Source organism: Streptomyces sp. NPDC017520, from assembly GCF_044329855.1.
In the GTDB taxonomy this organism is placed as follows: Bacteria; Actinomycetota; Actinomycetes; order Streptomycetales; family Streptomycetaceae; genus Streptomyces.
Genome location: NZ_JBIRKB010000011.1, coordinates 1 through 55,821 on the forward strand (window position 1 = coordinate 1; position 55,821 = coordinate 55,821).

At 71.3% G+C, this 55,821-nt stretch carries 53 protein-coding genes and 2 pseudogenes (1 of these 55 only partly in view); 34 read left to right on the forward strand and 21 right to left on the reverse strand.

The annotated features are described in order from the left end of the window. Window positions 1-120 precede the first annotated feature (120 nt). The 8 genes from ACH4KB_RS25120 to ACH4KB_RS25155 all read left to right on the forward strand — a co-directional run bounded on the left by ACH4KB_RS25120 (window position 121) and on the right by ACH4KB_RS25155 (window position 6,965). The gene (locus ACH4KB_RS25120) at window positions 121-765 is read left to right on the forward strand and encodes an HAD family hydrolase (protein WP_398068152.1); all 645 of its coding nucleotides are present in this window, start codon (window positions 121-123) and stop codon (window positions 763-765) included. Window positions 766-807: 42 nt separating this feature from the next. Next, complete coding sequence (locus tag ACH4KB_RS25125) at window positions 808-2,028, forward strand: MFS transporter (RefSeq protein ID WP_398068153.1); 1,221 nt, start codon at window positions 808-810, stop codon at window positions 2,026-2,028. Continuing rightward, window positions 1,997-3,169, forward strand: a complete 1,173-nt coding sequence (locus ACH4KB_RS25130) for an acetoin utilization protein AcuC (protein ID WP_398068154.1) — start codon at window positions 1,997-1,999, stop codon at window positions 3,167-3,169. The genes ACH4KB_RS25125 and ACH4KB_RS25130 overlap by 32 nt, the downstream gene beginning before the upstream one ends. A gap of 100 nt (window positions 3,170-3,269) precedes the next feature. Next, a complete protein-coding gene (locus ACH4KB_RS25135; RefSeq protein WP_398068155.1) occupies window positions 3,270-4,085 on the forward strand; it encodes a phosphatase in 816 nt (271 codons plus the stop codon). A gap of 128 nt (window positions 4,086-4,213) precedes the next feature. Continuing rightward, complete coding sequence (locus ACH4KB_RS25140; RefSeq protein ID WP_215111323.1) at window positions 4,214-4,426, forward strand: helix-turn-helix domain-containing protein; 213 nt, start codon at window positions 4,214-4,216, stop codon at window positions 4,424-4,426. A gap of 110 nt (window positions 4,427-4,536) precedes the next feature. Then, window positions 4,537-4,635 carry a 30S ribosomal protein bS22 gene (locus ACH4KB_RS25145; RefSeq protein ID WP_003948845.1) on the forward strand — a complete coding sequence of 33 codons (99 nt, stop codon included), beginning with the start codon at window positions 4,537-4,539 and terminating at the stop codon, window positions 4,633-4,635. A 149-nt stretch (window positions 4,636-4,784) separates the two neighbouring features. Next, a complete protein-coding gene (locus tag ACH4KB_RS25150; RefSeq protein ID WP_398068156.1) occupies window positions 4,785-5,873 on the forward strand; it encodes an NAD-dependent epimerase/dehydratase family protein in 1,089 nt (362 codons plus the stop codon). A 15-nt stretch (window positions 5,874-5,888) separates the two neighbouring features. After that, entirely contained in the window at window positions 5,889-6,965 is a 1,077-nt protein-coding gene (locus ACH4KB_RS25155; protein ID WP_398068157.1) for a lysophospholipid acyltransferase family protein, read from the forward strand. A gap of 72 nt (window positions 6,966-7,037) precedes the next feature. Here the strand turns inward: ACH4KB_RS25155 and ACH4KB_RS25160 are convergent, their stop codons facing one another. The 3 genes from ACH4KB_RS25160 to ACH4KB_RS25170 form a co-directional block, all read right to left on the reverse strand. Beyond that, the gene (locus tag ACH4KB_RS25160; protein ID WP_398068158.1) at window positions 7,038-8,252 is read right to left on the reverse strand and encodes a DUF5667 domain-containing protein; all 1,215 of its coding nucleotides are present in this window, start codon (window positions 8,250-8,252) and stop codon (window positions 7,038-7,040) included. Between the two features lie 210 nt (window positions 8,253-8,462). Next, entirely contained in the window at window positions 8,463-9,239 is a 777-nt protein-coding gene (locus ACH4KB_RS25165) for an ECF subfamily RNA polymerase sigma factor, BldN family (RefSeq protein ID WP_398068159.1), read from the reverse strand. 394 nt (window positions 9,240-9,633) lie between these two features. Then, window positions 9,634-10,593: an HAD family hydrolase gene (locus ACH4KB_RS25170; protein WP_398068160.1), complete on the reverse strand. Its 960-nt coding sequence runs from the start codon at window positions 10,591-10,593 to the stop codon at window positions 9,634-9,636. Window positions 10,594-10,728: 135 nt separating this feature from the next. Here ACH4KB_RS25170 and ACH4KB_RS25175 point away from each other — a divergent pair, with 135 nt between their 5' ends. The 6 genes from ACH4KB_RS25175 (at window position 10,729) to hemB (ending at window position 17,450) form a co-directional block, all read left to right on the forward strand. Then, window positions 10,729-11,019: a glutaredoxin family protein gene (locus ACH4KB_RS25175; RefSeq protein WP_398068161.1), complete on the forward strand. Its 291-nt coding sequence runs from the start codon at window positions 10,729-10,731 to the stop codon at window positions 11,017-11,019. 257 nt (window positions 11,020-11,276) lie between these two features. After that, window positions 11,277-12,041, forward strand: coding sequence for a redox-sensing transcriptional repressor Rex (locus tag ACH4KB_RS25180; RefSeq protein WP_398068162.1), 765 nt, complete (start codon window positions 11,277-11,279; stop codon window positions 12,039-12,041). Continuing rightward, window positions 12,038-13,546: a glutamyl-tRNA reductase gene (locus ACH4KB_RS25185; RefSeq protein WP_398068163.1), complete on the forward strand. Its 1,509-nt coding sequence runs from the start codon at window positions 12,038-12,040 to the stop codon at window positions 13,544-13,546. Before ACH4KB_RS25180 ends, ACH4KB_RS25185 begins: the two co-directional genes overlap by 4 nt. Next, window positions 13,543-14,529 carry a hydroxymethylbilane synthase gene (gene hemC / locus ACH4KB_RS25190; protein ID WP_398068164.1) on the forward strand — a complete coding sequence of 329 codons (987 nt, stop codon included), beginning with the start codon at window positions 13,543-13,545 and terminating at the stop codon, window positions 14,527-14,529. Before ACH4KB_RS25185 ends, hemC begins: the two co-directional genes overlap by 4 nt. Continuing rightward, window positions 14,526-16,196 (forward strand): uroporphyrinogen-III synthase, encoded by a 1,671-nt coding sequence (locus ACH4KB_RS25195; protein ID WP_398068165.1) that lies wholly within the window; start codon window positions 14,526-14,528, stop codon window positions 16,194-16,196. The genes hemC and ACH4KB_RS25195 overlap by 4 nt, the downstream gene beginning before the upstream one ends. Window positions 16,197-16,442: 246 nt before the next feature. Continuing rightward, window positions 16,443-17,450 (forward strand): porphobilinogen synthase, encoded by a 1,008-nt coding sequence (hemB, locus tag ACH4KB_RS25200; RefSeq protein ID WP_398068166.1) that lies wholly within the window; start codon window positions 16,443-16,445, stop codon window positions 17,448-17,450. Window positions 17,451-17,559: 109 nt separating this feature from the next. Here hemB and ACH4KB_RS25205 read toward each other — a convergent pair whose 3' ends face one another. The 4 genes and pseudogenes from ACH4KB_RS25205 to ACH4KB_RS25220 all read right to left on the reverse strand — a co-directional run. Continuing rightward, window positions 17,560-18,111 (reverse strand): hypothetical protein, encoded by a 552-nt coding sequence (locus ACH4KB_RS25205; protein WP_398068167.1) that lies wholly within the window; start codon window positions 18,109-18,111, stop codon window positions 17,560-17,562. 18 nt (window positions 18,112-18,129) lie between these two features. Further along, window positions 18,130-18,513 carry a hypothetical protein gene (locus ACH4KB_RS25210; protein ID WP_398068168.1) on the reverse strand — a complete coding sequence of 128 codons (384 nt, stop codon included), beginning with the start codon at window positions 18,511-18,513 and terminating at the stop codon, window positions 18,130-18,132. Between the two features lie 48 nt (window positions 18,514-18,561). Further along, a pseudogene (locus ACH4KB_RS25215) lies at window positions 18,562-19,167 on the reverse strand (hypothetical protein); the annotation flags it as partial. 118 nt (window positions 19,168-19,285) lie between these two features. Continuing rightward, window positions 19,286-19,588, reverse strand: a pseudogene (locus tag ACH4KB_RS25220) (hypothetical protein); the annotation flags it as partial. Between the two features lie 146 nt (window positions 19,589-19,734). Between ACH4KB_RS25220 and ACH4KB_RS25225 the strand changes: the two are divergent. Both ACH4KB_RS25225 and ACH4KB_RS25230 read left to right on the forward strand, forming a co-directional pair. Beyond that, a complete protein-coding gene (locus tag ACH4KB_RS25225) occupies window positions 19,735-20,706 on the forward strand; it encodes an alpha/beta fold hydrolase (protein WP_398068169.1) in 972 nt (323 codons plus the stop codon). Between the two features lie 99 nt (window positions 20,707-20,805). Further along, window positions 20,806-21,372: a dihydrofolate reductase family protein gene (locus ACH4KB_RS25230; protein WP_398068170.1), complete on the forward strand. Its 567-nt coding sequence runs from the start codon at window positions 20,806-20,808 to the stop codon at window positions 21,370-21,372. 19 nt (window positions 21,373-21,391) lie between these two features. Here ACH4KB_RS25230 and ACH4KB_RS25235 read toward each other — a convergent pair whose 3' ends face one another. The 3 genes from ACH4KB_RS25235 to ACH4KB_RS25245 form a co-directional block, all read right to left on the reverse strand. Further along, window positions 21,392-21,694, reverse strand: a complete 303-nt coding sequence (locus ACH4KB_RS25235) for a DUF397 domain-containing protein (protein ID WP_398068171.1) — start codon at window positions 21,692-21,694, stop codon at window positions 21,392-21,394. Then, a complete protein-coding gene (locus ACH4KB_RS25240) occupies window positions 21,691-22,476 on the reverse strand; it encodes a Scr1 family TA system antitoxin-like transcriptional regulator (protein WP_398068172.1) in 786 nt (261 codons plus the stop codon). Before ACH4KB_RS25240 ends, ACH4KB_RS25235 begins: the two co-directional genes overlap by 4 nt. A 158-nt stretch (window positions 22,477-22,634) precedes the next feature. After that, window positions 22,635-23,381: a DUF4232 domain-containing protein gene (locus ACH4KB_RS25245; protein WP_398068173.1), complete on the reverse strand. Its 747-nt coding sequence runs from the start codon at window positions 23,379-23,381 to the stop codon at window positions 22,635-22,637. Between the two features lie 228 nt (window positions 23,382-23,609). Here ACH4KB_RS25245 and ACH4KB_RS25250 point away from each other — a divergent pair, with 228 nt between their 5' ends. The 4 genes from ACH4KB_RS25250 (at window position 23,610) to ACH4KB_RS25265 (ending at window position 27,479) form a co-directional block, all read left to right on the forward strand. Continuing rightward, window positions 23,610-25,037, forward strand: coding sequence for a helix-turn-helix domain-containing protein (locus ACH4KB_RS25250; RefSeq protein ID WP_398068174.1), 1,428 nt, complete (start codon window positions 23,610-23,612; stop codon window positions 25,035-25,037). 179 nt (window positions 25,038-25,216) lie between these two features. Beyond that, window positions 25,217-26,425, forward strand: a complete 1,209-nt coding sequence (locus ACH4KB_RS25255; protein ID WP_398068175.1) for a phosphatidylserine/phosphatidylglycerophosphate/cardiolipin synthase family protein — start codon at window positions 25,217-25,219, stop codon at window positions 26,423-26,425. Window positions 26,426-26,653: 228 nt separating this feature from the next. Beyond that, window positions 26,654-27,094: a hypothetical protein gene (locus ACH4KB_RS25260; RefSeq protein ID WP_398068176.1), complete on the forward strand. Its 441-nt coding sequence runs from the start codon at window positions 26,654-26,656 to the stop codon at window positions 27,092-27,094. Window positions 27,095-27,122: 28 nt separating this feature from the next. Continuing rightward, a complete protein-coding gene (locus ACH4KB_RS25265) occupies window positions 27,123-27,479 on the forward strand; it encodes an antibiotic biosynthesis monooxygenase family protein (RefSeq protein WP_398068177.1) in 357 nt (118 codons plus the stop codon). A gap of 87 nt (window positions 27,480-27,566) precedes the next feature. On the opposite strand, the gene argS is transcribed toward ACH4KB_RS25265, so the two are convergent. Further along, window positions 27,567-29,339 carry an arginine--tRNA ligase gene (gene argS / locus ACH4KB_RS25270; protein ID WP_398068178.1) on the reverse strand — a complete coding sequence of 591 codons (1,773 nt, stop codon included), beginning with the start codon at window positions 29,337-29,339 and terminating at the stop codon, window positions 27,567-27,569. A gap of 157 nt (window positions 29,340-29,496) precedes the next feature. On the opposite strand from argS, the gene lysS reads away from it, so the two are divergent. Continuing rightward, entirely contained in the window at window positions 29,497-31,266 is a 1,770-nt protein-coding gene (gene lysS, locus ACH4KB_RS25275; protein ID WP_398068179.1) for a lysine--tRNA ligase, read from the forward strand. 74 nt (window positions 31,267-31,340) lie between these two features. Here lysS and ACH4KB_RS25280 read toward each other — a convergent pair whose 3' ends face one another. The 3 genes from ACH4KB_RS25280 to ACH4KB_RS25290 all read right to left on the reverse strand — a co-directional run bounded on the left by ACH4KB_RS25280 (window position 31,341) and on the right by ACH4KB_RS25290 (window position 35,093). Beyond that, window positions 31,341-32,816 carry a DUF2637 domain-containing protein gene (locus ACH4KB_RS25280; RefSeq protein WP_398068180.1) on the reverse strand — a complete coding sequence of 492 codons (1,476 nt, stop codon included), beginning with the start codon at window positions 32,814-32,816 and terminating at the stop codon, window positions 31,341-31,343. 315 nt (window positions 32,817-33,131) lie between these two features. Further along, entirely contained in the window at window positions 33,132-34,007 is an 876-nt protein-coding gene (locus tag ACH4KB_RS25285; protein WP_398068181.1) for a DUF3558 domain-containing protein, read from the reverse strand. A 192-nt stretch (window positions 34,008-34,199) separates the two neighbouring features. After that, window positions 34,200-35,093 carry a DUF3558 domain-containing protein gene (locus ACH4KB_RS25290; protein ID WP_398068182.1) on the reverse strand — a complete coding sequence of 298 codons (894 nt, stop codon included), beginning with the start codon at window positions 35,091-35,093 and terminating at the stop codon, window positions 34,200-34,202. Between the two features lie 172 nt (window positions 35,094-35,265). Here ACH4KB_RS25290 and ACH4KB_RS25295 point away from each other — a divergent pair, with 172 nt between their 5' ends. Then, window positions 35,266-36,459 (forward strand): RtcB family protein, encoded by a 1,194-nt coding sequence (locus tag ACH4KB_RS25295; protein WP_398068183.1) that lies wholly within the window; start codon window positions 35,266-35,268, stop codon window positions 36,457-36,459. A gap of 75 nt (window positions 36,460-36,534) precedes the next feature. On the opposite strand, the gene ACH4KB_RS25300 is transcribed toward ACH4KB_RS25295, so the two are convergent. The 3 genes from ACH4KB_RS25300 to ACH4KB_RS25310 all read right to left on the reverse strand — a co-directional run bounded on the left by ACH4KB_RS25300 (window position 36,535) and on the right by ACH4KB_RS25310 (window position 39,281). After that, window positions 36,535-37,293 carry an SDR family NAD(P)-dependent oxidoreductase gene (locus ACH4KB_RS25300; protein ID WP_398068184.1) on the reverse strand — a complete coding sequence of 253 codons (759 nt, stop codon included), beginning with the start codon at window positions 37,291-37,293 and terminating at the stop codon, window positions 36,535-36,537. 313 nt (window positions 37,294-37,606) lie between these two features. Further along, window positions 37,607-38,341 carry a Mut7-C RNAse domain-containing protein gene (locus tag ACH4KB_RS25305; protein WP_398068185.1) on the reverse strand — a complete coding sequence of 245 codons (735 nt, stop codon included), beginning with the start codon at window positions 38,339-38,341 and terminating at the stop codon, window positions 37,607-37,609. 118 nt (window positions 38,342-38,459) lie between these two features. After that, window positions 38,460-39,281, reverse strand: a complete 822-nt coding sequence (locus ACH4KB_RS25310) for a DUF6597 domain-containing transcriptional factor (RefSeq protein ID WP_398068186.1) — start codon at window positions 39,279-39,281, stop codon at window positions 38,460-38,462. A gap of 83 nt (window positions 39,282-39,364) precedes the next feature. Between ACH4KB_RS25310 and ACH4KB_RS25315 the strand changes: the two genes are divergently transcribed. Next, window positions 39,365-39,967, forward strand: coding sequence for a TIGR03086 family metal-binding protein (locus tag ACH4KB_RS25315; RefSeq protein ID WP_398068187.1), 603 nt, complete (start codon window positions 39,365-39,367; stop codon window positions 39,965-39,967). Window positions 39,968-40,526: 559 nt separating this feature from the next. Here ACH4KB_RS25315 and ACH4KB_RS25320 read toward each other — a convergent pair. Continuing rightward, on the reverse strand, window positions 40,527-41,111 hold the full coding sequence (locus ACH4KB_RS25320) for a hypothetical protein (protein ID WP_073746161.1): 585 nt from the start codon (window positions 41,109-41,111) through the stop codon (window positions 40,527-40,529). Between the two features lie 295 nt (window positions 41,112-41,406). On the opposite strand from ACH4KB_RS25320, the gene hemL reads away from it, so the two are divergent. The 8 genes from hemL to ccsB all read left to right on the forward strand — a co-directional run bounded on the left by hemL (window position 41,407) and on the right by ccsB (window position 49,980). Continuing rightward, a complete protein-coding gene (gene hemL / locus ACH4KB_RS25325) occupies window positions 41,407-42,714 on the forward strand; it encodes a glutamate-1-semialdehyde 2,1-aminomutase (RefSeq protein WP_398068188.1) in 1,308 nt (435 codons plus the stop codon). Next, entirely contained in the window at window positions 42,711-43,439 is a 729-nt protein-coding gene (locus tag ACH4KB_RS25330) for a histidine phosphatase family protein (RefSeq protein WP_398068189.1), read from the forward strand. The genes hemL and ACH4KB_RS25330 overlap by 4 nt, the downstream gene beginning before the upstream one ends. 84 nt (window positions 43,440-43,523) lie before the next feature. Beyond that, complete coding sequence (locus tag ACH4KB_RS25335; RefSeq protein ID WP_398068190.1) at window positions 43,524-43,904, forward strand: hypothetical protein; 381 nt, start codon at window positions 43,524-43,526, stop codon at window positions 43,902-43,904. A 410-nt stretch (window positions 43,905-44,314) separates the two neighbouring features. Further along, on the forward strand, window positions 44,315-45,583 hold the full coding sequence (locus tag ACH4KB_RS25340; protein WP_398068191.1) for a hypothetical protein: 1,269 nt from the start codon (window positions 44,315-44,317) through the stop codon (window positions 45,581-45,583). Window positions 45,584-45,650: 67 nt separating this feature from the next. After that, entirely contained in the window at window positions 45,651-46,253 is a 603-nt protein-coding gene (locus ACH4KB_RS25345; RefSeq protein WP_398068192.1) for a TlpA family protein disulfide reductase, read from the forward strand. 4 nt (window positions 46,254-46,257) lie between these two features. Further along, complete coding sequence (locus ACH4KB_RS25350; protein ID WP_398068193.1) at window positions 46,258-47,040, forward strand: cytochrome c biogenesis CcdA family protein; 783 nt, start codon at window positions 46,258-46,260, stop codon at window positions 47,038-47,040. Between the two features lie 4 nt (window positions 47,041-47,044). After that, window positions 47,045-48,913: a cytochrome c biogenesis protein ResB gene (locus ACH4KB_RS25355; RefSeq protein WP_398068194.1), complete on the forward strand. Its 1,869-nt coding sequence runs from the start codon at window positions 47,045-47,047 to the stop codon at window positions 48,911-48,913. Beyond that, window positions 48,910-49,980, forward strand: coding sequence for a c-type cytochrome biogenesis protein CcsB (gene ccsB, locus ACH4KB_RS25360; protein WP_398068195.1), 1,071 nt, complete (start codon window positions 48,910-48,912; stop codon window positions 49,978-49,980). Before ACH4KB_RS25355 ends, ccsB begins: the two co-directional genes overlap by 4 nt. A gap of 80 nt (window positions 49,981-50,060) precedes the next feature. Here the strand turns inward: ccsB and ACH4KB_RS25365 are convergent, their stop codons facing one another. Both ACH4KB_RS25365 and ACH4KB_RS25370 read right to left on the reverse strand, forming a co-directional pair. Beyond that, entirely contained in the window at window positions 50,061-51,374 is a 1,314-nt protein-coding gene (locus ACH4KB_RS25365) for an aldehyde dehydrogenase family protein (RefSeq protein WP_398068196.1), read from the reverse strand. A 159-nt stretch (window positions 51,375-51,533) separates the two neighbouring features. Then, the gene (locus ACH4KB_RS25370) at window positions 51,534-51,890 is read right to left on the reverse strand and encodes a PLD nuclease N-terminal domain-containing protein (RefSeq protein ID WP_398068349.1); all 357 of its coding nucleotides are present in this window, start codon (window positions 51,888-51,890) and stop codon (window positions 51,534-51,536) included. Window positions 51,891-52,150: 260 nt separating this feature from the next. Between ACH4KB_RS25370 and ACH4KB_RS25375 the strand changes: the two genes are divergently transcribed. Both ACH4KB_RS25375 and mqnP read left to right on the forward strand, forming a co-directional pair. Beyond that, entirely contained in the window at window positions 52,151-53,608 is a 1,458-nt protein-coding gene (locus ACH4KB_RS25375; protein WP_398068197.1) for a menaquinone biosynthesis decarboxylase, read from the forward strand. Continuing rightward, window positions 53,605-54,525: a menaquinone biosynthesis prenyltransferase MqnP gene (gene mqnP / locus ACH4KB_RS25380; protein ID WP_398068198.1), complete on the forward strand. Its 921-nt coding sequence runs from the start codon at window positions 53,605-53,607 to the stop codon at window positions 54,523-54,525. The genes ACH4KB_RS25375 and mqnP overlap by 4 nt, the downstream gene beginning before the upstream one ends. Before the next feature lie 6 nt (window positions 54,526-54,531). Here mqnP and ACH4KB_RS25385 read toward each other — a convergent pair whose 3' ends face one another. Beyond that, window positions 54,532-55,158 carry a rhomboid family intramembrane serine protease gene (locus tag ACH4KB_RS25385; protein ID WP_398068350.1) on the reverse strand — a complete coding sequence of 209 codons (627 nt, stop codon included), beginning with the start codon at window positions 55,156-55,158 and terminating at the stop codon, window positions 54,532-54,534. 120 nt (window positions 55,159-55,278) lie between these two features. Here ACH4KB_RS25385 and ACH4KB_RS25390 point away from each other — a divergent pair, with 120 nt between their 5' ends. Further along, a protein-coding gene (locus tag ACH4KB_RS25390) for a UbiX family flavin prenyltransferase (RefSeq protein ID WP_398068199.1) crosses the window boundary here: on the forward strand, window positions 55,279-55,821 show its 5' portion. The gene runs 144 nt beyond the window's last position; only the first 543 of its 687 coding nucleotides appear in the window; its start codon is at window positions 55,279-55,281; its stop codon lies beyond the right edge, outside the window.

Genomic DNA, 55,821 nt, shown 5'->3' on the forward strand with positions numbered 1-55,821 from the left:
CGATGGTACTGCAGGGGGGACCCTGTGGGAGAGTAGGACGCCGCCGAACAATTTTTCCGGGAAAGCCCCGTGCCTTGTGGCACGGGGCTTTTCTGCGTTCCGAACGTCTAGGGTCGGACCATGCGCTACGAACTGGTCATCTTCGACAACGATGGTGTGCTCGTCGACAGTGAGCCGCTCGCCAACACCGTCCTCTCCGGCTACCTCACCGAGCTCGGGCACCCCACCTCGTACGACGAGTCGCTCCGCGACTACATGGGGTCCGCCGTGCACCGGGTCCACGATCTCGTCGAGGAGCGGACCGGGCAGAAGCTGCCCGAGGACTTCGACTCCACGCTCAACACCCGTACGTTCGCCGCTTTCCAGCGGGAGCTCGTGGCCGTCGACGGGGCCGAGGAGCTGCTCGGGAAGCTCGTCGCGGACGGGGTGGACTACTGCGTCGCCTCCTCCGGTGGCCACGAGCGGATCCGGGTCGCGCACCGCAAGGCGGGGATCGACCAGTGGTTCGAGGAGGAGTGGATCTTCAGCTCGGAGGATGTCGGGCGGGGCAAGCCGGCGCCGGACCTGTTCCTGTACGCCGCCGAGCGGATGGGTGTCGCTCCGGAGAGGTGCGTCGTCATCGAGGACAGCCCGCTCGGGGTCGAGGCGGCCCGCGCCGCGGGGATGGACGTGTACGGGTTCACGTCGATGATGCCCGCGGACCGGCTCACCGGAGTGACCGGGCACTTCTCCGACATGGCTCAGCTTCCCGAACTGCTCGCCTGATCCCTCTACCCCTGCCTAGAGCCCGGCCCTACGCTCGCGGCCATGACGGAAGCGGGCTTGCGGCACGGCAGGGCCTCCCTGGGGTTGAGCTTCGGCGTTCAAGGGGTGGCCTTCGCCCTTCTGGTGACGCGCATCCCCGCTGTTCAGGACCAGTACGGGATCTCCGACGGGCTGCTGCCCGTCTTCCTCGCCGCTGTTCCGATCCTGGCGGGGGCCGGCAGCGTGGCCACCGGGAAGGCGGTCGCGCGGGTGCGGCCCGGTGTCGTCCTGCGGTGGTCCCAGCCCCTCGTGCTGCTCGCCCTGCTCGGGGTGGGCGCGGGGCGGGAGGTGTGGCACGTCGCCGTCGCGCTCGGCGTCTTCGGACTGGCCGTCGGGGCGCTGGACGCCTCGATGAACATGCTGGGCGTCAGCCTCCAACGGGCGTACGGGCGCAGCATCATGCTCGGGTTCCACGCCGCCTACAGCCTCGGCGGGATCGCGGGGGCGTCGCTGGCGTGGGCCGGGGCGCGGTGGGACCTGTCGTTGCTCGGGTCCTACCTGCCCGTCGTGGTGGTGCTGTTGCCCGCCGCGCTGGTCGGGAGCCGGTGGTACACGGAAGGGAAGGGGCCGGAGGAGAAGGACAAGGACAAGGAGAAGGGGCCCGGCCCCGTCGGTGCCGGCGGGGCCGTGTCGTTCCGGCTGCTGCTGCCGCTGTGCCTCGTCATGAGCTTCGCGTACATCGGGGACTCGACGGTCTCCAACTGGAGTGCCAAGTACCTCCAGGACGTGCTGGGCGCATCGGAGCAGCTCGCGACCGTTCCGTACAGCGTCTACATGGTGACGACCCTGCTGGGGCGGGCCGTGGGGGACCTCGGGGTGCGGCGGTTCGGGGCGGTCGCCGTGGTGCGGGGTGGGAGTCTGCTGGCGGCGGGCGGGTTCGCGGTCGTGGCGGTGGCGCCCGGGGCCTGGGTGGGGATGCTCGGGTTCACGATGCTCGGGTTCGGGCTCTGTGTGATCGTGCCGCAGACTTTCGCGGCGGCCGGGCGGATGTTCCCGGGGAACAGCGACGCGGCCGTGGCCCGGTTGAACATCTTCAACTATGTGGGTTTTCTGGTCGGTTCGCCGCTCGTGGGTGCTCTGGGGGATGCGTGGAGCTATCGCGGTGCCATGCTCGTACCGATGGTTCTGGTGCTGGCGACGCTCGTGCATGCCCGCGCGTTCGGGCCGGAGCCCGCCCGATACGGTGGCGGGCATGAGCGGCCGCACACAGCTGATGTGGGATGACGCAGTTACGGGATACGACTTCGGGGAGACGCACCCCATGGACCCGGTCCGGCTGGCCCTGACGATGGGGCTGGTGCGGGCGTTCGGGCTCGACGGGGCGGTGGATCTGCGGTCCGCGAAGCCCGTGGGGGACTCCACCCTGCGGCTCGTGCACCGGCAGGACTACGTGGCGGCGGTGCGCGCCGCCTCCGCGGATCCGCGGGCGGCCGACCAGGGTTACGGGCTCGGGACCGTGGACGATCCGGCGTTCGCCGGGATGCACGAGGCGTCCGCGCTGATCGCGGGGCTTTCGGTGGGCGCGGCCGAGGCCGTGTGGCGGGGTGAGTGCGAGCACGCGGTGAACTTCACCGGCGGGCTGCACCACGCCATGCCCGGTTCGGCCGCCGGGTTCTGCGTCTACAACGACCCCGCCCTCGCCATCGCCCGGCTGCTGGAGCTGGGCGCCGAGCGGGTCGCGTACGTCGATGTGGACGTCCACCACGGGGACGGGGTGCAGGCCGCGTTCTGGGAGGACCCGCGCGTCCTGACGATCTCGCTGCACGAGCATCCGAGGACCCTCTTTCCGCAGACCGGGTGGCCGGAGGAGACCGGGTCCGGGGCGGGGGAGGGTTCCGCGGTCAACGTGGCGCTGCCGGCCGGGACCGGGGACGCGGGGTGGCTGCGGGCCTTCCACGCGGTGGTGCCCGAGCTGCTGGCCGACTTCCGGCCCCAGGTGCTCGTCACCCAGCACGGGGCCGACACCCACTTCGAGGACCCGCTGGCCCACCTCGCGGTCTCCCTGGACGCGCAGCGGTCGGTCATGGAGTCATGCCACGAGCTGGCCCACCGGTACGCGGACGGCGGGCGCTGGGTGGCGCTCGGCGGCGGCGGGTACGCGGTGGTGGATGTGGTGCCCCGGTCGTGGACGCATCTCGTCGGGATCGCGGCGCACGCTCCCGTCGATCCGGAGTCGGTGGTGCCGCCGTCCTGGCGTGATCTTGTCTACGCCCGTACGCGGCAGTTGGGGCCGGGCAGGATGACGGACGGGCGTACGCCGTCCTGGAAGGGCTGGGAGGACGGGTACGACCCGGCGGACCGGCTGGACCAGGCGGTGCTGGCGTCCCGGAAGGCGGCGTTCCCGCTGCGGGGGCTGCTGACCTGAGGTCCGGGCGGTGCGGGGCATTGTGCCGTGCGTTACGCCAACGGGGGGGCGTAACGGGATTCCCGCCCGCCGGGCTCCGTGGTACGGCAGCATCCCAGGGGTGTTGAGCACCGGGGCGCTGCGCGCCCATCTGCTGGCGGCCCGGCTGGCCGGGCCCGTGGCCACGTCGCGCGAGACCAGTCTGCGCAGCTACCGGCTGTTCGCCGCCCGGGATCCGCGGGTGATGCTGGGGCTCGCGCCCGAGCGGGCCTGGGGCGAGGGCGAGCTGTTGCGGCTGATGGCGGACCGGTGCGGGGTCTCGGCGGATCCCGCGCATGTGAGCGGTCCCGACGCGATCGACCCGGAGCGGACGGTGGCCGCGCTGGACGCGTTCGCCGAGCGGTTGGCGCTGGTGGCGGAGCGTAGGGCTCCGGTGCTGCTGGGGACCGGTCATCCGCATCGGCTGCTCGGTTTCTACGCCGGGCTGGCAGACGCTCTGTCGGCGGCGGGCTGTCCTGTTCTCACCCCCGCGCAGGGGAGATGTGTCGACATAACGACCCGGTTCGGCGTACGCACGTACAGCATCGACTACGTACGGGGTGTCGCCCTGGTGCGCGAACCGGGGGGGCGGCCCACGGGGGGTGAGACCGGCGCGCACACGCATTCGCCGCTTCCGGTGCGGCTCGCGCTCCAGGACGCGGCGGAGCGGCTCGGGGTGCTGCCGGAGCTGGTGATCGGGGACCACGGCTGGGTCTGCGGTGCAGGTCAGCTGGGGATCGAGGCGATCGGGCCGGCGGACACGGATGATCCGGCGCTGTTCGTGGGGGAGGCCGAGGGGCGGGTGTCCGTCGTCGTTCCGCTCGACGACGGCGTACGGGCTCCGTTTTACCGGCCGTTGACGCGCTATGTGCTCAATCGGGCCCGTCTGTCACCGTAGGCCGGTGGCTGTCTCTCCTCTTCCCCACTCGCACCACGCGCCCCTAATCTGTGGAGTGAGCGCACAGCGACGAAGAGTCACCGGAGGGGAAGCCGGTGCGCGTCCGGTGCGGAAGGTACAGGTGGGTCATGGCTGCTGGCAGCGAGAGGCCTCTCAACGAGGTCAAGTTTCTGACCGTGGCGGAAGTCGCCTCGGTCATGCGAGTGTCGAAGATGACCGTGTACCGCTTGGTGCACAGTGGTCATCTGCCGGCGATCCGGGTGGGCAGGTCCTTCCGGGTGCCGGAGCAAGCGGTTCACACGTATCTCCGCGAGTCCTTTGTGGGGGTGGAATCAGCCTGAGGTTGCCTGCGGATTACGTCCCTCGGACGGTGGCGGGTAGGCTAGGCCGACGTAGGTCGTGTGGGCCCAGACGCCCCGCACCAGTGAAAATGAAGTGAGCGAGGGTAGTCGTGGGCTCTGTTATCAAGAAGCGGCGCAAGCGGATGGCCAAGAAGAAGCACCGCAAGCTGCTCAAGCGCACGCGCGTTCAGCGTCGCAACAAGAAGTAGGCGAACGCAGTTCGTGAGATCCGCAGCCCTTCCGCCGTTCCGGTGGAGGGGCTGCGGTGCGTTTCGGAGCACGGGGTCGTCACAGGGCGGCGTCCACCCGCTACGGTGACGGCCAGGGAAGTTACCGCGGGAAGCAGGGGAGCCGGGTCTTGGGCAAGGTCGTGCTCGTCACAGGAGCGGCCCGGCAGCTGGGGGGCCGCTTCGTCCGGCGCGTCCAGTGCGAGCCCGGGGTGGACCGGGTGATCGCCGTCGACGCGGTCGCGCCCGGCCATGAGCTGGGCGACGCGGAGTTCGTGCGCGCGGACATCCGGCAGTCCGCCCTGGCGCGGATCCTGGCCGAGCACGCCGTCGACACGGTCGTGCACCTGGACGTCTCCGGCAAGGCGCTCGGCGCCGGCGGCCGGACGGCGATCAAGGAGACCAATGTCATCGGCACCATGCAGCTGCTCGGCGCCTGTCAGAAGTCCCCGACGGTGCGGCGGCTCGTGGTGAAGTCCAGTACGAGCGTGTACGGGTCGGCGCCCCGCGATCCCGCCGTGTTCACCGAGACCACACCGCCCAAGTCGCTGCCCAGCGGCGGCTTCGCGAAGGACGCGGTGGAGGTCGAGGGGTACGTACGGGGCTTCGCCCGCCGTCGGCCGGATGTGGCGGTGTGCGTGCTGCGGTTCGCCAACATCCTGGGGCCCCGGCCGGACTCGCCGCTCGCGGATTATCTGTCGCTGCCCGTTCTGCCGACCGTCTTCGGCTACGACCCCCGGCTCCAGTTCGTGCACGAGGACGATGTGATCGACGTCCTGGGGATCGCGGCGGGCGAGCCCCGGCGCGGGACGCTGAACAGCGGCACGTTCAACATCGCCGGCGACGGGGTGCTGCTGCTGTCGCAGTGCTCGCGGCGGCTGGGGAAGCCGACGGTGCCGGTGCTGCTGCCCGCCGTCACTTGGGTCGGCTCGGCGCTCCGTACGATCGGCATGACGGACTTCTCGCCGGAACAGATCCGGCTGCTCACCCATGGCAGGGTGGTCTCGACGGTGCAGATGCGCGAGACCCTCGGTTTCCGGCCGAAGTTCACCACGGCGGAGACGTTCGCGGAGTTCGCGCGGAGCCGGGGCCCGGGGCTGCTGCCGCCGGAGGCGGTGGGCAGGGCGGTGGACCGGCTGGCGGCGTTGCCGCTGCCGGGAGGCGCCGGGCCGCGGGAGCGCGGGGCCGGTGCGGTACAGACGACTCACGGCGCCAGGTAGAGGAGCGCACCGACGATGGCGGACGCCAAGGTCATTCCGTTCGACGACGACCGTTCGCGGTCCGGTGGCGCGTCGCGTCCGGCGCGGCGCCGGACCGGGGCGGGCGGTCCCGGCGGCGGTCGGGGCGACGGTGCCTCGGCTCCGGTGAGCGCGCTGCCGGGGGCGCAGGCCCCCGAGGCCTCCGGGCTGCCCCCGGAGGCGGGGGAGGGGGGCCCGGAGCTCCGGGACGCGGTGGGCGTGGACGGTTCCTCCGGCGGCTGGGAGCGGCGGATCGCGGGCGGGCTCGCGTTCCTGCGGCGGCGGGTCACCGGTGAGTACGACGTCGACGAGTTCGGTTACGACGAGGAGCTCACCGACCAGGTCCTGATGTCGGTGCTGCGGCCGCTGGCGGACAAGTACTTCCGGGTCGAGGTGAAGGGCATCGAGAACATCCCGTCGGACGGCGGGGCGCTCATCGTGGCCAACCACTCCGGGACGCTGCCGCTGGACGGGCTGATGCTCCAGGTCGCGGTGCACGACAACCATCCGGCGGACCGGCATCTGCGGCTGCTCGCCGCCGATCTGGTCTTCCATCTGCCGGTCGTCAACGAGCTGGCGCGCAAGGCGGGGCACACGCTGGCCTGTGCGGAGGACGCGCAGCGGCTGCTGGAGATGGGCGAGATCGTCGGGGTGATGCCGGAGGGGTTCAAGGGCATCGGCAAGCCGTTCGGCGAGCGTTACAAGCTTCAGCGCTTCGGCCGGGGCGGGTTCGTGTCGACGGCGCTGCGGGCGGGGGCGCCGATCGTGCCGTGCTCGATCGTGGGCGCGGAGGAGATCTACCCGATGATCGGGAACGCGAAGACGCTGGCCCGGCTGCTGGGCTTCCCGTACTTCCCGATCACGCCGACGTTCCCGTGGCTGGGGCCGCTGGGCGCGCTGCCGCTGCCGACGAAGTGGACGATCCAGTTCGGTGAGCCGATTCCGACGGACGGGTATCCGCCGGAGGCGGCGGAGGACCCGATGCTGATGTTCAATCTGACGGACCAGGTGCGGGAGCAGATCCAGCACACGCTGTACAAGCTGTTGGTGCAGCGGCGGTCGGTGTTCTTCTGACCTGACCGGCTACGACGGAAGGGGGCCGGTACGCGGATCGCGTACCGGCCCCCTTCCGTCGTAGCCGCCCCTCTACGGCTTGAGGTTCTCGCCGTTGATGCCGAGGCCGGGGAGGAGCCCCGGGAGGAGCGGGGGCAGGGTGACGTCCGGGGCGGCGGGTGCGCTGGGCCGGCCTTCGGGGGAGGGCTCGGGCAGGCCGTCCGTCGGGAGTTCGTCCAGCAGGCCGTCCGTGCCGCCGCCCAGCAGTCCGTCCTCCGGGGTGGCGTCGGCGGATTCCGACGGGCCGGAGGGCTCGGGGGTGGTTCCGCCGTCGGTGCGGTACCCAGGCTTCTCGGGGGAGGCCGGGGGCGCGGGGGCATCGGTCCGGGACGAGCCGGTGCCCGGGGTGGCGGAGGTGTCGGAACGTCCGGAGCCCTTGTCCTCGCCCGGGGGGCGGGGGAGGAGGGACTGGAGCGGTGCGACCTCGTCCTCCATGGCGTCGAAGACGGAGCTGACCTCGTCGCGGACGTCGGTGAGCTGGACGGGCAGCCGGTCGCGGAGGCTGCTCCAGGCGTCGCGGTGCGAGCGGGAGAAGGTGTCCAGGGTCTGGATCGGGCCGATCGCTCCGTCGCGCTGGTAGGCGGAGTGGAGCAGACGGTGGCCCTCGGAGGCGTCGTGGGACATGCCGTTGAGCGCGCGTCTGACGGCGCCGAGGGATTCGTGGTCGAGGGTGCCGGACCGGCCGCGCTCCATGAGTCTGCGGGCCTCGCTGAGCCGGGTGGAGGCCTGGTCGAGGTAGACCTCGCCGCGGTCGGCGTCGCCCTTGGCCATGCCGAGGCTGATGTCCTCCATCCCGCGTTTCAGTCCGTAGAGCGAATCACCGGGGAGGGCGTCGGAGCTGGCGGCGGCCACGCCGCCGAACGCTCCCGCGGCCACGCCGACGGTGAGCCCGCCGGCGGTGAGCCCCTTCGCCCAGCGGGAGCGGGGTCGCAATTTCCGCAGTGGTGAGGCCCGGTGGGCCCCCTTGCCCCGTTGTACGGGCACCGTAGGGCCCGTGGACGCGCCGCCCTCGGCGAACATGGTCTCCATGGCCGCGACGAGCTGGGCTCGCTGCACCATTTTGACCTCGGGGTCCAACTGCGGCTTCGGTAGCTCACCGAGGCCGTTCGCCAGGGCCAACAGCGGTTCGCGGTCGGCCTGGTCGGCCGGTTCCGCGGGCTGTACGGCCGCCGCACCCTGGGGGGTCTGCTCCTCCAGGGCCTGGGCGAAGGCGTTCGCCCGCCGGTGTGCCGAAACGTTTGCGATCACTGGCGGCACCTCCTCTCGTCATGACGGTCGACTCCCCTGGCGGTCCGGAAGGTTGCGCACCTTGAGCGTTTCCACTCGATGGAGTGAGTGGTTACGGACAGGGGGCGACGACAGGGGGCCTGCAACCGGCACAACGAGGCGCTCGGCACTTGGGTTACGCACGAAAGATGATCGGACCAGTGCGTGACGGGACGGTCACGCAGAGGTCGATCAGCGGGCGTCGTCCGGCAGGAGTCGGGCGAGCGTCCGTACGGCTCGGTACTGGAGGGTCTTGATCGCGCCCTCGTTCTTGCCCATCACCCGGGCGGTCTCCGCGACCGAGAGGCCTTGGAGGAACCGCAGGGTCACGCACTCCTGCTGCTGGGGGTTGAGTCGCCGCACGGCCTGGAGCAGAGCGGCGTTGGAGAGGGACTCCAGGACGGAGTCCTCGGGGCTGCGCGCCACCTCGTTGGCGTCGAGCATTTCGCCGGTGGTCACTTCCAGTCGGAAACGACTGGATTTGAAGTGGTCGGCGACCAGGTTGCGAGCGATCGTGACCAGCCAGGCGCCGAAGTCGCGGCCCTGCCAGGTGAACGTGGAGATGCGGCGCAGCGCGCGGAGGAAGGTCTCGCTGGTGAGGTCCTCCGCGGTCGCCTTGCCGCCCACGCGGTAGTAGATGTACCGGTACACGGTGTCGCTGTACTGGTCGTACAGGCGGCCGAAGGCATCCGCCTCACCGGCCTGCGCGCGCTCGACGAGATCCATCATGCGCGCGCTGTCGCTGTCGGCGGTGGGACGGCGGACGGTCGACGGGGCCGGGGCGGCGCGGGTGCCGCGTCTTCCGACCGCCGCACTGCGTTCGGCCAGGGCATAGCAGGGGCCGGCAGGTGCAGGGGTGGCAAATGCGGGGACGGCGTACGCGGTGGGGACGAAGCCGCGCAAGCGGTCAATGACCGATGCACGCAGCGTAGCCAGGCCCGAGGCGTCAACCCCGACGTGTGGGTACACGGGACTCCCAGAGGCAGAGCTTCCATCACGAGCAGTTCGAAAAACGTCACTCGTGGTAGCGAGTGGCGGCTTCCGTGATGCGTCTGAGGAGAATAACGCTTCGTGCAGGCAGCGCTACACCCAGTTGTCTAAATCACCGGTTCCGTCGCTTCTGTTATCGCTAAGTGACGTATCAAGTAGCACTTGGTGACCGTTTACTGATCGGATTACTTCGTGATCTGTCTACGGGGGCGACGGGTTGTGGCCGGGCGCCGGCGATCGGGCTGGCCGGAGGGGGCGTCGCCCGCGTCGGCGGACGGACTCGCGATCGGGTCAGGCTCCGGGCGTGGCTGCGCCCCGTGACCGTTCGTGGCGGGCGGGCACGGGGCGCGGAGGGGGTGCGGCAGGGGCGCGGTCAGCGGCGGCGGCGGTGCAGGGCGACGGCGGCGACGGTGCCGCCCGCCAGCGCGCCGACGCCGGCGGCGGCCGGGATGCCGACCTTGGCCGCTTTGCGGCCGGTGCGGTAGTCGCGCAGCCGCCAGTCGCGGGCGCGGGCGTACTTGCGGAGTTTGGTGTCGGGGTTGATCGCGTAGGGGTGGCCGACCAGCGAGAGCATCGGGATGTCGTTGTGCGAGTCGCTGTAGGCGGCGCAGCGCTCCAGGTCCAGGCTCTCCGCGGCGGCCAGCGCGCGGACGGCCTCGGCCTTGGCGGGGCCGTGCAGGGGTTCGCCGACCAGGCGGCCGGTGTAGACGCCGTCGACCGATTCGGCGACGGTGCCGAGCGCGCCGGTCAGGCCGAGGCGGCGGGCGATGATGGTGGCGGTCTCCACGGGGGCGGCGGTGACGAGCCAGACCCTCTGTCCGGCGTCCAGGTGGGCCTGGGCCAGGGCCCGGGTGCCGGGCCAGATGCGGTCGGCCATGTACTCGTCGTAGATCTCCTCGCCGATCGACATCAGCTCGGAGACGCGGTGGCCCTTGACGATGGACAGGGCGCTGTCGCGGGCGTCCTGCATGTGTTCGGGGTCCTCGACGCCGGCCAGCCGGAACCAGGCCTGCTGCCAGGCGAACCGGGTGAGCTCGCGGCGTTCGAAGAACTTCCTCTTGTAGAGGCCGCGGCCGAAGTGGAAGATCGCGGCGCCCTGCATGACGGTGTTGTCGAGGTCGAAGAAGGCGGCGGCGCGGTCGTCCCCGGCGACGGGGAACGCGGGCTCCCCGGGCGGTGTCGCGTCCGCCTCTTCCGGGGCCTTGGTCAGGAGGGCGGACGTGTCGTCTGCGGCCGAGGTCTTGCGCGCGGCCTCGGCGGCGGCCTCGCCTGCCAGGACGCTCCGTGCGGTAGCGGAACGCCTACGGGGTGTGAGCCATCCAAGAGCGGCCATGCCGTGAGCATAGCCAGTCCGTCCGCGCCTGCCCGACCTGCCGCGATGCGTGGGCGTGAACGCTGCGGGTCGGAATGGTGAATCGGTCGATTCCGGGCGGGCCGGGGTGGTGGGACGCGGGCGCAGAATGAAGGCATGAGTGCTCTGCTGCGACGTAAGAGGAAGAAGCCCGCCGAGCGGGTGGTCACGCTGGTGGGGAAGCCCGGGTGTCATCTGTGCGAGGACGCGCGGGTGGTGGTGAGCGCGATCTGCGAGGAGACCGGTGCGTCGTGGGTGGAGAAGGACATCACCGAGGACGAGGAGCTGTACAAGGAGTACTGGGAGCAGATTCCCGTGGTGCTGATCGATGGCGAACAGCACACGTTCTGGCGTGTGGACCCGGCGAGGCTGCGCAAGGCGCTGGGTGCGGACGCGAAACCCGGTTAACATTGCGGGCGTTTTGAGTGGCCTCGGGGGCTTGGCTGTGAGGAGTGTGAACCGCTTTGCCCCCTTCGAGGCTGCAACGGGCCGATGCGGTCCCCGGTTCCGGGATCGCGCGGGGAATGCGCGTGACCCCGGTCACTTTGACCGGACAAAACGGACACCATCTTTGTGCACGCGTTCACAAAGACATAGCCTGCATTCGACGGGGCGGTCCTGGGACATACGGCCGCCTGCAGCCCCGCTCATCCCGCAGGAGCACCGTGGCAACTGGCCGAACTCACCGACCGGCGACCCGTAGCCGAGGAATTCCCGAGGCCACCGTCGCCCGACTTCCGTTGTATCTGCGCGCCCTGACCGCCCTCTCCGAGCGATCGGTCCCCACGGTCTCCTCCGAGGAGCTGGCCACGGCGGCCGGCGTCAACTCGGCGAAGCTGCGCAAGGACTTCAGCTACCTGGGGTCCTACGGCACCCGCGGTGTCGGGTACGACGTCGAGTATCTCGTCTACCAGATCTCGCGCGAGCTCGGGCTCACCCAGGACTGGCCGGTCGCCATCGTCGGCATCGGCAACCTCGGCGCGGCCCTCGCCAACTACGGCGGCTTCGCCTCCCGCGGCTTCCGGGTCGCGGCGCTGATCGACGCGGACCCCGCCATGGCCGGTACGCCGGTGGCCGGGATCGCCGTCCAGCACACGGACGACCTGGACCGGATCATCAGCGACAACGGTGTGTCCATCGGCGTGATCACCACCCCGCCCGGGGCGGCCCAGCAGGTCTGCGACCGGCTCGTCGCCGCCGGTGTGACCTCCATCCTGAACTTCGCGCCCACCGTGCTGTCGGTGCCCGAGGGCGTCGACGTACGCAAGGTCGACCTCTCCATCGAGCTCCAGATCCTCGCGTTCCACGAGCAGCGCAAGGCCGGCGAGGACACCGTCGCCGCCGAGGACGAGGGCGCGCCCCCGATGCGCGCCACGCCCGCCAGCCGGAAGGGACCTGACGGGGACATGCCCGCCGTGATGCCGGCATGAGCCTCCTCGTCGTCGGACTGAGCCACCGCAGCGCCCCCGTCTCCGTACTGGAGCGGGCCTCCCTCGCTGTCGAGACCCAGGCCAAGCTGCTCCAGGACACCCTCGCCGCGGAACCCGCGACCGAGGCGGCCGTGCTGGCCACCTGCAACCGCATCGAGCTGTACGCCGACGTGGACAAGTTCCACGCGGGCGTCGCCGAGCTGTCCACCCTGCTCGCCCAGCACAGCGGCGTCGGTCTCGAAGAGCTCACTCCCTATCTCTATGTGCACTACGAGGACCGGGCCGTCCACCACCTCTTCTCGGTGGCCTGCGGCCTCGACTCGATGGTCGTCGGCGAGGGACAGATCCTCGGCCAGATCAAGGACGCGCTCGCGCGCGGCCAGGAGCTGCACACCGCCGGACGGCTGCTGAACGACCTCTTCCAGCAGGCCCTGCGGGTCGGCAAGCGCGCCCACAGCGAGACCGGGATCGACCGGGCCGGGCAGTCGCTCGTCACCTTCGGGCTCCAGCAGCTCGCCGCCGGGGCCGACCCCGAGCGCTGGGCCGCGGGCAAGCGCGCCCTGGTCATCGGCGCCGGATCCATGTCCTCGCTGGCCGCCGCGACCCTCGCCCGCACCGGCGTCGCCGACATCGTCGTCGCCAACCGGACCCGCTCCCGCGCGGACCGCCTGGTGGAGATCCTCCAGCAGGGCGACGACACGGCGGTACGCGCCCGGGCCGTCGAGATGTCCGCGGTCGGTGACGAACTGACACGTGCCGACATCGTCGTCTCCTGCACCGGTTCCACGGGCCTCGTGCTCACCGCCGACGCCCTCGCCGACGCGCTGGGCGTGACCCTGGACGCCGCGCCCGAGCGGCCGACGGCCACCGTCACCCCGGCCCCGGCCGACGTCGACCAGCACGCCGCCTGGGTGGAGAACGGCTCCGCCGCCTCCGCCCCGGGGGCCGGCCGGGCGACCGCGCTGCGCCGCGTCACCGTGCCCGCACAGTCGGCCGGCCCGGTCCGGCTCGCCCTGCTCGACCTCGCCATGCCGCGGGACATCGACGGCGCCGCCCACCGCATCGACGGTGTGCGCCTCGTCGACATCGAGTCGCTCGCCGAGGCGTCCGCCGACGCCCCGATGGCCGCCGATGTGGACCGGGTCCGCACCATCGTCTCCGACGAGGTGGCCGCCTTCGGCGCCGCCCAGCGCGCCGCGCACGTCGCCCCGACCGTGGTCGCCCTGCGCACCATGGCCGCCGGCGTGGTCGCCGGCGAGATCGCCCGGCTGGACGGCCGCCTTCCCGACCTGGACGAGAAGCAGCGCGCCGAGATCACCCAGACCGTGCGCCGCGTCGTCGACAAACTCCTGCACGCGCCCACCGTGCGGGTCAAGCAGCTCGCCAGCGAGCCCGGCGGCGCCGGGTACGCGGACGCGCTGCGAGAACTCTTCGACCTCGACCCGCAGACGGTGGCCGCCGTCTCCCGGGCAGACCTGAACGACCCGAATAGAGGGCGGTCATGACCGACAACTCATCCCCGGGCGCGCGGAACCCCGCGCCGCTCCGGCTGGGCACCCGGCGCAGCAAGCTCGCCATGGCCCAGTCCGGACTCGTCGCCGAGGCGGTTCGCGAGGTGACCGGGCGCGCCGTCGAGCTCGTCGAGATCACCACGTACGGGGACACCTCCCGCGAGCACCTGGCGCAGATCGGCGGGACCGGCGTGTTCGTCGCGGCCCTGCGCGAGGCGCTGCTGCGGGGCGAGGTGGACTTCGCCGTCCACTCGCTCAAGGACCTGCCGACCAGCCAGCCCGACGACCTCGTGCTGGCGGCCGTGCCGCAGCGCGAGGACCCGCGCGACGCGATGGTCGCCCGGGACGGGCTGACCTTCGCGCAGCTGCCCGAGGGCGCCCGCATCGGCACCGGTTCGCCGCGCCGCATGGCGCAGCTCAACGCGTACGCCCGTTCCCACGGACTGCGGATCGAGACCGTCCCCATCCGGGGCAACGTCGACACGCGGATCGGGTTCGTGCGCGACGGGAAGCTCGACGCGGTGGTTCTCGCCGCCGCCGGGCTCAGCCGTCTCGGCCGGAGCGGTGAGGTGACCGAGTTCCTGCCGGTCGACACCGTCCTGCCCGCTCCCGGCCAGGGAGCACTGGCGATCGAGTGCGCCGCGTCCAGCGCCGACCTCGCCGCCGCGCTCGCCGAGCTCGACGACCCGTACACCCGGGCCGCCGTGACCGCCGAGCGTGCCCTGCTCGCCGCCCTGGAGGCCGGCTGCTCCGCACCTGTGGGTGCGCTGGCCGACCTCCTGGTCGACGGACAGGTTGTCAACGAACTGCGCCTGCGCGGAGTCGTCGGTACCACCGACGGTTCCTCGCTCGTACAGCTGTCCACCACCGGTCCCGTCCCCACGTCGCACGGCGACGCGGCGGCCCTCGGTCGCGAACTCGCGGCCGAGATGCTCGCCAAGGGTGCGGCCGGTCTTATGGGGGAGCGAGCACTTTGAGCCCCACCGGCCCCGCCGCATCCGACTTTCCGGCCCTGTCCGCCCAAGGGCAGGTCACCTTCCTCGGCGCCGGTCCCGGCGACCCGGGACTGCTGACCCTGCGCGCCGTCGAGGCGCTCGCGAGCGCGGACGTCCTTGTCGCCGAGCCCGATGTGCTCGACGTCGTCCGCAGCCATGCGCGGGCAGGCGTGAGCACGCCTGAGCTGACCGTCGTTGACACCTCGTCAACAACCGTCGGTGTACCCGTTCTCAGGGATGCGGCCAATCTTGTCATGGAGGCCGCGAAGGGCGGCAGGCGGGTGGTCCGTGCTGTCGCGGGCGACCCGGGCCTGGACGGGAACGCGGGGGCGGAAATGCTCGCCTGCGCCGCCGCCGGGGTGCCCTTCGAGGTCGTCCCGGGCGTGGCGAACGCCGTCGGCGTCTCCGCGTACGCCGGGGTGCCGCTGCGTGACGCGCAGGGTGCGGACGTCCGCTTCGTCGACGCCCGTACCGCCTCCGACCGGTGCTGGAACGAGGTCGGCGCGAGCGACGCGACCGCCGTCGTCTCCACCACGCTGGACTCGGTGGCCGCCGCCGCCGGTGAGCTGGTCTCCGCGGGCCGCAAGCCCGACACCCCGCTCACCGTGACGATCGCGGGCACCACCACCCGGCAGCGCACCTGGACGGCGACCCTCGGGACGATCGCCCAGGTCCTCAAGCAGGCCAAGGTGCTGCCCTCGCCCGAGGGCCACCGGCCGGTCATAGCCGTGGTCGGAGAGCGCAGCTCCGCCGCCCAGCGCGACCAGCTCGCGTGGTTCGAGTCCAAGCCGATGTTCGGCTGGAAGGTGCTCGTCCCGCGCACGAAGGAGCAGGCCGCGTCGCTCTCCGACCAGCTGCGTTCCTACGGCGCGGTGCCGCACGAGGTGCCGACGATCGCCGTCGAGCCGCCGCGTACGCCCCAGCAGATGGAGCGCGCGGTCAAGGGCTTGGTCACCGGGCGCTACGAGTGGATCGCCTTCACCAGCGTGAACGCCGTCAAGGCGGTCCGGGAGAAGTTCGAGGAGTACGGGCTCGACGCCCGTGCCTTCGCCGGCATCAAGGTCGCCGCCGTCGGCGAGCAGACCGCCGCGGCGCTGATCGACTTCGGCGTGAAGCCGGACCTGGTGCCGTCCGGCGAGCAGTCCGCCGCCGGGCTGCTGGAGGACTGGCCGCCCTACGACCCGGTCTTCGACCCGATCGACCGGGTGTTCCTGCCGCGTGCGGACATCGCCACCGAGACTCTGGTGGCCGGGCTCATCGAGCTGGGCTGGGAGGTCGACGACGTCACCGCGTACCGCACGGTCCGCGCCTCGCCGCCGCCGGCCGACACCCGTGAGGCGATCAAGGGCGGCGGCTTCGACGCGGTCCTGTTCACCTCGTCCTCGACGGTGCGCAACCTGGTCGGCATCGCGGGCAAGCCGCACAACGTGACCGTGATCGCGTGTATCGGCCCCGCCACCGCGAAGACCGCCGAGGAGCACGGCCTGCGGGTCGACGTGCTGTCGCCGGAGCCGTCGGTGCACAAGCTCGCCGAGGCGCTCGCCGCCTTCGGCGCGCAGCGCCGGGACGCGGCGAAGGAGGCCGGTGACCCGGTGACCCGGCCGAGCGAGCGGCGCCCGGGCGCGCGCAGGCGTCGGACGACGACGTAGGCGTACGCGTACGGGGGGTGAGCCCCCCCCGTACGAGTACGGGGGTGAGCGGGCCCGGTCGCTTCGGTGGCCGGGCCCGTCGGCGTCTTCGGGGTCGGTCGGCGGATCGGCGGCCGGGCCTGCCGGCGTCTTCGGGGTCGGTCGGCGGGTCGGTGGCCGGGGACTGTCTGCCGGCGGACTGTCTGCCGGCCTTTCCCGGCGCGGGTGTCGGTAAGACCTGACTGCGTACGGGTCTATCGTCGAAGGATGACTGCGTACGGAAACTTCCCCGGCTCCCGCCCCCGGCGGCTGCGGACGACCCCGGCGATGCGGCGCATGGTCGCCGAGACACGGCTCGACCCCGCGAACCTGATCCTGCCCGCGTTCGTGCGGGAGGGCATCGACGCCCCGGTCGCCATCTCGGCCATGCCCGGTGTGCACCAGCACACCCTGGACACCCTGCGGAAGGCGGCCGTCGAGGCGGTCTCGGCCGGGGTCTCGGGGATCATGCTCTTCGGTGTGCCGGAGGACGCGAAGAAGGACGCCCGGGGCACGGCGGGCACGGACCCGGACGGCATCCTCCAGCTCGGTCTGCGCGCGGTCCGCGAGGAGGTCGGTGACGAGCTCGTCATCATGTCGGACCTGTGCCTGGACGAGTACACCGATCACGGCCACTGCGGGGTCCTGACGGCCGACGGCCGGGTGGACAACGACGCGACCCTGGAGCGGTACGCGGAGATGGCCCAGGTCCAGGCGGACGCCGGGGCCCATGTGGTGGGCCCCAGCGGGATGATGGACGGCCAGGTCGGCGTGGTCCGCGACGCCCTGGACCAGACCGGGTACGAGGACGTGTCGATCCTCGCCTACACCGCGAAGTACAGCTCGGCCTTCTACGGCCCCTTCCGCGAGGCCGTCGGCTCCTCGCTCACCGGCGACCGCAAGACCTACCAGCAGGACCCGGCCAACGCCCGCGAGTCGCTGCGGGAGCTGGCGCTGGACCTGGAGGAGGGCGCGGACATGGTCATGGTGAAGCCGGCCGGGCCGTATCTGGACATCCTCGCCAAGGTCGCGGAGTCCGTGGACGTGCCGGTCGCGGCGTACCAGATCAGCGGCGAGTACGCGATGATCGAGGCCGCCGCCGAGCGGGGCTGGATCGACCGGGACAAGGCGATCCTGGAGAGCCTGACCGGGGTCCGGCGGGCCGGGGCGCAGATGATCCTCACCTACTGGGCGACCGAGGCCGCGCAGTGGCTGGGGCGGGACGCCCGGCGCTGAGCCGGTCTGGGTCTGCTCGCGCTGAGCCGGTCTGCTCGCGTTGAGCCGGTCCGGTCGGCGTTGAGCCGGTCCGGTCGGCGTTGAGCCGGTCCGGTCGGCCTGTTGGGGTTCACGGCCCACCCGCTCCGGTCTCCTGGAGCCGGTGGGCCTCCTCGATGGAGAAGCGGGCGCTGTCCCGTACGAGCGGGTCCTCGTCGGCTCGTGCGGTGGTGTCCAGAACCGTGGCGACGACCGGGTCCGCGGTGTAGGGCGCCAGCGACATCGCCGCGTACTGGCGGACCAGGTCCTCCTGCGGGTCCCGCAGTGCGGTGAGCAGGGCGCGGCCCGCTTCGTGGCGCAGGGCGGGATCGACCGGGGGCCACAGGCGCAGGACGGTGGCGCTCTCGACGCGGGCGAGGTCGTACTCGGCGGGGTCGGCGACGACCGAGACGAGGAACGGCAGCGCCTGGGCGTTGGCGTCCAGCTCGGTGATGATCTCGGGCTTGCGGTCGCTGGTGGCGGGCAGGGCGCGGAACTCGGCTATCAGGCGTTCCGCGGATGCCGTCGCTTCTGCCGCCGCTTCTGCCTCTGCCTCTGCCTCTGCCTCTGCCTCTGCCTCTGCCTCTGCCTCTGCCGTCGCTTTTGCCGTCGCCTCTGTGGTCGTGAGGTTCGTGTCGTTCATGGGGGTGGACACTTTCTGTCAGGGCCAGTCGACCAGTGCCATGAATGCTACGAAAGCGACCATCACGGTGGCGGGGGCGGTGAGGGCGAGGCCCACGCGCCGGGCGGCGTAGCGGAGCTGGTGGGGGGTGGCCCAGGCGGCGATCAGCACGATCAGGGCGACGATCAGACCGATCCACAGGACGGTCCACGCGATGGTCCAGCTGTCGTGGAAACCGTTGGCTGCCGCGCCATTGCAGGAGTCGCACGCCATCGGGCTGAGACCGCCGATGAACAGCGCCACGAGGCCCATCGGTAGTGACACGAGCGTGGAGATCAGGGGGGCGACCCACGCGCGGGGGGCAGGGGCGGGCGCGGGGTCGGTCACCGGGGTGCTGTCGCCGTCGTGGCTGTTCTCGCTCATGCGGCCGAGTCAACCTCGGGGGTCTCCCGGCCGCATGAGTACGAGGGCTCACTCCACGGTGGTCCGGTCGGCGCGGGCCTCCGCCCAGGCGTGGGCCTCCGCCAACTGCCTGTCCGTGAGGGCCGGCCGGACCTGGTCCGGGGGGTCCGGGTAGCGGAACGCGTAGTGCTCGCGGGCGGTCCTCAGCCCGATCGCGCGGGCCGCGTCGGTGAGGCGGGGGTCGTCGGCGACTTCCTGGGCGCGCCGCAGCCAGCTGTGGCTGCGCGGGTCGACGGCGTGGTGCCGGAGCGGCTGGGCGGGATCGGCCACTCCGATCAGGACCCGGTGCAGGACGTACGCGCGGACGCCGCGCTGTCCGATCAGCCGCTCGGCGACGAGCAGGCGGTGGGTGCCGTCGAGCCGGGCGCGGAGCAGCACCCAGGTCATCAACTGCCCGTTGTCGTCCGCGCCGGAGGTCACGAAGGTCCACAGCTCGGCGGCCTTCGCCTCGTCCGGTGTGCCGAGGTGGGTCAGCAGCCGGACCGGGGTCTTCCAGAGCGGCTTGGGCTTCGCCCACCAGGCGGTGAGGGCGGTGGCGGCCGGGTGGTCCAGGTCGAGCGCGAGGAAGGTCAGGGTGGTCAGGGGGTGAGCGCCAGCCGTGCCTCCAGTGCGGTGAACACCGCGGCGCTGGACAGCTCCACCGGATCGCGCAGCCGGTCGTGCAGTCAGTGCTACTCGGCGGCGGTCAGCGGGACGTCGTGGTGGCAGGCCCCCCGCTGAGCCGCGATCAATACCAGTAGCCCGCGAGCACCTCGTCGGCGTCGTGGTCGCCGGGATACGACGCGTCGTCCGGGCAGAGGTCCCAGCCCTCGGGCCACTGGTCGCGCAGACCGCCCGCGACCAGCACCGGAAGCAGCCCGACCCGCCGCCCGGCCGCCCGCAGGTACGGCCAGTCGCGCGGGGCCGCCGGGCCGTCCGCGTACCAGAGCAGCGGCTCGTGCCAGGGGCCGTCCAGCGTGGCGTCCACCAGGGTGCCGGGCGGGAGGTCCAGGCCGGAAGTGGCCAGGGAGGGGAGCGGGTTGGGGAGCGTCGCCATGGTGGGGAGCCTAGGCGGCGGCACTGACAATGTGCCGGGCGGTGGCACTGACGCACGACGATCTCTTCACCGCCACTGGGCGTCGCGCCGGGCCCGGGGGCCGAAAGCCGGTGCGGGGCGGGGGTGGCTGGATAATGATGTCGGGCATGAGTTTGTACGTCGATGATCCCGCCCGCCTCGGAACCACACTCCTCTCCGACGGGAGGGTGCTCGGCTGGGCCGAGTGGGGGCCGCAGGACGGGCTGCCCGTCCTGCTCTCGCCCGGGGCCGCGACCAGCCGGTGGCTCGGGATCGGCGCCGGGGCCGTGGAGAACGAGGGAGTCCGGCTGGTCTCGGTAGACCGCCCCGGGCTCGGCGTCTCCACGCCCGCGCCCGACCGGACCTTCGCGGACTTCGTGGACGACGTACGGGAGTTGACCGCGCTGCGCGGGCTGGGCCCGCTGCCGGCCATGCTCGGGAACTCGCAGGGCGCGCCCTTCGCACTCGCCTGCGCGGCGGCGGGTGTCGTCTCCGCGCTCACGCTCGTCTCGGCCGCCGACGAGGTCGCGGACCCCGGGTTCGCACCCGCCCTGCCCGACGATCTGCGGGGCCTGGTCGCGCGGGTAGCGGAGGACCCGGTCGGGGCGGAGAAGGTGTTCGCCGGGTTCGACGCGGACGCGATGCGGCGGATGGTTCTGGCCGGAAGTCCGGCGTGCGACCTGGCCGTGTACGAGGACCCCGGCTTCGCCGCCGCCTACGGCCGCGCCCTCGACGAGGCGTTCTCCCAGGGCGCGGCGGCCGGGTACGCCCGGGACACCGTGCTCGCCATGGGGCGTTGGCCCATCGATCTCGGCGCGATCACCGTCCCGGTCGAGGTCTGGTACGGCGAGGAGGACGCCTCCCACTCGCCCGACCTCGGCCGCCGGCTCGTCTCCCGTATCCCCGGGGCGCGGCGCACGGTCGTTCCGGGCGTCGGCGGGGCGCTGCTCTGGGCCACCGCCGAGCCGATCCTCGCGTCGCTGGCGGAGACCGTACGGCCGGACGAGCCGGTCGAGCGGGACTGGCGGGAGGAGCTGGTCCGGCGGGGGACCGTACGGGGGAGACGGCCGGGGACCGTACAGGGGGGCGGGCGCGGCTAGACCCGGCTCTGTCAGTGCCCGGGCATATCGTCGAGGCCCGTTGTGCGCGCCGCCCGGACGTCGTTCCCGTCGACCGGGCCGATCCGACAGGAGCCCCCGGTGAACAGGATCGTCACGTCCATCTCCCTCTCCCTCGACGGATTCTTCGAAGGGCCCGACCACGACATCGACTGGCACACCGTCGACGAGGAGGTGCACCAGCACTTCAACGACTACTTCCGGACGATGGGCGGCTTCGTCGAGGGGCGTGTCACCTACGAGCTGATGGAGGAGTTCTGGCCGACCGCCGATCAGGACCCGGCCAACGAAGGACCGATGGCCGAGTTCGCGGGGATCTGGCGGGACATGCCGAAGTTCGTCTTCTCGCGGACGCTGGAGAGCGTGGGGCCGAACGCGACCCTGCTGCACGAGGTCGACCCCGAGCAGGTGCGCGGTCTGCGGGACGCCGCCTCGGGGGACCTGGCGGTCGGCGGCGCGGATCTGCTGGAGTCGTTCCGGCGGGCCGATCTGATCGACGAGTACCGGATCTACGTCCACCCGGTCATCCTCGGCCGGGGCCGCCGCTTCTTCCGGGACGCGGAGGAGCGGCAGATGCTCCGGCTGGTGGAGACCCGGACCTTCGGGAACGGGGTCGCGATGCTCCGTTACGAGACGGTCCGGGCATGAGACTTACGGCGGTGCGGGGTCAGGCGGTGGCCGCGTAGGCGGCGAACGCCGACCAGGCGGTGGGCGCGACGGTGAAGGTCGGGCCCTCGATGTCCTTCGAGTCACGGACGTGGACGGCGGCGGGGTGGGCGGCGATCTCGACGCACTGCCCGCCTTCGTCGCTGCTGTGGCTCGACTTCTGCCAGTTGTAAGCGACTTCGAGGCATGCCCCGCCCTCGCTGCCGCTGTGGCTCGACTTCTGCCAGTTGTAAGCGACTTCGAGGCACGCGCCGCCTTCGTCGCCGCTGTAGCTCGACTTGAACCAGTTCAGTGCGGTGCTCATGTCTCTCCCAGTAAGCGTGCCAGCAGGCGCAGGGTCTCCACAGGGCTGAGCGCCTGGGCTCGCAGCATCGCATATTTCTGGGCGAGGATGCTGACCTCGTTCCGGTCGGAGATCAGCTGGCTGCCGCGCTGGGTTTCGGTGTACGCGACGTGCTGGTGGTCCGGGGTTTCCAGGAGGATGAAGGGGCCGTTGAGGCCCGCGTGGACCCTGCTGTCGAGCGGGAGCACCTGGAGGCAGACGCCGGGGAGTTGGGCCATCGCGTAGAGGTGGCGGAGCTGTTCCCGGTGCTCCTCGTCCGAGGTCAGCTTCATCATCAGGACCGGCTCCCAGATCACGATGCTGGTGGTCGGCGGCTTCTTCCGGTCCAGGATCTGCTGGCGTTGCAGCCGCGTCGCCGTCTGCGTCTCGATCTCCTCCGGGCTGTAGACCGGGATCTTGTTGCTGAACACAGCCTGCGCGTACGTCTTCGTCTGGAGGAGGCCCGGGATGACCTGGTTGTCGTACCAGGACAGCGCCAGCGCGTCCCCCTCCATGTCGATGTAGTCCTCGGCCCACAGCGGGATCAGGTCGACTTCCGGCATGTTGTCGACCGCCGTCGCCAGCGCGCCCTTGGTGTCCAGCAGATCGTCGATCGTCTCCGCCAGATCCGGGACGAGTGAGCGCCTGCCCTGCTCGACGGAGGCGATCGTGTCCTCCTGTACGCCTGCGGCCTGGGCGAGTTCGACCTGCGTCATGCCCGCCTCGGTGCGGAACCGGGCCAGCAGCTTGCCCACGAGCTTCATCGTCGACGCGTTCTTACGCTGTCGCTTTCTGGGGTGCATAGGGTTCCCACTCCCACCCCGTGACCCACTTCACGCATGCGCGACCCGTACAAGAAATTTGTACGGGTCGCGCAGGGTTACGGCGCGTCAGGCGCTGGCCTGCGGTACCTCTCGGGAGCTCAGAACATCAGGGCGTTCTCGACGTCCGACTGCCAGTAGGTGACGAAGCCCAGACCGTCCGTGGCGGTCTCCGCCGGGAGCTTCAGCGTGGACTCGCCCTTCGACTGGTTGTTCCTGTCGACCATGATCACGCCGACGTTGTCGCTCGGGACCGGCTCGTTCTGGCCGGGCTCTCCGAGCAGCGCGATGCCCGCGTACGCCTCCTCGCCGGGGGAGAGCGTGACGACCGCCTGCGGCTTGCTGTCGTCGAGGATCGGGTACACCGACTGCGCGCCGTCGAAGCGGAGGAACGGGGCGTAGTAGGCGGCGCAGTTGGTGGAGCCCGTGTTGGTCACCGTGAGCAGCAGGTGGTTGATCGGGCGGCTCACCGAGGAGACCTTGACCTTGGAGTTCGTGGGCGTGCAGGCCGGGATCGACGGTGCGGCCTTCTCGTTCGGCGCGGTCTCCGGCTTCTTGCCGTTGCCGTTGCCGCCCGCGTGCTTGCCCCCGGCGGGGACGGTCTGGGTGTCGGGCGTGCCGGCTTTGGGTGCGTCCGGCTGCGCCTTCTCGTCGGTGCCGCCGGTGCCGCCGGTGCCGCCGGTGCCGTTGGTGCTGCCGGTGTTCGTCGGTGCGGGCGTCGCCGTCTCGGCGGCGCCGGCTGCCTTCGTCCCCATGGCCTTGTCCTCGCCGCCACAGGCGGTGAGTGAGAGAGCGGCGACGAGGGCGGTGGCGGCGAGGGCGGTGGTGCGGATGCGGTTGGTGCGCATGGCGGTGGTACTCCCCGTGATCGGTTGACGTGGTGGTCCGGTTGAGCGGCCGGTCCGCGGTGGTGCTGTCCTGCTGTGGTCTGGTCCGAGCTTGTGGGACGGCGGATTCCGGCCGCAACGCCTGCCGAACCATTGGGGATGCTGGAACGTCTACGCGTACGGTGACCTGCGGGGATTCCGCGTCCCTGGAACGCCGTTCCGGGACGCACGAGGAAGGGGAACGCCGTCGTGGCGACGCCGGAGGCCGTGGAGTTCGCGGCTCTGCTGAAGGATCTGAAAGACCGTTCGGGGCGCAGCTACGGTGTGCTGGCGGGGAAGCTGCACGTCAGCACGTCGACGCTCCACCGGTACTGCAACGGGGACGCCGTGCCGAACGAGTTCGCCCCGGTGGAGCGGTTCGCGCGGGTATGCGGGGCGTCCGGCGACGAGTTGGTGGAGGTGCACCGGCGGTGGATCGTGGCGGACGCGGCCCGGCGGCGGCCTCCGGCGGGGACGGCACCGGGGACGGCACCGAGGACGGCTGAGCCTGCTTCCGCTCCCGCTTCCGCCCCTGCTCCTGCCCGTGCCCCTGCCTCTGCCCCTGCTCCTGTCCCTGTGCCTGTTGTTGTTCCCGAAGCCGTCGACGTCCCTGAGGCCGTCGAGCTGTCCGAGCCGTCCGTCGCGTCGGGGGGCTCCCGGTCCGGGGCGGGCTCCCGGTGGTCCCGGCTCTCCCGGCGTACGCGGGTGCTCATCGCCACCGCGGGGGTCGCCGCGCTCCTCGTCCCCACCACCGTCGTCGCCGCCGATCTCGTCGGGTCGGGGAAGAAGGACGGCGGGAGCGCCGCGGACCGGGTGGAGGACGCGGGCGGAGACCTCGGGCCCACGCCGGAAAGCTTCGCCTCGGCCACGTCCCGGCCCTCCGCGAGTCCGAGTTCGGCCAGTCCTTCGGCGAGCGCCTCCGCCTCCGCCGCGGGGTCGCCGTCCGTGAAGCCCTCGGCAGGATCAGGGCCGGGGCAGCCGGAGGGCGGCAAAGCCGGTGGTGGCAGCGGTACGGGCCTCGGTGCGCCGCCGGCCGTCAGCATCTCCTCGTACAACTGGGACGAACCCTGCGGCCAGCACTACCTCGTGAACCGGGGCCCCGACGAGCTGGACCCGCCGCCCGCGCCGCAGGACCGGCGCGGCTGGGCGGAGTCGTACGGCGGGGTCGACGCCGGGAGCATGCTGCTCCAGCTCACCGTGCAGGGGACCTCGCGGGAGGCGGTGGTCCTCAAGGGCATGCACGTGCGCGTCGTCTCCCGCAAGGCTCCGCTGCCCTGGTCGGCGTACCTGATGGGCAACGGCTGCGGCAGCGGGATCGCGCCCCAGACGTTCACCTCCCATCTCGACGCCGGGCACCCCACCCTCCGGCCGGTGCCGGGGAGGCAGGGGGACGTGGTGGTTCCGGCCGTGGACTTCCCGTACAAGGTGACGTCCGAGGACGTGGAGGTCTTCAACCTCGATATGAAGGCCGTCGGCTACGACGTCAGCTGGTACCTGGAGCTGGAGTGGAGCAGCGGCGGGAAGGAAGGGGTGGTACGGATCGACGACCACGGGAAGCTGTTCCGTACGAGTGGGATGAAGGGCCGGCCGGAGTACGTCTACGGCAACGCGGAGACCGGGTGGGAGCCCGCGACCTGACGCGCGTCCTGGTTCGCCCCGGCCCCGTTCCCGTCCAGCGGCCGAGGGGTACGTACGCCCCTCGGTCGCGGAAGGCCGATTCCGTCCGGATTCGTACAGGAGTACAGTCGCCGGGTCCTCGCGGTCCGTCCGGTTCCGGCCGGTCTGCCGCTCCAGCCCGCCTCCCCACCAGGTGACCCATGTCCGCGACCGCCGAAGCCTCCGACCCTCTGGCCCTGGACACGCGCACCTGCGAGGAGCGGTCCCTGCGGCTCAGACGCAGGCTGGAGCGGCTGATCGGCATCGCCGCCACCGAGGGGAACGCCCTCCTCCCGCTCCGTAACGGCGACGAGATCTTCGGCGCGATGCTCAAGGCCATCCGGGGCGCGGAGCACACCGTGGACCTGATGACGTTCGTCTACTGGCGCGGTGACATCGCTCTCCGGTTCGCCGAGGCGCTGGCCGAGCGGGCCCGGGCCGGGGTCCGGGTGCGGCTCATGCTCGACGGGTTCGGCTGCCGGCTCATCGAGAAGGAGCAGCTGGAGCTGATGGACCGGGCCGGGGTCACGGTGACCTGGTTCCGCAAGCCGCTGCACCTCTCGCCGATGAAGCAGAACCACCGCTGCCACCGCAAGGTCCTCGTCGTCGACGAGCGCACCGCGTTCACCGGGGGCGTCGGGATAGCCGAGGAATGGTGCGGCGACGCCCGCAACGAGCACGAGTGGCGCGACACCCACGTCAAGGTCACCGGCCCCGCCGTCGACGGCCTGGCCGCCGCGTTCGCGCAGAACTGGGCCGAGTGTCACGAGGAGCTCTTCGACGAGCGGGACCGGTTCGTCGTGAGCGAGCGCCACGGGGACGCCGTCGTCCAGGTCGTACGCGGCTCCGCCTCCTTCGGCTGGCAGGACATGCAGACCCTGATCCGGGTCGTCCTGGAGTCCGCCGAGGAACGTATTCGCCTCACCACCGCCTACTTCGCCCCCGACGCCTACTTCACCGGGCTCCTCTGCGACGCCGCCCGGCGCGGGGTGGAGGTCGAGATCCTGCTGCCAGGACCGCACACCGACAAGCGGGTCTGCCAGCTCGCCGGGCAGCGCTTCTACGAGGAGCTGACCGCCTGCGGCGTGAAGATCCACCAGTACCAGCCGACGATGCTGCACGCCAAGACCCTCACCGTGGACCGGATCGCCAGCCTCATCGGCTCCACCAACTTCAACCGGCGCTCGCTCGACCACGACGAGGAGGTCATGCTCGCCGTCCTCGACCGGGACTTCACCGCCACCCTCGACGGCCACTTCGACGAGGACCGGGAGAAGAGCGTGCTGATCGAGCGCGGACGGTGGAAGCGCCGCGACCTCCTCCAGCGGGCCCGGGAAGCAGCCGTGCTGCCCATCCGCCGCTTCCTCTGAGGCCCGGCCTCCCTCCGGGGGGCGTGCCTCCGGTGAGGCCAGGCCTCCCTTCCCGGGGCGTGCCTCCGCTGAGGCCGGCGTGCTCCCCGGGGCATGGTCCCGTTGAGACCGGCCTGCTTCCCGGGTCATGGTCCCGTTGAGGCCGGTCTGCTCCCCGGGGGCGTGCTTCCGCGCCCGCCGGGCAGGTGGGGAGGACGACCGTCGTCCGCCATGTGAAGGGAAGGGCCCATGAGCGCCACCGCCGACACCTCACCGGCACCGTCCGCCGCCGTGATCACCGAACCCCTGCCCGACCTTCAGCTCCAGCTGCTCATCCAGCTCCTCGACGAGGACCCCCGCTCCAGCCTGCCCCTCACCCTGACGCACCCCGGCGGTCTGCTGCACGGGGACGTCATCGGGCACGAGCAGTGGAAGGCGGAGTGGGCCAGGAGCCTGCGCCAGGTCGAGGGCGAGGGGTCCAACCTGCTCGCCGAGTTCCCCGAGACGGTCGACCAGGGCGTACGGGAACTGCGCGCGGAGGAGGGCGCGGCGGGGGCCTCCCGGCTGCCCCGGTGGATCCACCTGCGAGACGTCACCCTGGTCTCCGGGGCGATGACCCCCGTCTCCCTGCCGCTGTGGCGCGGACGCCTCGCCGACGTGTCGGGGTGGGCGCTGGGCCGACCGCAGTAGCCGTTCGGCCGACTCCTAGAGTTGCGGCATGACCGCAGAGAACGGCTTAGCCGCCGACACACCGGGATCGCCCGTCACCTTCATCAACGTCTTCGAGATCTCCGCCGACGAGCTCGACGCGTTCGTCGAGAAGTGGGAGGAGCGGGCCCGCCTCATGCGGGAGAAGCCGGGGTTCATCGACTCGCGGATGCACCGGGCCCGCTCATCCGACTCCCGCTTCCAGCTCGTCAACGTCTCCCACTGGCAGAGCCAGGAAGCGTGGGAGGCCGCCACCGCCGACCCCGTCTTCGCCTCCCGCACCCGGGCCGCGCGCGAGGAGACGAAGCAGCCGGTCACCCCGAACCCGGCCGTCTACGACGTCGTCGTGGAACTCACCGCACCCTGAACCGGACCGACCTACGCGCGTGGGCCCCGGCACATCACCCGTGCGAGCCCACGCACGTGACAACGCTTCGGGTCAGAGCGCTTCGGGTCAGAGCCGCTCGGGCGTCCGGATGCCCAGCAGCGCCATCCCCTGGTGCAGGGTCCGGGCGGTCAGCTCGACCAGGAAGAGCCGGTTCTCGACGACCTCCGGGGCGTTGTCCGGGCTGAGCACCTGGCACTGGTCGTAGAACGTGGTCAGGTGGGACGCCAGCTGGTAGAGATACGCGGCCAGCTTGTGCGGCTCGTAGCCCGCACCGACCTCGGCGAGGACCTCGCCGAACTGGTCCAGGTGCAGACCGAGCGCCCGCTCCGCCGGGGCCAGCTCCAGCTCCGGGTGGGCGGCCGGGACCGCGTCCCCCGCCTTGCGCAGGATCGACCGGATCCGGGCGTACGCGTACTGGAGGTACACCGACGTGTCGCCGTGCAGCGCCACCATCTGGTCCAGGTCGAACTTGTAGTCCCGTACGGCGGAGGTCGACAGGTCCGCGTACTTCACGGCCCCGATGCCGACGTACCGGCCGTTCTCCACGATCTCGTCCTCGGACAGGCCCACCTTGTCGGCCTTGTCCCGGACGACCGCCGTGGCCCGCGTGACCGCCTCGTCGAGGAGGTCCTCCAGCCGCACGGTCTCGCCCTCACGGGTCTTGAACGGCTTGCCGTCCTTGCCGAGGACCGTGCCGAACGCGAGCTGCACGGCCTTGACGTCGTCGTTCAGCCAGCCCGCCCGGCGGGCCGTCTCGAAGACCATCTTGAAGTGCAGCGACTGCCGTGCGTCCACCACGTAGAGCAGGGTGTCCGCCTTGAGGTCCTGCACCCGGTTCCGGATCGCGGAGAGGTCGGTCGCCGCGTAGCCGTAGCCGCCGTTCGTCTTCTTCACGATGAGCGGGACCTTGTTGCCGTCCGGGCCCAGCACATCGTCGAAGAACACGCACAGCGCACCCTCGGAGCGGACGGCGACGCCCGACTCCTCCAGGATCCGGCAGGTCTCCTCCAGCATGTCGTTGTAGCCGGACTCACCGACGATGTCCGGGTCGTCGATCACCATGTCGAGCTTGTCGAACACCGAGTGGAAGTAGATCTTCGACTCGTCGACGAAGCGGTGCCACAGCTCCAGCGTCTCGGGATCCCCGGCCTGGAGGGCCACCACCCGGTCCCGGGACCGGGCCTTGAACTCCTCGTCGGAGTCGAACAGGGCCCGCGACTCCTTGTAGACCCGGTTCAGCGTCGACATCGCCGCCTCGCCGTCGCTCGCGCCGCCCTCATGCTTCAGCGCGCCCGGGTGCTCGATCAGATACTGGATGAGCATGCCGAACTGGGTGCCCCAGTCGCCGATGTGGTGCCGCCGGACGACCCTCTCGCCGGTGAACTCCAGGATCCTGACCACGGCGTCGCCGATGACCGCCGACCGCAGATGGCCGACGTGCATCTCCTTGGCCACGTTCGGCTGGGCGTAGTCGATGACCGTCGTCCCGGCGTCGTCCTTCAACGGCACGCCGAGCCGGCCCTCGCCGTCCGCAGCCCGGGCGGCCAGCGTCTCGACGATCGCCCGGTCGGTGAGCGTGATGTTGAGGAAGCCGGGCCCGGACACCTCGATGTCCCTGATCGGCCCGCCCGCCGGGAGGGCGGCGGTGACCTGGGCGGCCAGCTCCCGCGGATTGCCCTTGAGCTTCTTGGCGAGCGCCAGGATGCCGTTGGCCTGGAAGTCGGCCCGGTCGCTACGTCGCAGCAGCGGGTCCGCGGCGCCGGCATCCGGCAGAGCTGCCGTCAGGGCGTCCGCCAGCTGCTGCTGGAGCGTGGAAGCGAGGGAAGGGACCGAGGCCATGTCTGGCTGCCGTTTCCGTAGGGGGTACGAGGGGTTCTCTTGGGTGTCCAAGGGATCTCCCCAGTATCCCACGGGGCGTAAAGCCGTTTTCGCGCTGCTGGGTGTAGCTGGGAGAATGGTCCGTACCCCATCGGGAAACGACAGACGAGAGAAGGACGTGCCGACCGTGGCCGAGAGTCAGACCAGCACCGAGACCGACTGGGTCTCCCGCTTCGCGGACGATGTCATCGCCGAATCGGAGCGTCGTGCGCCTGGCAAACCGGTCGTCGTCGCCTCCGGCCTGTCCCCGTCGGGCCCGATCCACCTCGGCAACCTCCGCGAGGTCATGACCCCGCACCTGGTCGCCGACGAGGTCCGCCGCCGCGGGCACACCGTGCGCCACCTGATCTCCTGGGACGACTACGACCGCTACCGGAAGGTCCCGGAGGGCATCCCCGGCGTCGACAAGGCGACCTGGGGCGAGCACATCGGCAAGCCGCTGACCTCGGTGCCCGCCCCGCCCGGCTCCGCCCACCCGAACTGGGCCGAGCACTTCAAGGCCGCCATGACGCAGGCCCTGGACGAGCTGGGCGTCGAGTACGACGGCATCAGCCAGACGGAGCAGTACACCGCCGGGACCTACCGCGAGCAGATCCTGCACGCGATGAAGCACCGCGCCGACATCGACGCCGTCCTCGACCGCTACCGGACGAAGAAGGACCCGTCGGCCGCCCAGGGCAAGGGCGGCAAGAAGCCGCAGCAGCAGAAGAAGGTCGACGAGGCCGAGCTGGAGGCCGCCGAGGGCTCCGGCGCCGCCGCCGAGGACGACGGCAGCGGCAACACCGCCGGCTACTTCCCGTACAAGCCCTACTGCGGCAACTGCGAGAAGGACCTCACCGTCGTCACCTCCTACGACGACGACACCACCGAGCTGAACTACACCTGCTCGGCCTGCGGCTTCGCCGAGACGGTCCGGCTCAACGAGTTCAACCGCGGCAAGCTCGTCTGGAAGGTCGACTGGCCGATGCGCTGGGCGTACGAGGGCGTGATCTTCGAGCCCAGCGGCGTCGACCACTCCTCGCCCGGCTCCTCCTTCGTGGTGGGCGGCCAGATCGTCCGCGAGGTCTTCGACGGTGTCCAGCCCATCGGGCCCATGTACGCCTTCGTGGGCATCTCCGGCATGGCCAAGATGTCCTCCAGCAAGGGCGGGGTGCCCACCCCGGCCGACGCGCTCGAGATCATGGAGGCGCCGCTGCTGCGCTGGCTCTACGCCCGCCGCAGGCCCAACCAGTCGTTCAAGATCGCCTTCGACCAGGAGATCCAGCGGCTGTACGACGAGTGGGACTCGCTGGGCCGCAAGGTCGCCGACGGCACGGTGCTGCCCGCCGACGCCGCCGCGTACTCCCGTGCCGTCCGCACGGCGGCCGGCGAGCTCCCGAGCACCCCGCACCCGCTGCCGTACCGGACGCTCGCCTCGGTCGCCGACATCACCGCCGGCGCCGAGGACCAGACGCTGCGCATCCTCAGCGAGCTGGACCCGGCCAACCCGCTGACCTCGCTGGACGAGGCCCGTCCGCGCCTCGACCGGGCCGAGAACTGGATCACCACCCAGGTCCCGGCCGAGGCCCGCACCATCGTCCGGGACGAGCCCGACAAGGAGTTGCTCGGCTCGCTCGACGACCAGGGCCGCGAGTCGCTGCGCCTCCTCCTGGAAGGGCTGGACACGCACTGGTCGCTGGACGGGCTCACCACGCTCGTCTACGGCGTGCCGAAGGTGCTGGCCGGCCTGGAGCCGGACGCCAAGCCGACGCCCGAGCTGAAGACCGCCCAGCGGTCCTTCTTCGCCCTGCTCTACCGGCTGCTCGTCAGCCGCGACACGGGGCCCCGCCTGCCCACGCTGCTGCTCGCGGTGGGGGCGGACCGGGTGCGCAGGCTGCTCGGCGCGTAGCGGCGTACGCAACGGGAAGGGCCGCCGCCCGGATGTCCGGGCGGCGGCCCTTCGCCATGCTGTGCGGCCGTACGTCAGGTGCTCTGGGCGGCCGTCGTGCGCTGGGTGTAGAGGCTCTTGAACTGCGGCATGAGGTCCTGGAGCAGCTCCGTGGAGCGCGGGTGGTGCACGTCGCGCTTGTCGGCCAGGGTGATGTCGAGGGCCGCGAGGGTCGGGTACTGGCCCTCCTGATCGGTCAACGCGGTGTACTCCTCGAACGCCCGGTTGGCGAAGTCCTCGTCGTCCTGGGACCAGGGCTCCAACTGCGGAGCCTCTTCGGGAACGGCGGACGGCTCCTCGTCGGCGGCCTGCTGGACCGGCTCCGGTTCCGTGGGCGGCTCCTCGCTGCGGGGGTGCGGGACCGCGCCGATCGTGCCGACGTTGCCGAGGGGCCGGGTACGGCCGGGGCCCAGAGGGACGGCGGCCGGGGTGGGCTCCAGGCCCTCGGCGTGCCGCGGGTCGTATGCGCTGGCGTGCGGCGTGCCCTCCGGAAGCTTCTGCGCCGCGAACCAGGGGCTGTCGTGGGTGGGCGGGACCTGCGGGGCCTCCAGGGCCTGCGGTTGCGGGTGCCGGCCCTGTTGTTCGGGGGACGGGGCCTGCTGGGTCTGCTGGGCCTGCTGGGGAGGTTGGGTCTGCTGGGTCTGCTGGGCCTGGGGCTGGCTCTGGTGCTGCTGGGGTGCCTGCTTCTGGAGCGACGCCGGTTGTTGCTGCTGCTGATGATGTTGCGGGTGCTGCTGTGCCTGCTCCTGCCCAGGCTCCCGCTGAGGCTCGTACGGCAACTCCGCCTTCGGGCGGGACCCCTCGACCGGCGGCAGCAGGGCCGGTTCGATGCCGGCGGCGGCGAGCCCGGCCGGGGCGGTCTCGGCGAGGGGCACGCCGTACTTCGCGAGGCGCAGCGGCATCATCGACTCGACCGGGGCCTTGCGCCGCCAGTTGCGGCCGAAGCGGGCCTGGAGCCGGGCCTGGTAGATCAACCGGTCCTGTTCGAGCTTGATGACCTGCTCGTAACTGCGCAGCTCCCACAGCTTCATCCGCCGCCACAGCTTGAACGTCGGGATCGGCGAGAGCAGCCAGCGGGTGAGCCGGACACCCTCCATGTGTTTGTCGGCCGTGATGTCCGCGATCCGGCCCACCGCGTGCCGGGCGGCCTCGACGGAGACGACGAACAGCACCGGGATCACCGCGTGCATCGCGGTGCCGAGCGGATCCGGCCAGGAGGCCGCGCCGTTGAACGCGATCGTCGCGGCGGTCAGCAGCCACGCCGTCTGGCGCAGCAGCGGGAACGGGATCCGCATCCAGGTCAGCAGGAGGTCCAGGGCCAGCAGGACGCAGATGCCCGCGTCGATGCCGATGGGGAAGACCAGCGCGAACTCGCCGAAACCCTTGTCCTCCGCGAGTTCGCGCACGGCGGCGTAGGAACCCGCGAAACCGATCGCGGCGATGAGCACCGCACCGGCGACGACGATCCCGATGAGTATGCGGTGCGTGCGTGTCAGCTGCATCGCGGCCACGCGCGATCCCCTCCCCGACCTCTGTACCCGAACCCGGCTTGTGCGCCCGGCATTGATTTTCGGCCAGGCTTTCAGACGCCCGGCGAGGGGACAGCCTGGCACATGTGTGCGAGTTCCGTTGCGCGGGGGAGGAGTTGGCGGGCTGTTCTCGGGGCCGGCGGGAGCTCTGGTGCGCGCTCTGGTGCGGGCTTCGGTGCGGGCTTCGGTGTTGCTTCGGCGGGGGCTGAGGGTGAGGTTTCGGGCGGGGGCTTGGCCGAACGGCGAGACCCGGCCCTCGGGGAGGGCCGGGTCTCGGGAAAGCGTGCGGGAGGGCCGTCAGCTCGTCTTCGTCTTCGGCTTCGTCTTCGACGTGGGGCTGTCGCTGTCGCTGTCGCTGTCGGTGCCGGTGCCGGTGCCGGTGCCCTTGGCCGTGTCCTTCTTGACGTCCTTCTTGCTGTCGTCGGAGCCGCCCTTCACCGGGGGAGTGACCTTGGCGTCGGAGGTGTCGGCGACGGCCGCGACCGCTTCCTTCGCCGCCTTCTGGGCACCCTTGACGATGCTCGCGGACGAGGGAGTCTTCGCACCCGCGTAACCCGCGCCGTTGTACGTCAGGGTGACGACGACATTGCCCGTGCGCGCCACGACGGTGGCGTACGCGAAGTCCTCGCCCGTCTTGCTGAGGCCGTAGGTGACGGTCGTGGCCTCCTCGCCGATGCCCGTGGTGGGTTCGGCGGCGACCTTCTCGGCACCCTCCGAGGCCTTCGCCTTGGTGACCTGCTTCGTGTACTCGGCGGTGGCGCGCTTGGCGCCGCTGCCCAGCGCCTGGTCCGAGTCGAAGCGGGTGAAGCCGACGTCCAGCCAGCGGTACTGCGAGCCGTCGACGCCCTTGTCGTCCAGGCCGTTCCAGGAACAACTGCTGCGGGCGGCCAGGTCGTTGGACCGGCCGGCCGTGCCGTTCTCCTTCTTGGCCTCGGGGACCAGGTCCTTGATCGTCTTCTTGGCGACCGAGGCGCACGGGTCGGGCAGATCGTCGAACCTCGCCGCTTCGACGGTCGGCTCCGTGGGCTTGGCGCTGGGAGTGCCGGACGACGAGGAGCCCGCGTTCTTCTTGCTGTCGGAGCCGGAGTCCGACGAGCAGCCGACGGCTACGAGCATCACCGGAACGGCGGCGCAGGCGAGGATGCGGGACAGGCGCGGGGCTGATCGGTGCATGGTTCCTTCACTCGGATGGCACGGAGCTCTCGGTGCTGGAGGTCTCGGTTCGTGCGGTGTACGGGTGGGCTCGGTAGCGGGGCGGTACGTCTTCCGGACAGCCACGGTACGACGGCCGGCGGTCGGCCCGTGCCGCCGCCGAGGGCCCCCGGAGAGCGGAATCCGGCCGGTGGGGGCCCGTCGGGCGGGGGTCTATTCGCTGAGCGTCTCGGCCAGCTTCCGGGCCAGTGCCTGGGCCTTCTCCTGGAGTTCCCTGCTGTCGGACACCTGTGTGACGAGGGCCGGCTGCTCGGCGTACCGGACGGTCACGACCACGTTCGATGTGCGGAATACCACGCTCACCGTGCGGTGCTGTGCGGTGGAACCTGCCCGAGTGGGCCGATCGTGCAGAAATGCGGCATCTCCGAGGTTGTCGAGGACGCGCGAGGGGAGGGCCTCTTCCGTGCCGGTGCCAGCGCCGCTGTCGCCGTTGTCGCCCCCGCCGTCGCCTCCGGAGGGCGAGGAGGAGGGCGAGGGGTCTGCCGATCCGCCCGCCGAGGCCGTGGCGTCCGCCGCCGGGTCCTCCGGCTTGTCCGCGTCGGCGCCCTTGCCCTTGTCCTTCCCCTGCTCGCCCGGGGCCGCGCTGTCCTTCTCCGCGTCCGGCCCGGGGGTCGCCGGCGACGACAGGCCGGCGGCCTTCTCCTTCTTCGCGTACACCGTGTCGGCGCGGTCGTCGTCGCTGACCGCGGGGTCGTAGGAGACGACCCGCTCGAAGTCGATGGAGAGGCTGCGGGTGGCGTTCGGCGCGTCGGACTTCCAGCTGCAGCCGACCTTGCGGTCGGTGTCGTAGGTGACGGACGCCGACCCCCGGAACACCTTCTCCTGCTGGTCCCCGGGCAGTTCCGCGGCGCCGGGCAGCAGGTCCTTGAGCATGCCGCGCGGTACGGCACGGCAGGGGGCGGGCAGGGTCTCGTACTTGCCCGGGGGTGCGGGGGTGACCGTCGGGCTGCCCGCCTTGCCGTCGGCGCCGTTCGCGTTGCTGTCGGAGCCGGCGCTGCAGCCGACGACGAGCGCCGCCAGAAGCGCGACGCCGGGTACGTACGCCATGTCTCGCACCGTCCCAGGCTCCCTTCGGTACGGAAAACAGGTTGCCGCTCGAAGGCGGCCGATGGACACAATGTGTATCGCACGCGCCGCTGTGAACGCCGGTCGGCCGACAGGTTTGCCGATCTTGGCACCGGTTTTGCGCTTTCAGTCTTTTCGGGGGAATCGAGGGGTTATGTCGTACGTAGAGGTGCCGGGAGCGAAGGTCCCCATCCGGATGTGGGCGGACCCCGCGTCGGTCGAGGACGGGGCGATGCAGCAGCTGCGCAACGTCTCCACGCTGCCGTGGATCAAGGGTCTCGCCGTCATGCCGGACGTCCACTTCGGCAAGGGGGCGACGGTCGGTTCGGTGATCGCGATGCAGGGCGCGGTGTGCCCGGCCGCGGTCGGGGTGGACATCGGCTGCGGGATGTCCGCCGTCAAGACGTCCCTCACCGCGAACGATCTTCCCGGTGACCTGTCACGGCTGCGCTCCAAGATCGAGCAGGCCATCCCGGTCGGCCGGGGGATGCACGGTGACGCGGTGAACCCGGGGAAGCTGCACGGGTTCTCGACGGCGGGGTGGGACGACTTCTGGGGGCGGTTCGGGGGGATCGCCGATGCGGTCAAATTCCGTCAGGAACGTGCCACCAAGCAGATGGGAACGCTCGGATCGGGTAATCATTTTATCGAGTTCTGTCTCGATGAGACCGGTTCTGTCTGGTTGATGCTGCACTCCGGTTCGCGGAACATCGGCAAGGAGCTGGCCGACTTCCACATCGGCCAGGCGCAGAAGCTGCCGCACAACCAGGGCCTGATCGACCGTGACCTGGCGGTGTTCATCGCGGACACCCCGCAGATGGCCGCGTACCGCAACGACCTCTTCTGGGCGCAGGAGTACGCGAAGTTCAACCGGGCGATCATGATGGGGCTCTTTCAGGACGTGGTCCGCAAGGAGTTCAAGAAGGCCCGGGTGACCTTCGATCCGGTCATCTCCTGCCACCACAACTACGTGGCGGAGGAGCGGTACGAGGGCATGGACCTGCTGGTCACCCGCAAGGGCGCGATCCGGGCGGGGTCGGGCGACTACGGGATCATCCCGGGATCCATGGGAACCGGCTCGTACATCGTGAAGGGCCTCGGCAACGAGAAGTCGTTCAACTCGGCGTCGCACGGCGCGGGCCGCCGGATGAGCCGGAACGCGGCGAAGAAGCGTTTCTCGACCAAGGACCTGGAGGAGCAGACGCAGGGCGTGGAGTGCCGTAAGGACTCCGGTGTCGTGGACGAGATCCCGGGGGCGTACAAGCCGATCGAGCAGGTCATCGATCAGCAGCGGGACCTGGTCCAGGTCGTCGCGAAGCTCAAGCAGGTGGTGTGCGTGAAGGGCTGAGGCCCTACGCGCCGCCCCGGTACGTCGCGAAGTCCGGCGGCCCCGTCGCCCCGTCCCTCAAGGCGTGAGCCGGGATCACCCGGTGCGGTGGACCTTCGTGTTGGAGGCCTGGGCGCGGGGGCGGACCACCAGGAGGTCGATGTTGACGTGGCTGGGGCGGGTGACGGCCCAGCCGATGGTGTCGGCCACGTCCTCGGCGGTCAGCGGGGCGTCGACGCCCGCGTAGACCTTGGCGGCCTTCTCGGTGTCGCCGCGGAAGCGGGTGGTGGCGAACTCCTCGGTCCTCACCATGCCGGGGGCCACCTCGATGACGCGGACCGGGGTGCCGACGATCTCCAGCCGCAGGGTCTCGGCCAGGACGTGTTCGCCGTGCTTGGCCGCCACGTAGCCGCCGCCGCCCTCGTACGCGGAGAGCGCCGCGGTGGAGGAGAGGATCACGATCGTGCCGTCGCCGCTCGCGGTGAGGGCGGGCAGCAGGGCCTGGGTGACGTTGAGCGTGCCGATCACGTTGGTCTCGTACATCTGCCGCCAGTCGGCGGGATCGCCGGTCGCGACGGGGTCGGCCCCGAGCGCCCCGCCCGCGTTGTTGACGAGGACGGCGAGGGAGCGGAACGCGGTGGCGAACTCGTCGACCGCCGCGCGGTCGGTGACGTCCAGGGGGTAGGCCGTCGCCTGGTGACCCGCCTCGGTGATCTCGGCGGCCAGCGTCTCGATACGGTCCTTGCGGCGGGCGGTCAGCACGACCCGGAAGCCGGCGGCGGCCAGCGTACGGGCGGTCGCGGCGCCGATGCCGCTGCTCGCGCCGGTGATGACGGCGATGGGGGTGGCGGCCATGGCGATCTCCTCGGACTGCTGATCGGGTACGGGGAGAAGGATAGGCAGGCGGTGCGGGACGCCCCGCCCGCGGGAGGCCACGGCAGGGGGCCGCGAAACGGACCTGCGGCCCCGTCCGGCCGGGGTCCGCGCCGGGCCTGCGCCCTGTCCGGCTGGGGTCCCTGCCGGGCTTGCGGTCCGTCCGGCCGTGGTCCGCGCCGGGCTTGCGGTCCGTCCGGCCGGAGTCCGCGCCGGGCCTGCGCCCTGTCCGGCCGGGGTTCGCGCCCCGCGCCGGGCCTGCGGTCCGTCCCTGTCATGACCCGAACCGCAGCCCTCAGGCCGGCGCGCCCCCGAATTCGGCCATCGCCTCGGACACGATCGTCTCCAGGTGGCCGTGATGGGCGCCGCGCCAGTACACCCGGGAGCACTCCGTGCACTGGGCGAACACGTCGTACGCCTCCTGGGTGCCGTGTTCGAGGAGCCCGCTCACGGCGTCCTTGGCGGCCCCGGCCAGGGTGCCGTTGCAGGCGGTGCAGCGGGTCCACGGGGCCAGGGCCGGGGCGAACCGGCCGAGGACGTCGCGGAGCTGCTCCGCGGGGCGGTCGCTGTAGACGTACGCCCCCGACCAGATCTCGCGGCGGCGCAGCAGCCCGCGGTCCCGGGAGAGCAGGACGCGCCGCTCCCGCGCGGAGAGGGTGGCCAGGGCGGGGTCGCCGATGTCCTCGCTCTCGTACGCCGCGTCGACGCCGAGGAGCCGCAAGCGGCGGGCCAGCGTCCCGAGATGGACGTCGAGAAGGAAGCGCAGGGGGGCGCCGGGGACCTGCTGGGGGCGTTCCACGGCGCGTACGTCGACGTGTTGGCCAGGGCCGGGCACATGCGAGCGGGCCACCGGGGCGCCGTTCACCAGCAGTGTTCCGGCCTCGGTGAGCGGCACGCCGAGGGACTCGATGACATGGCCGAGGGTCGAGGAGCCGTCCGTGACGAGGGGCGTGGGCCCGCCGCGACGGTCGTGCGGAACGAAGAGTCGCAGCTCAGGGGCTACTTCGATGGTGATCTCGGGTCCGTTCACCCGGTCAGGATGCCACCGGGACGGGACGGGCTGCCAGGGGTTTGGCGGGGCGTGCGGGGACCGGACGGGCGCGGGGATGTGCGGGTGGATGTGCGTGCGGTGCCGTGCCCGGCCGCCGTCAACGCGGGGCGAACGCCGTCGGGGGCACGCCCACCGTCGCGGTGAAGTCCCGCACCAGATGGGCCTGGTCGCAGTAGCCCAGGTCCGCCGCGAGCCGCGCCCAGTCGACGGCCGGGTCGGATCCGGCGCGCTCCAGCGCCTCGTGCACGCGGTAGCGGAGGATCACCCACTTGGGGCCGACGCCGACGTACGCGGAGAAGAGCCGTTGCAGGGAGCGGGCGGAGAGCCCGGCGTCCCGGGCTAGCCGGTCGACCCGGAGCACCGTGCGGTCCGCGCGCACCCGGTCGACGACGGCCATCGCCAGCGTCGCCCGCGGATCGGGGCGGGGTTCCAGGGCCAGCAGGAAGGCGTCCAGTGCCGCGACCCGCGTGTCCTCGTCGTCCGGGTCCAGGACGCCCCGGACAGGCGGCGGCAGTCGCAGCGCCCCGGCGGCGTCGGACCGCAGCCCGGTCCACGCGGACACCGGGCGTCCGGGTGCGAACGGGCGGAACCCGCCGGGCCGGAACTGCACCCCGCAGACCCGGCCGCGCCCGGACAGTTTCCGGGCGAAGAGCCCGGGGTCGACGCCCGCGACCTCGGCGTACCCGGACCGCTCCCGGGGGCCGTCCCCGGCTTCGTACCGCTGGAAGACCAGGTTCACCGACGGGTGCGGGACCACATGGGCGGCGTACGGCTCGGGGAGGTCCCAGTCGATCAGCCAGTAGTGCTCCAGATACGGGCGCAGCCCGTCGGCGGGTTCACGGCGGCGGAAGCGCACGTGCGCGAACAGGTCCGGGGCGTCGACGATGCCCCGGGTGTCGCGGCGGGGTCCGGGGGCCATGACCCGATTTTAGTCCCGCGCCCTCGGAACGCCTGTCGTGTTTCTTCAAGACGCCCGGCGGCGCGCGGGCGCAGGGTGGAGGCATGACTCAGACGATCGGTGAACTGCTGGAAGCCGCCGCGGACCGGGCCCTGCCCGTCGTGCGGGGGATCGACGACGGGCAGCTGGGCGGCGGTACGCCCTGTGCCGAGTACGACGTACGGGCGCTGCTGAACCACCTGTTCCTGGTGGTCGTGAACTTCCAGGCCCTCGCGGCCCGCGAGGAGGTGGATTTCAGCCAGGAGCCGGAGTTCGTGGCGGGCGACTGGCGGGGCAGGTTCGGTGCCGAGACCGCCCGGCTGGTGGAGGCGTGGAGCGTGCCGGGCGTCGAGGAGGGCACGACCGGGCAGATGGGGCTGCCGGCCCGGACGGTGGGGCTCATGGTGCTCGGCGATCTGACCGTGCACGCCTGGGACCTGGCGCGGGCGACCGGCGCGGACTTCGTGCCGGACGAGCGCGTGCTCGACGAGCTGGGGCCGGGGCTGGCGGCGATGGCCCCGCAGGCCCGGGAGATGAAGGTGTTCGGTGAGCCGTTCCCGGTGGGGGAGGGGGCTACCGCCTTCGAGCGGCTGCTGGCGGTGACGGGGCGCGATCCGGGGTGGCGTCCGGGAGGGGCGGCCGAGCCCTCCGGGACGACCGGGGGCTGAGGCTGCCCGGGGGCGGACCGGGGTGGCCCGGGGCGTCGTCCAGGGGGCCGAGGGCGGCGTGCGCGTCGTCGACGATCTCCTCGGCGAGGAGCAGCATCTCCTGCTCCGCGAGCCGGGCCGCCCGATGGGTGTACGACGTGGACGGGGGCGCCGGATGTCTACGGCGTGCCACCAGCAGTCGCCGGCCGCGTGGATGCCGCCGCCGAAGACGAGCACGGGGAGGGACGGGGCCGGCAGAACGTCGCCCACGGCGGGCCTCCAAGTGGTCGGGGGTCCTGTGCATCGGCGTGCCGTGTGGGCCGGCTGAAGACCGGCTGTCGGCCAAATCGTCACGATATTTGGCTCGAACCGGCCGATGGTCGACGGCTGATGTCCGATGGTCGACGGCCGACGCCGCGCGGCCGCGTGCGGGCGACGGCTGACGCCGCACCGGCTCACCGCGTGCGGGCGAGCTCCGGGGTACGCCGCGTGGGAGCGGGCTCCGGAGGGCGACGCCGCTCGAACCCCGCTCCGCCGCCTCCGCCGAAGCCCGCTCCGCCGAACCCCGCTCGTCCCCGTATCAGGGCCAGACCAGGCAGTACGCCTGATGCCCCGCGTCGTGCAGCCGGTGGGAGAAGTCCTGCCACTCGTGGAGCAGCTGGTAGACGTTGAAGGCGTCGCGCGGGCCGCCGCGGTCGGGGACCGTGGACCAGATGAAGGCCGCCGCGCCGACCGACTCCTCGCCGACGCCGCGCAGCGGGTCGACGACGGTCATCGGCAGCTTGACCACGGCGTAGTCGGGGTGGAGGACGACCAGTTCGAGCGGGGGGACCTTGTGCAGGGGTATGCCCTGGATCCCGGTCAGGACCATGGCGGCCACGGTCTCCGGCTTGATCTTGGTGAACATGCCGCCCATGCCCAGCTCGTCACCGCCGAGCTCCTCCGGGCGCATCGAGATGGGCACGCGTGCGGCGGTGGCCCCGTCGGGGGCGCCGAAGTACTTGTACGTCACCCCCATCCCGCCCCCGCTCCTGGTCCCCGGGGGCGGCGTGCTGTCCGCGCCCCTGCTCTGGGCGCGTTCGGCCCTGCGCCGGTGCCGCCCTCGCCGGGCCGGCTCGGGCCCCAGGTCGTCGGTACCCTCGCCCACTCCGCCACCGCGATGCATATCTCATCCACCCGACTACTTCTTAGGAGACACAGCCCCCGCCGCGCAACCCGATCATCGTGTCAGTGACCTCCCCCGCCGGCGTGCGGTGAAACACCTGCCCGCAGGACCGTGCGTGCCTCTGACACCATGGCATGTGTGAGCTTTCCCTATGTCGGCCCAGTTTCGCAGACGCGAGGGGACTGACGCTCTTTCGTGATACGAGGGGAGCGCGCTCCCTGCTCACCGGTGGCCGAGATTCTTAGGGATTTCCCGGCCCGGCCTCCCGATACCCGAATCGCAGATCAGGACCAAAGTGGCGTATTCATACGAAGCCCCAGTTTCGCAGTCGCTGTTCGACCGGGCGTCCGTCGTGACGCCCGGCGGCGTGAACTCTCCCGTGCGCGCCTTCCGGGCCGTGGGCGGTACGCCCCGGTTCATGGTGTCCGGCACCGGGCCCTATCTCACCGACGCCGACGGCCGCGAGTACGTCGACCTCGTGTGCTCGTGGGGACCGATGATTCTCGGCCACTCTCACCCCGAGGTCATCGCCGCTGTCCAGGAGGCGGTCTCCCGGGGCACCTCCTTCGGTACGCCGGGCGAGGGCGAGGTCGCGCTCGCCGAGGAGATCGTGGCGCGGATCGACCCCGTCGAGCAGGTGCGCCTGGTCTCCTCCGGCACCGAGGCGACCATGTCGGCGATCCGGCTGGCCCGCGGTTTCACGGGCCGGGCGAAGGTCGTGAAGTTCGCCGGCTGCTACCACGGGCACGTGGACGCGCTGCTGGCCGCCGCCGGGTCGGGCGTGGCCACCTTCGGACTGCCCGACACCCCGGGCGTCACGGGCGCCACGGCGGGGGACACCGTCGTGCTGCCGTACAACGACCTGGACGCGGTGCGCGCCGCCTTCGCCGCGCACCCGGGCGAGATCGCCTGCGTGATCACCGAGGCCTCGCCCGGCAACATGGGCGTCGTCCCCCCGGCGGACGGCTTCAACGCCGGCCTCAAGGAGCTGTGCGCGGCGAACGGCGCGCTGTACATCTCCGACGAGGTCATGACGGGATTCCGTACGTCGAAGGCCGGCTGGTACGGCGTCGACGGTGTCCGGCCCGACCTGATGACCTTCGGCAAGGTGATGGGCGGCGGCTTCCCCGCGGCGGCCTTCGGCGGTCGCGGCGACGTGATGGCGCACCTGGCCCCGGCCGGCCCGGTCTACCAGGCGGGCACACTCTCCGGGAACCCGGTCGCCACCGCCGCCGGGCTCGCCCAGCTGCGGCTGCTGGACGACGCGGCGTACGCGAAGATCGACGCGGTCTCCGCCGAGCTGCGCTCCTTGGTGGGCGACGCGCTCACCAAGGAGGGCGTCGCCCACACCGTGTCCGCCGCGAGCAACATGTTCTCCGTCTTCTTCACGGACGAGCCCGTCCGGGACTACGACGACGCCAAGAAGCAGGACGTCTTCCGCTTCACCGCGTTCTTCCACGCGATGCTGGAGCAGGGCGTCTATCTGCCGCCCTCGGCGTTCGAGTCCTGGTTCGTCTCCACGGCCCACGACGGGCGGGCGGTCGAGCGCATCGCCGCCGCCCTGCCCGGCGCCGCCCGTGCCGCGGCGGAGGCCACCGCATGAGCGAGAAGAGCACGGGCCACGAGAGCGTCGGCCGCGACGAGCAGCTGACCGTGGTGCACGTGGTCCGGCACGGCGAGGTGCACAACCCGGACGGTGTGCTCTACGGGCGCCGACCCGGTTATCACCTCTCCGACCTCGGCCGGAAGATGGCCGACCGGGTTGCCGACCACCTGGCGCAGCGCGACATCACCCATGTCGTGTCCTCCCCGCTGGAGCGCGCCCAGGAGACGGCCGCCCCCGTCGCCAAGGCGCACGGCCTGGACCTCGCCACCGACGCCCGGCTGATCGAGGCGGCCAACGTCTTCGAGGGCAAGACCTTCGGCGTCGGCGACGGCGCGCTCCGCAAGCCGGACAACTGGAAGCACCTCACCAATCCGTTCAAGCCGTCCTGGGGTGAGCCGTACATCGAGCAGGTCGTCCGGATGATGGGCGCGCTCGACGCCGCCCGGGACGCGGCGCGCGGTCACGAGGCGGTCTGCGTCAGCCATCAGCTGCCGATCTGGATCCTGCGCTCCTTCGTCGAGCGCCGCCGCCTGTGGCACGACCCGCGCAAGCGGCAGTGCACGCTGGCCTCGCTGACGAGCTTCACCTACCGGGGCGACCGGATCGTCTCGGTCGGCTACTCGGAGCCGGCCCGCGACCTGGTGCCCGTGCACCTGCTGGCCGGGGCCAAGCCGGTGAAGGGAAAGGCCGCGAAGGGGCAGTCCAAGGCGTTCGGCGCGTAGTCCGACGCCACGGGACGGGACGTACGGGACCGGCTGCCGCGCACCGCGGCGGGCGGTCCCGTCCCCTTTTCCGCACCACCTGTTTTGCGCACCACCCGACAGAGAATCAGCTTCCGGGTTCTCGTCCAGTCGCCCTCGCCGGGTGGGCGGCCGGACGACGAGGAAAGGGCCCCGGGGGAGGCGGACCTGCTGCCCGACGGCGGGGATCGGGCCACGGCCGGCAGGGATCGGACCACGGCCGGCGAGGACCGGGCCACGCCCGGCGAGGACCGGATTTCCGGCCCCGTCGTCCACCTCGCCCTCGGCCTGCACGACGGGGCCGCTTCGGCCGAGTACGGAGAGGCTCTCGTCCCGGCGCTGCGCGCCCGCGGGTACCGGGTCGTCCGCACCGTTCACAACGGCGGCCGCGACCACGCCTGCTGGCAGGGGCTCCTGGCCGACGCCCTGGTGGAGACCTTCCGCTAGCCAGGGCCTGTCGTCACACCGCCGCCCGGCAGACGGCAGTGTGACGGCAGGACCCAGGGCGGCCGACGGGCCGCCTCCGCGCTCGTGCGTGAGTTCGACGATCCAGGGAAGCCGATCCAGGGAAGCCGATCCGTCGGCGCCGACCGGTGACCCCGAAACCGGTCGGTGATCCGTCGGCCGACGGCAGAACTGCGGAGGGTCACTTCCGCGTCCCCCATCAGGGCTGCCCGTAAGCGCGTGCGAGCGTCGTACGGACATCGCGCCCGGATCTCGGGCGGACCGCCGGTCGGGCTGCGGGGTAAAGCGTAAAGAAAGTCCCCAAATGCACGGAACCGACGTGTTACGCGCCCCATCTAACCCTTCAGCAGTTTGTATGGGCTTGAGATAAAACGACCGCAGATGGGGACGGCATGCGCGAGATCAATCGAAGGGGCCTGCTCGGGGCGGGGCTCGGCGCCGCAGCCGCGATCGGCCTCGCCGGCTGTGGCGCCTCGGGCTCCTCCGACGACGGAGGGCCCGGCCAGGGCGGCGGAGGCGACGCGGGCACCAGTGGCAACGGCAACGGCAACGGCAACGGACACGGCGCGCCGAAGAACAAGGTCCGGCTGATCGGTGACGGCTCGACCGCCGACACCGGAAAACAGCCCAACCAGCCGCAGGCGCCCGTCCCGCTCGAACCCGGCCAGAAGCCGCCGCAGTTCGTGATCTTTTCCTGGGACGGCGCGGGCGAGGTCGGCAACGGGCTCTTTCCGCGCTTTCTCGAACTGGCCAAGGAACACGACGCGGCCATGACGTTCTTCCTCTCCGGTATCTATCTGCTGCCCGAGTCGAAGAAATCCTTCTACCGTCCGCCGAACAACCCCCGCGGCGCCTCCGACATCGGCTATCTCACCGACGATCACGTCAGGGACACCCTGAAGTACGTGCGCCAGGCGTGGCTGGACGGCCATGAGATCGGCACCCACTTCAACGGGCATTTCTGCGGTGGTTCCGGATCCGTCGAGCGCTGGACGCCCGCCCAATGGCACAGCGAGATCAATCAGGCTGTGTCCTTCGTCACGGAATGGCGGACGAACACCGGCTGGGAGAACGAGGATCCGCTTCCGTTCGACTATCGCAAGGAACTGATCGGCGGCCGCACACCCTGCCTGCTCGGCCAGGACAATCTCCTGCCGACCGCGAGCAAACTGGGCTGGCGCTACGACGCCAGCTCGCCGGGCGGCCGTCAGACCTGGCCCGTGAAGCGCGGCGGCGTCTGGGATCTGCCGTTGCAGGCGATGCCGTTCCCCGGGCACTCCTTCGAGGTGCTCTCGATGGACTACAACATCCTCGCCAATCAGTCGCAGAATTCGACGAAGGGCATGCCCTCGCGCTATCCGGGCTGGCGCACTCAGGCGACCGGAGCGTACCTCGCCGGTTTCCGGCGTGCGTACGAATCGAATCGCGCGCCTTTCTACATCGGCAACCACTTCGAGGAGTGGAACGGCGGCATCTACATGGACGCCGTGGAAGAAGTGATCAAGAAGGTGGCGGACAAGGACGACGTGCGTCTCGTGTCGTTCCGGCAGTACGTCGACTGGCTCGACGTTCAGGATCCCGCCGTGCTCGCCAAGCTCCGGACGCTGGACGTCGGACAGGCGCCCGCCGGCGGCTGGAACTCCTTCTTTAAACAGGCTTGACAAGGGGCTTTACGGGCACCGAGGGGGGCGCGGGGGAGCCCGGAATCCGCCATGCGAAACTTTTCACATGAGCTTTGGCCGCGCGTCCCGACGCCGCTTCACCCTGCTCGCCGCCACCGCTGTGGCCGGTGCCCTGACGCTGTCCGCGTGCGGCGAGGGCAGTAAGGCCGGAGGCGGTGGCAACACCAACTTCATCACCGGCAGCGGCGGCATCTCCACCGTCGCGAAGAGCGACCGGGTGGCGGCGCCGAAGCTCGACGGCGAGGGTCTGGACGGCAAGCCGCTCGACCTCGCCGACTACAAGGGCAAGGTCGTCGTGCTCAACGTCTGGGGCTCCTGGTGCGGCCCCTGCCGGCTGGAGGCGAAGTACTTCGCGCAGGTCTCCGAGGAGACGGCGGACCAGGGCGTCCAGTTCATCGGCATCAACACCAGGGACCCCGAGCGGGACAAGGCGATCAACTTCGAGAAGGACTACGGGGTCGAGTACCCGAGCTTCTACGACCCGATCGGCAAGCTCATCCTCCGCTTCCCCAAGGGCACCCTGAACCCGCAGGCCATCCCGTCCACCGTGGTCCTCGACCGGGACGGGAAGATCGCCGCCCGCACGCTCCAGGCGCTCGACGCGGACGAGCTGCGCAAGATGATCGACCCGATCATCGCGGAGAAGTGATCCGGTGATCCCGCTCGCCGCCCACCACGAGACCGTCACGCTGGCCGCGTACAACGACACCGTCCTGTCCGGGGCGCTGTTGCTCGCTCTGCCGCTCGCCCTGCTGGCCGGTCTCATCTCCTTCTTCTCGCCCTGCGTCCTGCCGCTGGTACCCGGCTATCTGAGTTACGTCACCGGCGTCAGCGGCACCGACCTCGCCGAGGCGCGACGGGGCCGGGTGGTGGCGGGCGCCTCGCTGTTCGTCCTCGGCTTCACCGTGGTGTTCGCCTCCACCGGCGCGCTCTTCGGCTACTTCGGCCAAGAGCTCCAGGTGCACTCCGAGGTGCTCAACAAGGTCCTCGGCGTGCTGATGATCCTCATGGGCGTCTTCTTCATGGGGCTCCTGCCGGGGGTGACGCAGCGCGAGTTCCGCATCCACAAGCGGCCGGTGGCCGGACTGGCCGGCGCGCCGCTGCTCGGCGCGCTCTTCGGGATCGGCTGGACGCCGTGCATCGGCCCCACCCTCGCCTCCGTACTGGCGCTGTCGACCGACAGCGCCACCGCCGGGCGCGGCGCGATACTGACCGTCGCGTACTGTCTCGGTCTCGGTGTCCCGTTCATCCTCGCCGCGGTCGCCTTCCGCAGGGCGCTCGGCGCGTTCGGCTGGGTCAAGCGCCACTACGCATGGGTGATGCGGATCGGCGGCGGCATGATGATCGTGACCGGAATCCTGCTGCTGACCGGTGTGTGGGCCACGCTCATGCAGCACATGCAGAGCTGGTCCAGCGGCTTCGTTGTAGGGATCTGAGTTCATGAGCAAGGCGAACAGCACGCAGACGCGGCAGCGCGAGGCCGAGCGCGACCAGGGCTCCGCCCATGGCGCGGCGGGCGAACAGCTCTCCACCGCGCCCCGCGAGGAGCGCCCCGACACGGGGGCCGGCGTACCCGCGATGAGCGTGATCGGCTGGGCGCGCTGGTTCTGGCGTCAGCTCACCTCGATGCGGGTGGCGCTGATCCTGCTCTTCCTGCTCTCCCTCGGGGCCATCCCGGGGTCGCTGATCCCGCAGACCAGCGTCGACGACATGAAGGTGCAGGCCTTCAAGGACCAGCACACCACCCTCACCCCGATCTACGAGAAGCTCCAGCTCTTCGACGTCTACAGCTCGGTGTGGTTCTCCGCGATCTACATCCTGCTGTTCGTCTCGCTCATCGGCTGCATCGTGCCGCGCACCGGCCAGTTCGTGGGCCAGCTGCGCAGCCGCCCGCCGGGCGCGCCGAAGCGGCTGACCCGGCTGCCCGCGTATACCACCTGGCGCACGGAGGCCGAGCCCGAGGAGGTCCGTGCGGCGGCCCTCGCCGTCCTGCGCAAGCGGCGCTTCCGTACGCACCAGGTCGGTGACGCGGTCGCCGCCGAGAAGGGCTACCTCCGCGAGGCCGGGAACCTGGTCTTCCACATCGCCCTGATCGTGATGCTGGTGGCCTTCGCCTCCGGGCAGCTTTTCAAGTCGGAGGGCGGCAAGCTGATCGTCGAGGGCGACGGCTTCTCCAACACGCTCACCCAGTACGACGACTTCAGGTCGGGCTCGCTCTACGACTCCGACTCGCTGGCCCCGTTCAGTTTCGTGCTCGACGAGTTCGTCGGTACGTACGAGAAGAGCGGCCCGCAGCGCGGCACCCCGCGGACCTTCGAGGCCCGGGTGACGTACACCGAGGGGGCCGACGGCGCCGAGCGCAAGGACGTCATCAAGGTCAACGAGCCGCTCGTCGTGGACGGCACCAAGATCTATCTGATCGCCCACGGCTACGCCCCCGTCGTCACCGTCCGGGACGGCAAGGGGAAGGTCGTCTCGCGGTCCGCGGTCCCGCTGCTGCCGATCGACAACAACATCACCTCGTCCGGCGCCATCAAGGTGATGGACGGCTACAAGGACAAGAACGGCGAGAAGACCCAGCTGGGCTTCAAGGCCTTCTTCGTGCCGACCTTCGCCGGCGAGGGCAAGGGCCAGATGTTCTCGCAGTTCCCCGCCCTGGACTTCCCCGTACTGGCGCTCAGCGCCTACCACGGCTCCCTTGGCGTCGACTCCGGGCTGGCGCAGAACGTCTACCAGCTGGACACGTCCAAGATGAAGGAGTTCAAGGGCGAGGACGGCGAGCTCCTCAAGAAGATGATGATGCCGGGCGAGAAGCTGGACCTGCCCGACGGCGCCGGATCCATCACCTTCGACGGCGTCGAGGAGTGGGCCAGCTTCCAGATCTCGCAGCAGCCCGGCAACGGCTGGGCGCTCGGCGGATCCGTCGCCGCCATCGCCGGTCTCGCCGGCTCGCTGTTCATCCAGCGCCGCCGCGTGTGGGTGCGGGCGGTCCGGGGCGCCGACGGCGTCACGGTCGTGGAGATGGCGGGCCTGGGCCGCAGCGAGTCCGCGAGGCTCCCCGAGGAGCTGGGCGACCTGTCGGCCGTCCTGGTCACCACGGCGCCCGTCGCCCCCGCCGCCGCGGAGGCCCCGGACACGCCGGAGAAACCGGACACGCCGGACGGGCCCGGCACGACCGACGCCACGACCGACGCCACGACCGACGCCGCGACCGACGCCACGACCGGCGCCGCGACCGATGCCACGAACGAGGCCGGGAGCCGGCCCGTACATCCTGCCGAAGCACCTGCCGAAGGGGCTGAGAAGTGAATCTCGCCGCCGCAACCAACGAGAGCCTGGCGAACACCAGCAATGTGCTGATCTATTCGTCGATGGCCGTCTACACCCTGGCCTTCTTCGCGCACATCGCGGAGTGGGTGCTCGGCAGCCGCAGCAAGGTCGGCCGCACCGCCGCCGCGCTGTCCGCCCCCGGAGCCTCCGCCCCCGTGAAGAAGGCTCAGGCCGGTGGTACGGCCGTGCTGGACCGGCCCGAGGTCGTCACCCGTTCCGCCACCGGTACGCGTGACGTGCCCGACGGCCCGGGTGCGGCCGGCGGCACGTTCAAGGGCGACCTGTGGGGCCGGATCGCGGTCTCGCTGACCGTGGTGGCCTTCCTCGTCGAGGCGAGCGGCGTCGCCACCCGCGCCCTGTCGGTGCAGCGGGCCCCCTGGGCCAACATGTACGAGTTCTCCATCACCTTCTCCACGGTGGCGGTCGGCTCCTACCTGGTGCTGCTCGCCCTGAAGAAGAACGTCCGCTGGATCGGACTCCCGCTGGTCACCACCGTCCTGCTGGACCTCGGCATCGCGGTCACGACGCTCTACACCGACAGCGACCAGCTGGTGCCCGCGCTGCACTCGTACTGGCTGTGGATCCACGTCTCGACCGCGATCATCTGCGGGGCCGTCTTCTACCTCGGCGCGGTCGGCACGGTCCTCTACCTCTTCCGCGACACCTACGAGAGCAAGCTCGCCTCCGGTGGCACGCCCGGCAAGTTCGCCACCTCGGTCATGGAGCGGCTGCCCTCGGCGTCCACGCTGGACAAGTTCTCGTACCGGATCAACGCGGCCGTCTTCCCGCTGTGGACGTTCACGATCATCGCCGGCGCGATCTGGGCGGGCGACGCCTGGGGCCGGTACTGGGGCTGGGACCCCAAGGAGGTCTGGTCCTTCATCACCTGGGTCGCCTACGCCGCCTATCTGCACGCCCGCGCCACCGCCGGCTGGAAGGGCCGCAAGGCCGCCTACCTGGCGCTCGTCGCGTTCGGCTGCTGGCTGTTCAACTACTACGGCGTGAACATCTTCGTCTCCGGCCTGCACTCCTACGCGGGGGTCTGAGACAGCACACGGTCTGAGCCAGCACACCACCACGGCGGCCCCGGACGGATTCCCCGTCCGGGGCCGCCGCCTGTGCCAGGTCAGCCCAGCGGGGTGTCCAGGACCGCCTTGCGGTGGCTGAACGTCTCCAGGGAGTACGGCCCGTGGTAGCTGCCCATGCCGCTCTCGCCGACCCCGCCGAACGGCAGGTCCGTGACGGTGAGATGGGCCAGCGGCAGACCGATGCCGACCGCCCCCGAGGACGTCTCGGCCAGCAGCCGCTCCCGTACGGTGTCGGATTCGGTGAACGCGTACAGCGCCAGCGGCTTGTCCCGGTCGTTGATGAAGCCGATCGCCTCGTCCAGGCCGGCCACCGTGACCAGCGGCAGGATCGGCCCGAAGATCTCCTCGCCCATCACCGGCGCGTCCGGGGCGACGTCGGCCAGCACGGTCGGCGCGATGTACTTCGTCGCCCGGTCGTGGACGCCTCCCGCCACCGTCCGGCCGGAGTCCAGCAGCCCGGTCAGCCGGTCGAAGTGGCGCTCGTTCACGATCCTCCCGTACTCGGGGTGGTCCGCCGGGTCCGCGCCGAACCGCTTCTCCACCGCGCCCGCCAGCGCGTCCGCGAGGGCCGGCGCGGTCTCCGGGTCGGTCAGGACGTAGTCGGGGGCCACGCAGGTCTGCCCGGCGTTGAGGAACTTCCCCGAGACCAGCCGGGCGGCCACCGCCGCCAGGTCCGTGCCCCGGTCGACGAAGGCAGGGGACTTGCCGCCCAGCTCCAGGGTGACGGGCGTCAGATGCTTCGCGGCGGCGGTCATCACGATCCGCCCGACCGTGCCGTTGCCGGTGTAGAAGATGTGGTCGAAGCGCTGTTCCAGCAGGGCCGTCGTCTCCTCGACCGCGCCCTCGACGACCGCGACCGCCTCGGGGTCCAGGTAGCGCGGCAGCAGCCGGGCCACGGCGGCGGAGGTCGCGGGCGCCAGCTCGCTGGGTTTGGCCACCACGCAGTTCCCTGCCGCGAGCGCGCCGACGACCGGGGCGAGCAGCAGTTGCACCGGGTAGTTCCACGGCGCGATGACCAGGACGACGCCGAGCGGCTCCAGCACGGTACGTGCCTCGGCGCCGGTGGGGGCGAGGTGCGGCGGTACGGGGGCGGGCTCGGGGCGCAGCCAGTCGGCCAGGTGCTCCAGCGTGTGGTCGATCTCCCGCACCGTGAAGTCGATCTCGGTGCGGTACGCCTCCTTGCGGCCCTTGCCGAGATCGGCGCGCAGCGCGTCCGCGAGATCGTCGCCGTGCTCGGTGAGGAGGGCGCGCAGCCGCTCCAGCTGGTCCGTGCGCCAGGCGAGGTCCTTGGTGCGGCCGGTGCGGAAGGAGGCCCGGAGGCGGGCGACGATGTCGGCGGGGGTCTCGGACATGTGGGGGCTCCTCAGGGGTGGGCGCGCGGGGCGGGCCCGCGCTGCTGCTACCCCTCCGAGGATGGCCGACGACGCCCCCACGACGTGCTCACCGCGCCGGTCGGAAAGATCACCCCGGCGGGCCGGAATACCCGGTCAGGACGTGGGTCAGGAAGTGGGTCAGGACGTGGGCGGGGTCTTGTCGTCGGGGCCCGTGCCGCCGTCGCGGCGGCCCCGCTCCTCCTCGGCTTCGGCCTCGGCGTCCTTGTCGTCCTTGAGCGACTTGAGGAAATCCGGGTTGTCGTCCGGGGCCACCCACTGCTGCCGCCCGCGCCGCTGCCAGGAGCCGGGTCCGGTGCCCCCGGCCCGGTTGTGGCGCTTCTTGCCGACGGCGAGCCACACGACCGGGCCGACGATCCAGAACAGCAGGATGATGAAGACCCAGGCGATCTTCGGCAGATGCTTGGTGTCCTCCTCCGTGGTGTTCAGGCAGTCGATGAACGCGTAGATCGTCAGAGCCAGCGGGACGATGAACATCAGGGCTCTCATGGTGCGTCCCCCAGGAAGCGGCGGTGGGCGGGATGAAGCCCGGTGTCGCGGCCAGGGTACCGGCTCGGCATGAAGGAACCGGGGCGCGAAGCCGGACCCGCGGGCGCGTGCGCGGAAGGGCCACGTTCGACTTCGGGACCGCCGCCCTACGGGGCGGGCGCGTGCGCGGGAGGGCGGCGGACTTTCGGCGCGCGGCGCGGGGGGAGCCCCGGCGGGGCGGCGTGGGCGGGGATGACAAACTGGACCGCATGGCTTACGACGATCTTCGCTCCCTGCTCCGGGCTCTTGAGCGCGATGGTGATCTCAAGCGCGTCAAGGTCGAGGTCGACCCCCACCTGGAGGTCGGCGAGATCGTCGACCGGGTCAACAAGGCGGGTGGGCCCGCCCTGCTGTTCGAGAACGTCAAGGGGTCCTCGATGCCCCTGGCCATGAACGTCTTCGGTACCGACCGGCGCCTGCTGAAGGCCCTCGGGCTGAAGTCGTACAGCGACATCAGCGACAAGATCGGCGGACTCCTCAAGCCGGAGCTGCCGCAGGGCTTCGTCGGGGTGCGGGAGGCCTTCGGGAAGCTCGGCTCGATGGTGCACGTGCCGCCGAAGAAGGTGAAGACCGGTGACGCGCCCGTCCAGGAGGTGGTGCTGACCGGCGACGACGTCGACCTGGACCAGCTGCCCGCGCTGTTCACCTGGCCCGAGGACGGCGGCTCCTTCTTCAACCTCGGCCTCACCCACACCAAGCACCCCGAGAACGGCGTCCGGAACCTGGGCCTCTACCGGCTCCAGCGCCACGACAAGCGCACCATCGGGATGCACTGGCAGATCCACAAGGACAGCGCCAACCACTACCAGGTCGCGGCGAGGCGCGGTGAGCGGCTGCCCGTCGCCATCGCCTTCGGCTGCCCGCCCGCCGTGACGTACGCCTCCACCGCGCCGCTGCCCGGGGACATCGACGAGTACCTCTTCGCCGGGTTCGTCCAGGGCAAGCGGATCGAGATGGTCGACTGCAAGACCGTGCCGCTCCAGGTCCCCGCGCAGGCGGAGGTCGTCATCGAGGGCTGGCTGGAGCCGGGCGAGATGCTCCCCGAGGGCCCGTTCGGCGACCACACGGGCTTCTACACCCCGCAGGAACCGTTCCCCGCACTGACCATCGACTGCGTCACCATGCGCAAGCGGCCGCTGCTCCAGTCCATCGTGGTGGGCCGCCCGCCGACCGAGGACGGGCCGCTGGGCCGGGCCACGGAACGTTTCTTCCTGCCGCTGCTGAAGATCATCGTGCCGGACATCGTGGACTACCACCTTCCCGAGGCGGGCGGCTTCCACAACTGCGCGATCGTCTCGATCGACAAGAAGTACCCGAAGCACGCCCAGAAGGTGATGAGCGCGATCTGGGGCGCGCACATGATGTCGCTGACCAAGCTGATCGTGGTGGTCGACTCCGACTGCGACGTCCACGACCTCCACGAGGTCGCCTGGCGGGCGCTCGGCAACACCGACTACGCCCGCGACCTCACCGTCACCGAAGGGCCGGTCGACCACCTGGACCACGCCTCGTACCAGCAGTTCTGGGGCGGCAAGGCGGGCATCGACGCCACGAGGAAGCTGCCCACCGAGGGCTACACCCGGGACGGCGGATGGCCGGAGATGGTCGTCTCCGACCCGGAGACGGCGGCGAAGGTCGACCGCCGCTGGAAGGAATACGGGCTGTGAGCAGTACGGCGGAAGCGGCGTCCGTTCCCGGGCCCGCGCCCTCGGACAGCAAGGTGAAGGCCTTTCTGCGGCTCGTGATGATCGAGCACTCGGTCTTCGCGCTGCCCTTCGCGTACATCGCCGCGCTGACCGCGATGTTCCTGCTGGACGGCTCCATCCACTGGGGCACGCTGCTGCTCGTCACGCTGGCGATGGTGGGGCTGCGGACGTTCGCGATGGCCGCCAACCGGATCATCGACCGGGAGATCGACGCCCGGAACCCGCGCACCGCGGGCCGTGAGCTGGTGACCGGCGCGGTGTCGGTGAAGTCCGCGTGGACCGGTGCGCTCGTCGCGCTGGTCGTCTTCCTGGGCGCGGCGGCCCTGCTCAATCCGCTGTGCCTGGTGCTCGCGCCGCTGGCCGTCGTGCCGATGGTGGTCTATCCGTACGGCAAGCGGTTCACGAATTTCCCGCACGCCATCCTGGGCCTCGCGCAGGCCATCGGGCCGGTCGGCGCCTGGCTCGCCGTGACCGGAAGCTGGTCGTGGGACGCGGTGATCCTCGGGCTCGCCGTGGGGATCTGGATCGGCGGCTTCGACCTGATCTTCGCCTGCCAGGATGTTCAGGCGGACCGGGCCCACGGGGTGCTCTCCTTCCCGGCGCGCTTCGGGATCCCGGCGGCGCTGTGGGGCGCGCGGGTGTGCCACGTGGTCACGACCGGGCTGCTGGTGTGGTTCGGTCTGGCCACGGACGCCGAGGTCTTCTACTGGATCGGCATGGCGATCGTCGCGGTGGCGTTCGTCTACGAGCACCGGGTGGTGCGGCCGCACGATCTGTCCCGGCTCAACCGGGCGTTCTTCTCGGTGAACGGCTTCATCGGCATCGCGCTGTTCGCCTGCGCGCTGCTCGACCTGCTGGTGCGCGGCCTGGCGCCGTGAGGCCCTTCAGACCGTGACCAGGTTGTCCGGTGTGCGGCGCGGGCGGCGGAAGAGGAAGGCCGCCGCCACCCCGCCGGCCAGCCCGAACAGGTGGCCCTGCCAGCTGACGCCCGAGTCGGTCGGCAGGACGCCCCACAGCAGCGAGCCGTAGACCACGGCGACGCCGACGCCTATGAGGACGTCCCAGGGGCGGCGGTCCACGAAGCCGCGGACCAGGAGATAGCCGAGCAGCCCGAAGACCACGCCGGACGCGCCGAGCGTGATCGTGTTCGCCGGGGCGGTCAGCCAGACGCCGAGGCCGCTGACCAGGATGACCGTCACGACGACGGCGGCGAACCGGCGGAGCCCCGCGAGGGCGGCGATGAAGCCGAGGACCAGCAGCGGGACGCTGTTGGAGGCCAGGTGCTCCCAGCCGCTGTGCAGGAACGCGGCGGGCACCACGTCCCGCAGCTCCGGCACCTCGCGCGGGCTGATGCCGTAGGTGTCCAGGGCGTTGCCCGTGGCGGTGTCGATCCCTTCGAGGATCCAGAGCAGGGCCACCCAGCCCGCCATCAGGAGCCCTGCGGTCAGGGCCCGCGCACCGCCGGTGGCGCCGTTGCCCGTGGTCCGGTCGGTGGTCCAGTAGTCGCCCATGGTCAGCCCCTGCCCCCGGTTGCCCGTCACCCGGTGAACGTCTGCGGCGCCCGCCCGGTTCCGGGTGCCGGGCGCGAGGGCGTGCCGGATAGGCTCGCAGATGTGGAATCCAGGACTTCAGTGACTCAACAGCAGCGACGGCCTTGGATTGTCGGGGTGTCCGGTGCTTCGGGTACCCCGTTCGCGGCGGCCGTTCTGCGCGGGCTGCTCGCGGCGGGCGAGAGCGTGGACCTGGTGGTGAGCCGGGCCTCGCGGCTCACGCTGCTGGACGAGACCGGCATCGCGTTCCGGGACGGGCACTGGCGCGAGGATCTGCGGACCTGGCTGGAGCGGGGGGCCGACGGGAAGCCGGACGCGTTCGCGGTCGGGGACGCCGAGCTGGAGCGCGTACGCCACTGGCCCGCCGGTGATCTGGCGGCCGGGCCGTCCTCCGGGTCGTACCCGGCGAAGGGGATGCTCATCGTGCCGGCCTCGACGGCCTGTGTGGCCGGAGTGGCGCTCGGTCTGTCGAAGGATCTGCTCCAGCGGGCCGCGAGCGTGACGCTCAAGGAGCGCCGCCCGCTCGTCGTCGCGGTGCGCGAGACCCCGCTGAGCGGCCAGACGCTGAAGCAGATGGTGGCCCTGGACGAGGCGGGCGCGATCGTGCTGCCCGCCTCTCCGGCG

Coding starts and splice junctions, on each gene's coding strand:
- ACH4KB_RS25120 (WP_398068152.1), top strand. CDS start 121: ATGCGCTACGAACTGGTCATCTTCGACAACGATGGTGTGCTCGTCGAC.
- ACH4KB_RS25125 (WP_398068153.1), top strand. CDS start 808: ATGACGGAAGCGGGCTTGCGGCACGGCAGGGCCTCCCTGGGGTTGAGC.
- ACH4KB_RS25130 (WP_398068154.1), top strand. CDS start 1,997: ATGAGCGGCCGCACACAGCTGATGTGGGATGACGCAGTTACGGGATAC.
- ACH4KB_RS25140 (WP_215111323.1), top strand. CDS start 4,214: ATGGCTGCTGGCAGCGAGAGGCCTCTCAACGAGGTCAAGTTTCTGACC.
- ACH4KB_RS25155 (WP_398068157.1), top strand. CDS start 5,889: ATGGCGGACGCCAAGGTCATTCCGTTCGACGACGACCGTTCGCGGTCC.
- ACH4KB_RS25170 (WP_398068160.1), bottom strand. CDS start 10,593: ATGGCCGCTCTTGGATGGCTCACACCCCGTAGGCGTTCCGCTACCGCA.
- ACH4KB_RS25175 (WP_398068161.1), top strand. CDS start 10,729: ATGAGTGCTCTGCTGCGACGTAAGAGGAAGAAGCCCGCCGAGCGGGTG.
- ACH4KB_RS25185 (WP_398068163.1), top strand. CDS start 12,038: ATGAGCCTCCTCGTCGTCGGACTGAGCCACCGCAGCGCCCCCGTCTCC.
- hemC (WP_398068164.1), top strand. CDS start 13,543: ATGACCGACAACTCATCCCCGGGCGCGCGGAACCCCGCGCCGCTCCGG.
- hemB (WP_398068166.1), top strand. CDS start 16,443: ATGACTGCGTACGGAAACTTCCCCGGCTCCCGCCCCCGGCGGCTGCGG.
- ACH4KB_RS25205 (WP_398068167.1), bottom strand. CDS start 18,111: ATGAACGACACGAACCTCACGACCACAGAGGCGACGGCAAAAGCGACG.
- ACH4KB_RS25210 (WP_398068168.1), bottom strand. CDS start 18,513: ATGAGCGAGAACAGCCACGACGGCGACAGCACCCCGGTGACCGACCCC.
- ACH4KB_RS25225 (WP_398068169.1), top strand. CDS start 19,735: ATGAGTTTGTACGTCGATGATCCCGCCCGCCTCGGAACCACACTCCTC.
- ACH4KB_RS25235 (WP_398068171.1), bottom strand. CDS start 21,694: ATGAGCACCGCACTGAACTGGTTCAAGTCGAGCTACAGCGGCGACGAA.
- ACH4KB_RS25240 (WP_398068172.1), bottom strand. CDS start 22,476: ATGAAGCTCGTGGGCAAGCTGCTGGCCCGGTTCCGCACCGAGGCGGGC.
- ACH4KB_RS25245 (WP_398068173.1), bottom strand. CDS start 23,381: ATGCGCACCAACCGCATCCGCACCACCGCCCTCGCCGCCACCGCCCTC.
- ACH4KB_RS25255 (WP_398068175.1), top strand. CDS start 25,217: ATGTCCGCGACCGCCGAAGCCTCCGACCCTCTGGCCCTGGACACGCGC.
- ACH4KB_RS25260 (WP_398068176.1), top strand. CDS start 26,654: ATGAGCGCCACCGCCGACACCTCACCGGCACCGTCCGCCGCCGTGATC.
- ACH4KB_RS25265 (WP_398068177.1), top strand. CDS start 27,123: ATGACCGCAGAGAACGGCTTAGCCGCCGACACACCGGGATCGCCCGTC.
- argS (WP_398068178.1), bottom strand. CDS start 29,339: ATGGCCTCGGTCCCTTCCCTCGCTTCCACGCTCCAGCAGCAGCTGGCG.
- ACH4KB_RS25285 (WP_398068181.1), bottom strand. CDS start 34,007: ATGCACCGATCAGCCCCGCGCCTGTCCCGCATCCTCGCCTGCGCCGCC.
- ACH4KB_RS25290 (WP_398068182.1), bottom strand. CDS start 35,093: ATGGCGTACGTACCCGGCGTCGCGCTTCTGGCGGCGCTCGTCGTCGGC.
- ACH4KB_RS25295 (WP_398068183.1), top strand. CDS start 35,266: ATGTCGTACGTAGAGGTGCCGGGAGCGAAGGTCCCCATCCGGATGTGG.
- ACH4KB_RS25300 (WP_398068184.1), bottom strand. CDS start 37,293: ATGGCCGCCACCCCCATCGCCGTCATCACCGGCGCGAGCAGCGGCATC.
- ACH4KB_RS25310 (WP_398068186.1), bottom strand. CDS start 39,281: ATGGCCCCCGGACCCCGCCGCGACACCCGGGGCATCGTCGACGCCCCG.
- ACH4KB_RS25315 (WP_398068187.1), top strand. CDS start 39,365: ATGACTCAGACGATCGGTGAACTGCTGGAAGCCGCCGCGGACCGGGCC.
- ACH4KB_RS25320 (WP_073746161.1), bottom strand. CDS start 41,111: ATGCATCGCGGTGGCGGAGTGGGCGAGGGTACCGACGACCTGGGGCCC.
- ACH4KB_RS25330 (WP_398068189.1), top strand. CDS start 42,711: ATGAGCGAGAAGAGCACGGGCCACGAGAGCGTCGGCCGCGACGAGCAG.
- ACH4KB_RS25340 (WP_398068191.1), top strand. CDS start 44,315: ATGCGCGAGATCAATCGAAGGGGCCTGCTCGGGGCGGGGCTCGGCGCC.
- ACH4KB_RS25345 (WP_398068192.1), top strand. CDS start 45,651: ATGAGCTTTGGCCGCGCGTCCCGACGCCGCTTCACCCTGCTCGCCGCC.
- ACH4KB_RS25355 (WP_398068194.1), top strand. CDS start 47,045: ATGAGCAAGGCGAACAGCACGCAGACGCGGCAGCGCGAGGCCGAGCGC.
- ACH4KB_RS25365 (WP_398068196.1), bottom strand. CDS start 51,374: ATGTCCGAGACCCCCGCCGACATCGTCGCCCGCCTCCGGGCCTCCTTC.
- ACH4KB_RS25370 (WP_398068349.1), bottom strand. CDS start 51,890: ATGTTCATCGTCCCGCTGGCTCTGACGATCTACGCGTTCATCGACTGC.
- ACH4KB_RS25375 (WP_398068197.1), top strand. CDS start 52,151: ATGGCTTACGACGATCTTCGCTCCCTGCTCCGGGCTCTTGAGCGCGAT.
- ACH4KB_RS25385 (WP_398068350.1), bottom strand. CDS start 55,158: ATGGGCGACTACTGGACCACCGACCGGACCACGGGCAACGGCGCCACC.